The organism is Odoribacter laneus YIT 12061 (assembly GCF_000243215.1).
GTDB classification, from domain to species: Bacteria; Bacteroidota; Bacteroidia; order Bacteroidales; family Marinifilaceae; genus Culturomica; species Culturomica lanea.
Genome location: NZ_JH594596.1, coordinates 2,168,536 through 2,220,826 on the forward strand (window position 1 = coordinate 2,168,536; position 52,291 = coordinate 2,220,826).

The following is a 52,291-nucleotide window of genomic DNA, read 5'->3' on the forward strand; positions in this document are numbered from 1 at the left end:
CCTTTTACAGAAATTAGTATAAAAGACCCAATTTGTTCTCGACGTAAATCAATTGGCAGGGAAGAAATCAATAAAATCATTAATTATAATGGTTTTGTAAATTCCCGTGATAAGCTTGCACAAGATTTTGTCTTATTGTCGATTTGTTTAGCAGGAATAAATGCAGTTGATTTATATACTATGGATTCTTCGTGTTATGAGAGAGGACGGCTGAATTATAACCGAAGTAAAACAAAGGGTTCAAGAGATGATGAGGCATATATGTCCATTGCAGTAGTAGATGAGGTGAAGCCATTGTTTGCAAAATATGCAGACGAAAGCGGAAAACGGTTATTTAATTTCTATCAAAGGTACCGTAATAATAAAAATTTTATTAAAGCTGTGAATAAGGGTCTGAAACATATATGTAAACAATTGGATTTACCATCTTGTACAACATACACCTTCAGGCGTAGCATTGCAGAAATAGCTTCTGATGATTTGTATATATCAACAAGTGATATAGCCCTTATATTAAATCATGTAAGTGCATTTAAAACTACAATGATCTATACAGGCCGTAGTTTCAAAAAAGTAGACGGAATAGTTAGAATGATTCTTAATTGGATACTATATGAGAAGTATACCCCTTTGATACCGCAAAAAAAACAAATAAAGAAAGGAAAAAAATCTACATTACTGGTTTATCATGCGTAAAATCTTGTCTAAACATTGTCTAAACATTTCAAGCAATTTGTACACAAAATCCGTGTTCAGGTGTACAAATGAAAAAGAGGTACAGCTTCTTACCATACCTCTAAATTCCTGTTTATTAATTAATTAAGTGGAGCGGAAAACGGGACTCAAACCCGCGACCCCCAGCTTGGAAGGCTAGTGCTCTATCGACTGAGCTATTTCCGCAAAATAGTAGGTTACCGTTCTACAGAATGGAATCGCCTTGCTTGCCGATCCCCGAGAAGGAACCAAATAAATCTTAAAGAACGAAAAAGAAATACTTTCTCTTACTGACTTCAAAATTCGTGGGGAGAGCAGGATTCGAACCTACGAAGACATAAGTCAGCAGAGTTACAGTCTGCCCCAGTTGGCCGCTTTGGTATCTCCCCCTCCGCTCAAAGAACTTTTGCTTTTTGCGCTTGCAAAGATATACAGTTTTACAAAAAAAACAAAGATTTCTCTAATAAAAATGCAAAGGGATACGCTCTCCAGAAAAATAGCTACTTAAAAATCTTTTCTCCCGCTTTTCCTAACCGCCGATCCGTTCGAAAAATTCCTCAAACATTGTTTTCCTCTTTTGTATCCCCTCTCCTTCCAACTAGTAAAATTCACTAAAACGCCTTCCATTAAATAGATGCCAATCTATCGTCTTTAAGTTTAGCCCGATCGTCATTCGCCCCACACAAAATTATTCAATAAAGCTTTTTTCCAAACAACAAACCAATCCCTCCGATTCTCCTCCCATTTTTCCAAAGAATACGCATGCTGAAGAGAAAACTGGTAAAATAAAATCATAGCCTTCCCTCACCTTCCCTGTCGTCCCCCAATGGTAAATTTAGTCGGATACTGTCCCAGTATGCCAGCGTAAACCCTATCATATCGCGGACAGAGTCCGCTTTCCATGTTTCCCGCTTAATCAGCCACTTCTCCGTAAAAAATATCGGCAGTTTCCAAAAACAATTTTTCTTTACTTCCGAAATAAGGATACAACACTCTCGTGCAATACCGATAGTTTGACAAACAGCTGTCATAAACAATCCCTCCTACCCTCTCTCTCCTAACAAAGTAAATATATGCTGTAAACTAAAAAACGTCGTAGGCATAATTGAACATTTGTCTTTCAGAGATAGACAGGAAAATTTAATCTGCCAAGAAGGAGACATTTAAGCAAATCTCTCGTATATTTGTAAAAATGAAGTGAAAAAAGACAAATTATGCAAGAATCGCTCAATAATTGGGTTATTTTAATCAACGACTGGATATGGACTTTTTTGATCATCCTCCCCTTAATTTGTACGGGTTTGTATTTTACTTTCCGTTCACACTTCATTCAATTCCGGAAAATAAAAGAAATGTCACGGCTGCTTGTAGAAGGAGTCGCTGGAAATAACAATAAAAATGCAGTTTCTTCTTTCCAGGCTTTTTGTATTGCCACAGCTTCCCGGGTAGGAACAGGTAATTTAGCAGGAGTCGCCACGGCATTGGCTTTGGGAGGAGCGGGCGCAGTATTCTGGATGTGGCTGATCGCTTTAATCGGCTCTGCCTCCGCTTTTGTCGAATCAACTTTAGCGCAAATCTATAAAGAAAAAGGAAAGAAATCTTATATCGGAGGACCGGCTTTTTATATGAAAAAGGGGTTAAAGCAGAAATGGATGGGTACTCTTTTTGCCGCCATCATTATGGTCACTTTCGGCATGGTGTTCAATTCGGTACAAGCCAATACCATATCTTTGGCATTTCAGGAAGCCTTGGGCGTAAGCCGGCTGTGGCTGGCTATTTTACTTACTTTTTTCACAGTTCTGACCATATTCGGAGGGATTCACCGGATAGCCAAAGTTTCAGGAATTATCGTACCTATCATGGCGATTGCCTATATTCTGGTAGCCTTTTTTATTCTGATCACTCATCTGCCAGCCATCCCCTCCCTCATTCGTCATATTTTCGCCAACGCTTTCGGCTTTGAACAGATTTTAGGTGGCGGAATCGGAGCAACCATTATGCAAGGAGTAAGACGGGGACTTTTCTCCAATGAGGCCGGGATGGGATCTGCCCCGAATGCTGCGGCAACAGCCTCTGTTTCCCACCCGGTAAAACAAGGTTTGATTCAGGCTCTCAGTGTCTTTACTGACACGCTAGTGATCTGTAGTTGTACGGCTTTTATCATCTTACTTTCAGATATACCCTTGGACGGAAGTTTAAAAGGCATTCAATTGACACAAGCCGCTTTAACCGGAGAAATCGGAATATTCGGAAAATATTTCATCGCCTTCTGTATTCTGCTATTCGCTTTCAGTTCTATCGTTGGAAATTACTCCTATTGCGAAACAAATCTTTTCTTTATCAGCTCTAAACCGGTTTATCTCCAACTTTACCGGATCGGAGTCGGAGCCATGGTATTGTTCGGATCCCTCGCCGGGTTGGATCTGGTATGGAACCTGGCCGATCTGTTTATGGCAATAATGACTCTGACCAACCTGATTGCCATTCTACTTCTGGGGAAAATTGCCTTTAAAGCCTTAGCCGATTACAATCGCCAAAAAAAGGCAGGTATAAAAAGCCCGGTCTTTAAATCCGCCTCCATTCCGGAACTCGATGAAGAAGTTACGGAATGGAAATAAAAATTTCCCCGTATATTTTTATAAATTTGCCTGACGAATCATTAATAAAGATTTTCATTTTTAAATGTCATGAAAAAAATCATCAATTCTCCCAAAGCACCGAAAGCAATCGGTCCTTACAGCCAAGCTGTAGAAGTAAACGGAACCCTCTATATCAGCGGTCAATTGCCCGTCGATGTAAATACCGGTAAATTCGTAGAAGGCGGCATCAAAGAACAAACAGAACAAGCCCTGAAAAATATCGGTTATATCCTGGAAGAAGCCGGTTACTCCTTTGAAAACGTAGTAAAATCGACTTGCTTATTAAGCGATATCAGTGATTTTGCAGCGATGAATGAAGTTTATGCCCGGTATTATAAAACCGATTGTCCTGCCCGCGCAGCCTTTGCTGTAAAATCTCTCCCGATGGGGGCCTTAGTGGAAATCGAAACAATAGCAGCCAAATAAGCACCCCGGCTAAAAGGGAAGGTCTGTAAAGCTCCTTTTCAGACCTTCCCTTTTTGCCGGAAATACTCGTTCTACTATTTCTTCTCTGAAAATTTCAGAGAAACGTTTATCCCTTACAGACTTACAAGGAAAAATACCCAAACAGGTATGCCGAAAAGGGAGATTTTATTGAAAAAAACTATAATCTTATAAAAAATAAAGATTTGTTTTATCAATAGAATCCTCGTATACTTGTAGTGTCAATAAAGAGGTGTGTCTGAAATCATTTATATCAATAATCGAACTATGAGTATCAAAGGAACTAAAACAGAACAAAACCTGTTAAAATCATTTGCAGGTGAATCACAAGCCCGGAGTCGTTATACCTTTTTCGCCAGTGTAGCTAAAAAAGAAGGATTTGAACAAATTGCGGGCGTCTTTATGGAAACGGCCGAACAGGAAAAAGAACATGCTAAAAAGTTCTTCAAATACCTTGAAGGAGGTATGGTGGAAATTACCGCCTGCTACCCTGCCGGAGTCATCGGTACGACAGCAGAAAATCTGAAAGCCGCTGCTGAAGGAGAAAATGAAGAATGGGCCGATTTATACCCGGAATTTGCCCGCATAGCTCAAGAAGAAGGTTTTCCTCAGATAGCCAATACTTTCAAGCAAATCGCTAAAGTAGAAGCAGAACATGAGGCCCGTTACCGGACACTATTAGGTCGCGTAACGGAAGGCAAAGTATTCGAGCGCGAAGAAGAAATAGAATGGCAATGCCGGAATTGTGGTTACGTTATCAAAGGCAAAAAAGCTCCGCTGAAGTGCCCGGCATGCGAGCATCCTCAAGCGTATTTTGAACCGAAGAAGAATAATTATTAATCCTTGGTTTATAAAATATTTCCCCGGTAATCGTTTCAAATTTTTACCGGGGGAAATTTTAGACAATAGCTTCCTCCGTTTCCGTAATTTTTCTAAGTGTAAATTCTTTTATATCCACAAAAGAATGCAAACGGTAACCGCAATCTGTCAACATACAATGAGGACAATGATTCTCTTTACAAGGATCGGTATGAATATTCAGCCGGATATGTTCCGGAAACTTTTCAGCGATTACCTTTCCCACTTCTGCGCATACGGCATGTCCTTTCCGGATATTATAATACCAAGGTAAGGTCAGATTACAGTCTATAAAATAAGCATTTCCGTATTTCAAAACCTTCACCTCCTGGATATCTATCCAATCTTCTCTTCGGTTGATTACGAGTAAACTCAACATGTATTTCAGTAATTTCATATCGGCCTTATCCATCAAATTAGCTATCGTTTTACGTAAAATAAGAATACCCGTACGTACAATTATAAAACCGAAAATAAGGGCTAAAATGCTATCAATCCGGGTAACGCCGGTCCAGTATAACAACAACAAACCGCTGACCAAACCGATTGTCGAATACGTATCGGATTGTAAATGTTTTCCTCCGGCTATCAAAGCTATGGAATCATATTTCCTTCCGACACGGATGCTGTACCAACCCAATACATAATTTACTGCTCCAGCCAAAGCTACCAACATAATCCCCACGTCCAACTTTTCCAGCAGGGAAGGATAAAACAAACGCCTGATTCCTTCGTAAATGATAGCTAAGCCAGCTAAAAAAATCAAAATACCTTCTGTGGAAGCAGAAATCAACTCGACTTTCCCATGTCCAAAAGGATGATCCGCATCCCGAGGTTTCGCAGCTACATTTAAACTATACAAACTGATTAACCCGGCTACGACATTTACAATACTCTCCAAGGCGTCAGTCAAAATACCGACTGAATTCGTCACCCAGAAAGCGAAAAATTTCCCGCATAATAAAAGGACGGAAATCAATACAATCCGTTTCTGTACCTTTATTTTAATCCGATCTTCCCTCATATCCCCACATACGAAGATGCTCTTGTAAAAGGTATAAAAAATCGTTTTTAATATTTTTAAAATTCTTAAACTTTATTGCAATATCGCATATTTCTTTTAACTTTGGCTGTCTTGCTAAGCAATTTAATTCATAAACATATTCAATCATGATCGAAAAAATACATCAAACACTAAGAGACTCTGCAGTAGCCCGTTGGTCGGCTTTGGGGGTAGTCGCATTTACGATGCTTTGCGGCTATTTTTTAACAGACGTAATGGCTCCATTAAAACCGATGCTGGAAGCCCAGTTGTTATGGGACAGTACAGATTACGGAATTTTCACAAGTGCCTACGGCTGGTTTAATGTATTTCTGTTGATGTTGATTTTTGGGGGTATCATCTTGGACAAAATGGGAGTCCGGTTTACAGGCTTGGGAGCTTGTTTTTTGATGGTAATCGGTGCCGGCATCAAATATTACGCTATTTCGGATTTTTTCCCATTGGGAGGACAAATTTTTGGTATTAACTCACAAGTGATGATTGCCGGTTTAGGTTATGCCATCTTCGGTGTCGGAGTAGAAACAGCCGGAATTACCGTTTCCAAAATCATTGTAAAATGGTTCAAGGGCAAAGAAATGGCTCTGGCAATGGGCTTGGAAATGGCTACAGCTCGTTTAGGGACTTCCCTGGCGTTGATTATTACCGTACCCCTGGCAGATACTTTTCAAAGTGTATCCGCTCCGATTCTGCTTTGCCTGATCATGCTCTGTATCGGAACGATTGCCTTTCTAGTATATACGGTGATGGACCGGAAGCTGGACAAATCCATTGACGAATCGGATGCAGAACCGGAGGAACCTTTCAAAGTAAAGGATATATGGGAAGTCATGGCAAACAAAGGATTCTGGTTAGTAGCTTTATTATGTGTCTTATTTTATTCTGCCGTTTTCCCTTTCCTGAAATATGCTACGGATTTGATGGTCAATAAATATGCGGTAGATCCGAAACTTGCCGGAATCATCCCCGGCCTTCTTCCTTTCGGAACCATTATATTAACCCCCTTATTCGGTAATTTATACGACCGCAAAGGAAAAGGAGCAACAATCATGATGATCGGAGCAATTATGCTAATCTGTGTACACGGTTTATTTGCATTACCTTTATTAAACGAATGGTGGTTTGCTACCCTTGTCATGATCACTTTAGGGGTTGCCTTTTCTTTAGTTCCTTCTGCCATGTGGCCTTCTGTACCTAAAATTATTCCGGAAAAACAGTTAGGGACGGCTTATGCTCTCATTTTCTGGGTACAGAATTGGGGATTAATGGGTGTACCTGCTTTGATTGGTTGGGTATTAGATCGCTATTGCAAGTTAGGGGGAGAAGGGCAGCCGGCTTACGATTATACGCTTCCTATGATTATTTTCACCAGTTTCGGAATATTAGCTCTTATCGTAGCTATTATGTTGAAACGGGAAGACAAGAAAAAAGGCTACGGCTTGGAACTTCCGAATATTAAAAAGAATTAAAGATCAGCCTTTAGTAATAAAGATAGCGGAAGCCTTTAAAAGTTTCCGCTGTTTTTTTTGTAGATTTGTTGAAATAATCTGAACTGTTATGAATAGAATTAAACAACTTTTTCATATTAAATATCCCATCATCCAAGGCGGAATGGTTTGGTGCAGCGGTTGGAAGCTCGCCTCTGCCGTCAGTAATAATGGAGGTCTGGGCCTATTAGGAGCAGGTTCTATGCATCCGGAAATCTTGGTAGAGCACATCCGTCAAATGCAAAAGGCTACCTCCAATCCCTGGGGAGTAAATGTACCCCTACTTTATCCGGAAATAGATCGCCTGATTCAAATACTGATTGAAGAAAAGGTGAAAATTGTCTTTACTTCTGCCGGAAGTCCCAAAAAATGGACTTCTCTGTTGAAAACCCACGGTATGACAGTTGTACACGTAGTCAGTAGCGCCCTCTTTGCACAAAAGAGCGAGGAAGCTGGAGTAGATGCTATCGTAGCCGAAGGTTTTGAAGCAGGGGGGCATAATGGCAGGGAAGAAACAACAACCCTGACGCTAATTCCCAATGTAGTGGCCCATTGCAGCTTACCCGTCATTGCCGCCGGCGGTATAGCTTCCGGAAAAGCAATGGCCGCCATGAGAATGCTGGGAGCCGAAGGTGTACAGATCGGCAGTCGTTTTGCCATAGCTACAGAATCTTCTGCCCACCCGCTTTTTAAAGAAAAAGTGATTCAAAGCGCTGAAGGAGACACCCTACTACTTCTAAAAAAACTAGCACCAACCCGGTTGCTGAAAAACGAATTCTTTACCCAAGTCAAACAACTGGAAGATCAGGGAGCCGATGTGTCTGCCCTCAGTCAGTTGTTGGGAAAAGGCCGTGCCAAAAAAGGCATATTTGAAGGCGACCTCGCAGAAGGAGAACTGGAGATCGGACAAATTGCCTCCATGCTATATCAGCAGGAATCCGTAGCCGACATCATCCGGGATATCGTAACGGAATACAATCAATGTATGCAAAACGGTAAAGATTTTGAATTGGAAAACTAAAACCCTATTATTCCGTTAATGTTATAGTCACTTTAATTACTGAACATTTTATGATAAAATTTTCCCGCCATATTTTAGAGAACGGTCTTACGGTGTTGTGTAATACAGATCCTGGAACCCCCTTCGTATCTGTAAATATATTGTACAAAGTAGGGGCAAAAAACGAATCGCCGCAAAAAACCGGTTTTGCCCACCTGTTTGAACACCTAATGTTCAGTGGCTCGGTACATGTAAAAGATTTCGACCGGGAAGTGCAATTGGCAGGAGGAGACAGTAACGCCTATACCACCAACGACTATACGAATTATTACATCACCATTCCGGCCGAAAATCTGGAAACGGCGCTCTGGCTGGAATCCGACCGGATGTTGGGCTTAAATCTTTCTTCTCAAGCTTTAGATGTCCAAAAGCATGTAGTTATTGAAGAATTTAAACAACGTTATCTGAATGCTCCTTATGGGGATATCTGGCTTAAACTCCGTCCCCTGGCTTATCAGGTACATCCTTATCGTTGGCCAACGATCGGAATTTCTCCCGAACATATCGAAAAAGCGACAGAAGAAGACGTAAAAACATTTTTCCGGGAACATTATACACCCGACAATGCTATTGTCGGTATCAGCGGAAATATAGCTGAAGACAAAGCCTTGAAACTGGTACAAAAATGGTTCGGGGATATTCCTTCCTCTGGCTACCGGCAACCTCTCCTCCCACAGGAACCTACTCAAACAGAAGCCCGGAGATTGGTTTTATCCGATAATCCTGTTCCGGCTGATGTGATCTATAAAGTATACCATATGGGAAGCCGGATCTCTGAAAATTTCTATGTCTGCGATGTGATTTCCGATATCCTGTCCAACGGACAATCTTCCCGGCTCTACCGCCACCTCATTAAGGAAAACCGTCTTTTTTCAAGCATAGACGCTTATGTGACCGGAGATACCGATCCTGGTTTATTCGTATTCAGCGGTAAATTATCCGAGGGAAGTACTGTGGAAGCTGCAGAAGCCGCCATGGAAAAAGAATTGAAAAACTTTATCGAAACCCCTGTTTCCGACCGGGAACTTCAAAAAGTCATTCACAAAACAGAAGCCCGCATCAGCTTCAGCGAAATTAATTACCAATCGAAAGCAAGTAATCTGGCTTTTTTTGAATACTTAGGTGATGCGGAACTCATTAATAACGAAAATAAAAAATACGAACAAATCACTTTAGAAAAACTGAAAGAAACAGCCCGGGAACTATTCCGTCCTGAAAATTGTTCTACTTTAATCTACCTTAAAAAATAATCTGAATTCAAATATTCAACCGATTTATATGCCTTTATCACTATGACAGTCAATCGAAAAATCAGTCCTCCCCTTTCAGAACTAAGCGTTCCGAAAGTTTTGCCCTATACGACTCAAGTGCTTCCCAACGGTATAGAGATGCTCCTCTTACACGACCCGGATCAGGAAGTATTTAAAATGGATGTGGTCTTCGATGCAGGTGCCTATTACCAAAAACAACCCTTGGTCGCTACCACTGCAATCAATATGCTGAACGAAGGAACAATTTACCACAACTCCGCGGAGATAGCGGAAATATTTGATTATTACGGAGCTTATGTAGATTTTAACTGCGGCATGCACAAGGCAGAATTAAATCTTTTATCTTTAAACAAATTTGCCGAAGAAACCATTCCAATTTTGGCGGAAATTCTGTCGAGTAGTACCATTCCTGCTCACGAGCTCGATATTTATCTCTGTAATAAAAAACAGCAATTTCTGGTGGAAAAACAAAAAACAGCCTGGTTAGCCCGAAAAGAATTTACCCGGCTGCTGTTCGGCACAAATCACCCTTACGCCAATACGGTAAAGGAGGAAGATTACGACCGGATCACTCCGGAAATCATCCGGGAATTTTACAAGGAACGACTGAATGCAGGAAACTGCTTTGTTCTGCTATCCGGGAACATAACTCCCGAAATCCGACATATTACTACAGAGACATTCGGCAAACTCTCCCGGCCCAGCAACACCCTGCAGACACCAGTATACGCCTTGCAACCGGCCTTGCCCGGACGCTCCAAAATCGAAAAAGAAGATGCCGTGCAGACCAGTATCCGGATCGGAAAGAAAGGGGTCCGTCTGACGGACGAAGACTATGCCGGATTTCTACTGTTAAACACCGTCCTAGGAGGTTATTTCGGTTCTCGGCTCATGTCCAATATCCGTGAAGAAAAAGGTTATACCTACGGAATTCATTCTTTCAACGTCTCCCTTCCCGAAACAGCCTACTGGTGTGTAGCAACAGACGTAGACAATAAATATACGGAAGCCACTATTGAAGAAGTCCTGAAAGAAATCCGAACCCTCCGGAGCGAACTGATTCCGGAAGCAGAATTAAATCTGGTAAAAAATTTTTTCCACGGCGATCTGCTTCGTGAAATCGACGGCGTATTCGCTCAATCGGATGCCTTGAAACACAAACTACCCTATGGGATAGACAATTGCTTTTACAGTGAAATCATTCATAAAATCAAGCAATGCAACGCGCCCTACCTACGGGAACTGGCAGAAAAATACCTGAATCCGGAACAATTGTATATCGTTACGGCAGGAAAACATCCATATAATTAACGAACGAACACTTATTTCCGATGAAAAACATCTTCCTTCTTTTTCTGTGCCTGGCTAGTTTAATGTTTACAGCAAGAGCACAAGAGAACCGAAAAGCAAAAGATTCCGGTTTTGAAAAATCAATCGCTTTAGCAGAAAGTAACCGCTTTTTAATAGAAGTAAACCGGGCTTTCCCGCTAGGAGGCAAATCCGTCGATTTATTCTCCAACCGCGGAAGAATCACAGTTACCGATTCCATAGCCAAAGGCTTTCTGCCTTTCTTCGGCAGAGCTTATTCTTCCCTTCCGGGAGAAGACGGAGGGATCTCTTTCGACGGTAAAATGGAAAAAAGGGAACTAAAAGTGAAAGAGAAAAAGAAAGGAAAACACCTCCTCTATCGCTTCTCCGTCAAAGGGGAAAACGACACCTATGAACTCTTTCTGGATATTACTGCAAATGGTTCTTGCTCCCTATCGGTCAGAAGCAACCGTAAAAGCCAAATTTCGTACGAAGGAACAATCAGCCCTCTGCCTTCCGGAACTCCTGAACATTAATCTTTTTTCCTCGTATACGGAGATAAAAACTCCGTAACGATGAAACTTTTTCTGCTTACCCTCTCTCTTTTTATTTATCTGATCGTTTCCGGTCAGACAGACAAAACTCGTATCCTAACCGAATTCCGGCATACCCAAGAAATCGTAGAAAGCGGGAAATTCAGAATTGATATCCACATCGCCACTCCCCTTAACGGAATGAATATAGCCGTCGATAGCGCCTGGATCGCAATAGACGGAGAAAAAGCCTGCGGCTATCTGCCTTATTACAGCAGTGGTTATTCTTTTCCCAGACTCGGGGCAAAAGGCATTAATTTTGATAACATGCCTTTCAATAAATCCTTAAAAATAAAAGGCCGGAATGATAAAAAATCATTGAAATACAGTTTTGGTATAGTGGGTAAAAACGACATCTACCGTATACAAATGGATATACAATACGATGGAAGATGTTACATATATATTACGAGCAATAACCACAGCCCGATCTCTTACGTCGGCGATATTATCAAATCCGACCGTTCCGATTAACCTTACTTCCGTTTAAAAAACGAGCTGATTATTTTTATATAAAAAATACAAAAATAATAGTACTATGTATTGCATAGTATTATTTTTTATTTATATATTTGCAATACAAAATAGCAAACCTATAGCAGACATTTGACATTATTTACCAAAACAGCAGACTATGAACCTAGAGAACACACAAGCCCAAATGCGCAAAGGGATTCTCGAATACTGTATCTTATTAATTATATCCCGACAGGACGCTTATGTTTCGGATATCATTCATAAACTAAAAGATTCGAGAATCATTGTCGTAGAAGGTACAATTTATCCGATGCTTACCCGTTTGAAGAATGCGGGTTTATTAGCATACCGTTGGGAAGAATCCCCCCAAGGGCCTCCCCGCAAGTATTATTCGATCACGGACAAGGGCCGGTCCTGCCTTTCGGAACTGGAAAATTCCTGGAACGAAATGACGCAAGCCATTCAACAACTGAGAAATCAGTCTTTTTAAAATCACAACAATCTTAACCGTTAAAAATTACTGTTATGAAAAAGACATATACGATTAGCATAGGGGGACAAATCTTCCATACCGAAGAAGATGCCGGTGATAAGCTTCAGGCTTATATTCAGACTCTAGAGAAACATTATTTCCAAGAAGAAGGGGGACAGGAAATTATGAACGATATTGAGAACCGCATTGCCGAACTGCTTCAGGAAGCTACGCAAAAACAAAATACGGAAGTCGTTACACTGGAAGATATCCAGCAAGTGATCCAGATATTGGGAAATCCGGACGACATTATTTCCGAAGATTATACGGAAACAGTAAAAGAAAAAACGCCCCGGAAACTCTATCGCGATTTAGATCGCAATATGCTGGGAGGAGTAGCCGCCGGTATTGCTAATTATTTCCATATCTCCCTGGCCTTTGTCCGGTTTCTATTTCTATTGCTTACGTTCTTCTATGGCGTTACATTCATTGTCTATATTATCTTATGGATTGTATTGCCTCCCGCCCTTACAGCCAAGCAAAAACTGGAAATGAAAGGAGAAAAAATCAATATTCTCAATATTGAAAAAAATATCAGAAACGGAATTAGCGATCTGAAGGAAAACGGGAAAGTACAGGAAGGCTTCAAAAAGACAGGAGGTTTTATTTCGGAGATACTTATCGCTATCGGCAGAACACTCCTCAAAATCCTCAAAATTATCCTCAAAATCTTGGCCGGAATCCTCTGGATATTTTCCATTATAATTGCACTTCTGCTCGTTGCTGCTCTTATTCCTATCCACCTTACCGGACTGCCTTTTTCTATCCCTACTGCTTTGGGAATATTTGGATTGGCTCCCGCCTACTCGATTATCGCTGTATTTTTGATCTGTATTATTCCTTTCATTTTATTGATCTGGTTAACATCGAAATACCTTTTCCGTTTTAAAAACAGAAACTATTATTTCCCGCTTACGCTGACTATTCTATGGATCACCAGCGCCCTTATCCTCTGCCTCCTGATATTTACGCAGATGAAGGATTTTTCCGGAAATTTGCGAAGTATAACCATTCAGTCTTTACCCATTTCGGCAAAAAAGGAAATTGTCGTGATCGCAAAAGAAACTTATTCTCCCGAATACCGGAACCGTTTCAATACAAAGTATATAGAGGATAAAAATACCCGCCGCATGTTGGGGGCTCCCCGGCTCCAAGTAACTTCTACTCTCCAGGAAGAACCGACATTGACGGTTACCAAAAGAGTATACAATAACTTTCAGAACACCGAAAAGATAGATTATCAGTGGGCCTTAAAAAATGATACTTTATGGTTGGATCATTATTTTTCCGCCCCGAAACAATCGGTCCTTTACAAACAACCGAAGGTAACTCTCCGCCTACAATTACCCGAAACGTATTCTATCGTATTGGATCCCAGCGTAAACCAATCTATGGATGTGGAAAACCTGCCGGAAGAAAATAGAATCGATTCCGACATAACGGAAGAAGACTGAGAAACGAACTTCCAGAATCGTATTCAAATTTCTTTGGAATAAACAACCGATGCCTTGCCGAGGAAGAGGAAAGTTCCGGATTAAAATTTCTTTACCGGAATTTAAAATCCATTCCTCAGCAAGACATTGCAGGAAAATAAATCAGAAATATCCGGAGCATTTTTAACTCTATTTTCAGCACATAACTAATGAGCCGGTAAAAATTTCTCATATAAATACGACAGCATTTTAACATGAGCGGAGCGTTCTTCTTTGGAGGAAGCATCGATATGTCCGAAAAAATGATGGGCTTCTATCTGCATACCGCAAAATTCGAAAATTCCCACGTCGCTGGTTTTCTTCATCGCTTCCAGCATTCCGTTCTTTTCATATTCCTCAAAAGGCATACCAAAATTATTGAGAATAATGATCTTCTTCCCTTCCAATAATTTTTTAAGTTCTCCTAATCCTGTAATTTCATAGGCAAAACCTCTTGAAAATACGCGGTCAATATAACCTTTCATGATAGCCGGCATACCTGTCCACCAGATCGGATAGATAAACGTAATTAAATCGGCACAACGGATATAATCCTGTTCCAGTTTAATATCATCCGGAATTTCTCCCTTCCGAAGAGCCCCAAAATCTTGCATACTCAATACCGGATGAAAACCCAGATTATATAAATCCCGGACCACTACTTCATTATTCGTATCTTCCGTCAACTGAACAATTTCGTCTTTATAAGCAACACTTAAAGATTTCGGATCCGGATGTGCCAATACAATCAGATGCTTTATCCGTTCCCCATTTTTATCTTTAAAACCCGTATACGCTTTTGTCGTTTCCATAAATCAATCTTCTTTACAAGTTTATCACTTTTCCTACTTTCCTCTTTAACGTACAAACACGTCCGAAGTTACCGTCTGGTATGAACTTTCTGATATTTATTCCGATCACCTCATTTTTACACATTAGGGACGTGCCCTAATGTGTAATTTTTTGTTTTTCCTCTTTCCCTCTCCAAAAACTCAGGTATCCAGTTTGGATATAATTCTAATTGCTCCTTTATAGGAGGCGACACCTGTATATTACATTTCGAAAGATAAGGAGCTAAATTCTTTTGAACAGCTTTTGAAAAATGAAATACCCAATAATCTATTTTTTCTTGATCTATGAATATTTTTCAGCACAGCTTATTTCATTGAAATGACGAAATATCACTTTAAAAGGTTCCTATCCAAAAGCAGATTGTAACTGATAAAATTTCCTATATTCCAAAGAAGATTCTGGTTTTCAATAGGTAAAATCCTCTAATAAAAGATATTTAGAAAAGCTGGAAATGCTCCAATCCTTTACCCCCTTTTTCAGTAAACCAAAATATAATCCTAATATAGAATAGGAAATATAAATTACACAAAAGGGCACGTCCCTAATGTGTAATTTTTGATTTTATGAAGAAGAAGAAAATAATTATCCTTCACGAATAAACTTATTATCTTCTGAAATTTCTTTTTATCAATCCTTTTAAAACCTACAACTAAGCCTTCATTTAGAATCACATCGCAAGGGGGCGGGGGAAAATTATTTTTTTAATCATTTTTTTTTACTATCATTGTCGTTGAAAAATGTGTCCAGTTCGTTAAAGGCTGAGGTGCAATTAATTAACAAAATTAATAAATATGTCACTTAAAAGGAATATTCTTGATTTAAGGAAGAGAAAAGAAATCGTCCTCCAAGGTGGTGGTGAAGAAGCGATTAAGAAGCAGAATGCGATGGGGAAATTGACTGCCCGTGAGAGAATTCAAGGGATTGTCGATGCCGGTTCTTTTCATGAGTACGACATGTTCGTAGAGCATCAATCCAAAGATTTTGATATGGATAAAAAGGTCCTTCACGGCGACGGTGTTGTCATTGGTACCGGGACGGTATACGGAGAACCGGTTGCCGTTTATGCGCAGGATTTTACCGTTGCGGGAGGCTCGCTGGGGCTTATGCATGCCCGGAAGATTACCAAAATCATGGACCACGCTATTAAAATGCGCATGCCAATAATTGGCATCAACGACTCGGGAGGTGCCCGTATCCAGGAAGGTGTGGATTCTCTGGCCGGATATGGAGAAATATTTTTCCGGAATACGATGGCTTCGGGAGTTATCCCACAGTTATCTGTTATTTTAGGACCCTGTGCCGGTGGTGCAGTATATTCTCCTGCCTTAACGGATTTTGTTTTTGTAGTAGATAATATTTCCAAAATGTTCATCACGGGTCCGGAAGTTGTAAAAACCGTTCTGGGTGAAGTGGTCTCCATGGAAGACCTGGGAGGGGCAAGGGTGCATGCTGCTATCAGTGGGAATGCTCATTTCTTTGCCTTGACCGAACAGGAATGTTTCGAGCAGATCAAAAAACTACTCACCTTTATTCCCTGGAACAACCAGCGCAAAGCGAAAGCCTTTCCGGCAAAACCGCCGAAGCCAGAATATAAAATCAACAATATCTTACCGGCTGATCCGACCCAGCCGTATGATGTCCGGGAAATTATCATGGCTGTAGCAGATGATTCCGACTTTATGGAAATACAACAGGATTTTGCCCAAAACATTGTCATCGGTTTCGGACGTATTGACGGGGAGACTGTCGGATTCGTAGCGAACCAACCTTTGGTACTGGCCGGAGTACTGGACTGCGATTCTGCAGATAAAGCAGGTCGTTTTATTCGTTTCTGCGATGCTTTTAACATTCCGATCGTCACATTCGAGGACATGCCGGGTTATCTGCCGGGTGTGGAACAGGAACATATGGGAGTGATCCGGCATGGGGCCAAAGTGCTCTACGCCTACAGCGAAGCGACCGTACCCAAAATTACTGTTATTTTGAGAAAGGCATACGGAGGAGGTTATATTGCCATGAACTCCCGTCACCTGAAAGCCGACTTTATGTTTGCCTGGCCAACGGCTGAAATTGCCGTTATGGGACCGGAAGGGGCTGCCAATATTATTTTCAAAAAAGAAATCAAAGAATCCGCTAATCCGGAAGAAACCCGGAAACAAAAAGTAATCGAATACCGGGAGAAATTTGCCAATCCTTATGTAGCCGCTTCCAAAGGATACATTGATTCGGTTATCGAACCGGAGGAAACCCGTATGTTATTAAAGCATTCTATTGAAGTTTCCAGTAACAAAACCGTTATTGTACCTCAGAAAAAACATGGGATTCCACCATTTTAGCAGAAAGAAGTAAAACTTATGAGTAATACAAAATACGAAAAATTACAGATTGATGGGGTAGAGTACAAAACGACTTTTACTTCCAAATGGATCAACCGGAAAAAATGGGAAGAGCCGAATCTAAACCTGATTGAATCTCATATTCCGGGTACCATTTTAAACATCAACGTAAAAGAGGGACAAGAAGTAGAGGCAGACGATGTGCTGTTGACGCTTCAAGCTATGAAAATGAACAATAAAATTACAGCACCATTTTCAGCTAAAATAAAAAAAATCTACGTTAAAGCCGGTGATCAGATTGCCAAAGACACTTTAATGATAGAGTTAGAAGAATAAATTACTACGGAAAGACCGTCTTCAGACGGTCTTTCCGGCTTTTATAAACCTAAACGACGCCAATATGAGTTTTTTTGCCGCTCAAAATATTATCAAAAATTACGCCAACCATCGGGCTTTGGATGATGTTTCCATCGATATTCCGGAAGGAGCCATTTATGGTTTACTCGGTCCGAACGGAGCCGGGAAAACATCTTTAATCCGGATTATTACTCAAATCACAGGGCCTGATTCCGGGAAACTTTTTTTTAAAGGAGTACCTTTAATTCCTTCCGACATGAATCGGATCGGTTATCTGCCAGAGGAAAGAGGATTGTATAAAAAAATGAAAGTAGGAGAACAGGCCGTTTACCTGGCCCGTTTGAAAGGGATTAATAAAAACGATGCAATAAAGCGACTGAAAACCTGGTTTGAAAAATTCGAGATCGAAGCCTGGTGGGACAAAAAGGTAGAAGAATTGTCAAAAGGTATGGCCCAAAAAGTTCAGTTTATCACGACCGTTCTGCACGAACCGGAAATGTTGATTTTCGACGAGCCGTTCAGTGGATTTGATCCGATCAACGTAGAATTATTAAAAAAAGAAATTCTGGATCTCAGACAAAAAGGCACCACCATCATTTTCTCCACCCACAATATGGCTTCTGTAGAAGAAATATGCAGTCATATCGCTTTGATCAACAAATCCAGAAAGATCATTGAGGGACCGATCAATGAGATCCGGGAAAAATATGCCAACGACACCTATCAGCTAAGCTTCCGGTATGCGCCGGATTTCAAGCCGGAACAATTCACCGGAGAAGAATTTGAAATTCTCTCCCAGAAAACGGAAGGAAATCGTCAGGATATTATTTTACAACGGATAAAACCTTGTAATACCAATACTCTTTTAAGCCGGTTTTTACCCCATATCGATATCTTATCCTATCAGAAGGTTATTCCCGGAATGAACGATATATTTATCAAACTGGTTAAAAATCAATAGTTCCGTTTCCCAAGCAGTCAAGAAGCATTTCTCTAATAAAACATTACACCATGAACAAAACCTTTATCATTATCAGCCGGGAATTTTCGACCCGAGTGCGAAAAAAATCCTTTCTGGTGGTCACGATATTCGTCCCCATTCTCTTTATACTTTTTTATGCCTTTCTGATGTGGCTTATGCTAAAAGACGATACGCAGGAACGGAAAATTGCTGTGGTAAACGCCTCTACGCTGGAAAGACCCCTGGAAACCATCAACAACACCAAATTTGAATATACCACCCAACCTATTACAGAAGAAAATGCTGCTGATTTTCTAAAGAATAAAGATTATTATGCCGTGATGTGGATTCCGGCCAATGTAATGGACAGTGCGGAAATTCCCATCTATTCTTTTTCCCAGGTCACGATGGAACTAAAAAATACGATTTCTTCCCAACTTCGGAAAAAAATTGAAAACATCAAAAAGAGCGCTGTCATTGCAGCCTCGCAAATCCCTGATCTGGAAGAAAAATTAGATGCAACCCGAACGCCCGTAATCGTCCGTACTTTAATGATTACGGAAACCGGACAAGCCAAAGAAAGCTCTTCCGAAATCGCCTCTATCATCGGTGTGGCTGCAGGATTCATCATCTATTTTTTCATTTTTATCTATGCGGCTCAAGTAATGAAAGGGGTCATCGAAGAAAAGACCAACCGGATTATAGAAGTATTGGTTTCTTCCGTCAAACCTTTCCAGTTTCTACTCGGCAAGATTATTGGGGTTGCTTCAGTCGGACTGGTTCAATTTCTAATCTGGATTGTTCTGATCGGAGGTTCCGTTATGGCTCTTCAGGCTGCATTCCTGCCCGATATCGATCTGGAAGCCCTGCGTAACAGCACAAATTTAGCCGCCATGGCACAAACCCAAGAATTGGGGGCGGAAGAATTAGCGGTTATACAAAGTATTGTAAAAACCATAGAACCTAAATTTATCCTGACTTTCCTGGGAGCTTTCCTTTTCTATTTTATCGGAGGGTATTTATTATATGCCTCTCTTTTTGCCGCTATCGGGGCTGCTGTAGACAATGAAACCGATTCTCAACAATTTATGACGCCCCTGTCTATCATTTTAGCCATCGGAGTGTATATTGGTTTTACCGCTATGAAAAGTCCGGAATCGCCCTTAGTATTCTGGAGTTCTCTGATCCCCTTTACCTCTCCAACGGTGATGTTAGTCAGAATTCCTTTCGGGGTACCCGCCTGGCAGATTATAACTTCAATGGCTTTATTGATCGGGGCTTTTATCTTTTTCACCTGGCTTTCGGGTAAAATTTACCGCACGGGTATTCTGATGTACGGCAAGAAAGTTACTTGGAAAGAACTATATAAATGGCTGAAATACTAAAACGGATAAAGAAAAAATAGATTAATGCTCCTGAGCTTTTGCTGATTAACGGGCCCGCGGTACTGATGAAAAAATTAATCGGAAACGATATTCTCTTCCATCAGCGAAGCCTCAATCCGTTTCTGGCAAAAGGCATTAATCTATTTTTATACCTTTCTTTTACTCCCATTCCGGCGGCTCTTGATTTAAGAGCTGTTTTACAAAAAAGTCGTGCAGCCGATGCATGACAAACTTCCCTCCCAAACTATGGGTATGATTGGGCAAGTAAAGTTGTTCGAAATCTTTCCCGGCATTCACCAAAGCATTCACGACCTGTAGAGTAGAGGCCGGATCGACATTGTCATCCAATTCTCCGTTGATCAGGAACAATTTTCCTTTTAAACGCCAGGCATTATCCACATTCGAAGAAGTACTGTACGACTCGTCTATCGGATAGCCCATCCATTGTTCGTTCCACCAGATTTTGTCCATTCGGTTATCGTGGCAGCCGCAAAGAGCTACAGCGGCTTTATAAAAATCGTTATGGAACAACAAGGCGGCCATAGCATTCTGACCTCCGGCCGACCAACCGTAAATACCTACCCGGGTGGTATCCATATAAGGATATTGTTCAGCTGCGGCTTTTATCCAGGCAATCCGATCCGGGAAACCGGCATCTTTCAAATTCTTCCAGCACACATCGTGGAAAGCCTTCGAACGGTTTGCCGTCCCCATCCCATCGATCATCACCACCACAAATCCCAATTCGCACAAACGGGAACTCAAATGATAATAAGCTCTGAAATCCTTTTCTACATGTGAATCATGAGGACCGGCATAAATCATTTCCACCACCGGATAAGAACGGGAAGCGTCGAAATGAGAAGGACGTAAAATAGTCCCCCAAATAGCTGTTTCCCCATCCCTGCCTTTGGCATGAAACACTTCCGGCATTTGCCAACCGGTCTGCAACAGTTCCTTTATATCCACTTCCGGCAATTCAGCTACCACACTGCCGTCACTTCCTTTACGGATCACCGTTCCTCCCGGAAAGTCCGGACGGGAATAACGGTCTACCATATACTGGCGGTCCTCTGAAAATACAACACGATGATTGGCAGATTCCGGTGTCAAATCGACAAAACCCGTACCGTCCATACCAATCCGGCAATAATGTACCTGATAGGGATCTTCTCCTTCTTTCAATCCGGAAGCCGTAAACCATATTTCCCTGTTTTCTTCGTCTACTTTCTCTACTTCCCGTACGACCCATTCTCCCTTTGTAATCTGTTGCTTTACCTGACCGTTCTTTCCATCTATCAAATACAAATGCCTCCAGCCATCTCTTTCGGATATCCAAAGTATTTCTTTACCGTCCTCCAAATCATACCGGAAATTCCGGTTATAATAGACAAAAGTCGGGGATTGTTCATCTATTAAAGAACGTATCCCTCCGGTTTCTGCCTCTACTTCTGCCACGATATACCGTTGATGTCCCCTTTGATTAAACTCAAACGTAAAAGCCCGGCTATCTTCTCTCCATCCGGTCAATTGCAAATAAAACTGATTTTCAAAAAAGCGAGTATCCAAAGGTATTTGCTGCTTTTGCTCTATATTGAACAAAGCCGGTAAATAAACGGGCAACACATCTCCCGGTTTCGCATAATCTCTCCACTGCAAAATAGGTTGTTTTTGGCTTACTGGACTGGATTCAATCAGAGGAATACGTCTTTCCGGTATATCCCGTACTTTTATAACAGCCAACTTTTTAGAATCCGGTGACCAAGCCATCTCTCCGCTATAATAAAAATCTTTTATTCCGTCCCGGCTCAACACATACTCTTTGTCTTCTGCAACGTCTCTAACGTAAATATTATTATCCTTATTATAAGCTTCCCAACGACCATCGGGAGACGACACCCTTCTTTCAGCTTTCGGCTCCGGCCGTTCCCAAACCTTTCGTTCCGGAAGCACCGTATCCCTTTGCACCAATTTATTATGCTTTACGGAATAATACCACTTCCGTCCTTCCCATACAAACTCAAATCCTTTCCGGTCGGTATCGTAATTTATACTCCGGAAAGGTAGTTTTCGGGCTTCTACTTTCCGGCCTGTCATACGGCTCATAGCTGAAGCCAGTTTTTCTGCCTGAAACGCCTTTGTTCTTTCTCCATTCTCTGCATTGACCAACCAAAATATATCCCCTTCCGGACTGTGATCCTGATACCAGAAATAATGTGTTTCCCCAATCCATACCGGTTTTGTTACGGCATGATATACCTGCAAATTCCAATTTCCCAAGGTATCAATTCGACGATAATCCGCCTGAGTCACTTGAGCTTTTACCTCTATTCCACTCAAACTGTAAGCGCCCAGCAAACACAAAATACCGAACAATCGGGAAAAGCGAGTAAAGAGGAAAGAACTGATAAATCCGATTTTTTTCATTTAGCCTTCAATTAAAATTTCTAACGAAGATAAAAAAAGCCGCTTAAAGCGGCTTTTCCATTAGTCAATCTTGTGAATAACAAGTCCTGAGCGCAATTTCGGTTCGAACCATGTCGTTTTAGGCGGCATAATATTTCCCGAATCTGCAATATTCAATAACTGCTGCATAGATACCGGATAAAGGGCAAATGCCACTTTCATTTCTCCGTTATCTACTCTTCTCTTCAATTCTTCCAATCCGCGGATACCTCCGACAAAATCAATCCGTTTTGAAGTCCTCAAATCCTGAATATCCAGAATATCAGCCAAAACGTGTTTTGAAAGTACTGTCACATCCAATACGCCAATGGGATCCTTATCGTCATAGCTTCCCGGTTTTGCCGTCAGCTTATACCATTTACCTCCCAGATACATACTGAATTCATGCAACTTAGCCGGATGATAAATCTCAGCACCTTTGCATTCCACTTCAAAATTCTTTCCCAACTTTTCCAACAGCTGTTCTTCTGTCAAGCCGTTCAGATCCTTTACTACCCGGTTATAATCGATAATTTTCAATTGATTATCGGGGAAATGCACAGCCATAAAGAAATTGTACTCTTCCTTACCGGTATGATTCGGATTTTTAGCTTTATATTCAGCTCCGATACGGGCAGCAGCAGCCGTACGGTGGTGTCCGTCCGCTACATAGGTATAAGGCACCTTCGTAGCAAACAGCTCTTCCAGACGTTTATTCGTTTCCGGACAATTAATGGCCCAGAAATGATGTCCGAAACCATCTTCTGCCACGAAATCGTAATCGGGTTTCTGATTCTTTACGATATCTTCCACAATAGCGTCTATTTCCGGAACTGCCCGGTAAGAAAAGAACACCGGTTCAAGATTTGCATTTACATAACGGGTCAGCACCATACGGTCCTCTTCCTTATCCGGCCGTGTCAATTCATGCTTCTTAATAATTCCGTTCATATAATCTTCGCAAGCTGCACAACCGACAATCCCATATTGTGTTTTGCCGTCCATCGTCTGGGCATAAATATAGAACTTCGGTTCTTCATCCTGTACCAGCCAACCTTTTTCCTGGAACATCTTAAAATTGTCCACACTTTTATGATATACCGTTTCAGAATGTATATCTGTGCCTGCCGGACAATCGATCTCCGCACGGGTTACATGCAACAATGATTTCGGTTTTCCTTCAGCCATCTGAGCTGCTTCTTCCGAATTCATCACATCGTAAGGAAGACATGCCAATTCTTCGCAAACTTCCTGGTTAGGTGTACGTAAGCCTTTAAATGGTTTTACTATAGCCATAATATTCAGGTGTTTAATATGATTAATTAAAATAGTCCATAAGAAAAACTTCCTACGGACTATTAAATGTCGTGCTACAACCGAAAGGGATTCTCTCTTTTCACCAGACAAAAGCCAATTATGACTACTCCCGTCAGCATAAGCACCATAGATATTCCTTCACAAAATCCCAACTGAAAGTCCGATAATTCATGGCGCAACAAACTGCTCATGGAGAAGATCAAAAGTCCTGCAGCGTAGAGCCCCATCCAACATTTTTTTCTAAACTTCCAATTGTATTTCATAACCGGTTCGTATTATTTATTTACTTTGAATTTTGCATCTCCATGTTCCAGGAAAGCCACAATCTGACGGGCTGCAGCAAGACCGGCATTTACGTTTGCTTCTTCTGTTTGAGCTCCCATTTTTTTAGGAGTAAAGAAGTAGCGTCCTTCAAACTGTGCAAATTCGGCAGCATTATCCGGGGCGATATCGGAAATATACTTGAAATCCGGACGATCAGCCATCAATTTCAAGATACCTTCTTCGTCTATCACTTCCTTGCGGGCTGTATTAACCAGTACGGCTCCCTTCGGCATACGATTCAATAATTCGTAATTGATAGACTTCTTGGTTTTTTCAGTAGCCGGAATATGCAAAGAAACATAATCACACATTTCATACATTTCTTCTGCTGAATGCAACGGAGTAGCACCGGCAGCTTTGATTTGTTCGTCAGTCATAAAAGGATCGAAAGCATATACTTCCATACCGAAACCGCGAGCAACACGACCTACATTCTGCCCTACATTTCCGTAAGCATGTACACCGATTTTCTTTCCTTTCAGTTCATGTCCTGATTTTCCGTTATAGAAATTACGGGCCATATAAACCATCATACCGAAGGCCAATTCAGCGACAGCATTAGAATTTTGGCCCGGGGTGTTCATAGCTACTACTCCCTTATCTGTACAAGCCTGCAAATCAATATTGTCGTAACCGGCACCGGCCCGAACAATTACTTTCAATTTTTTAGCGGCATCAATTACTTCTTTTGTAGCCTTATCTGAACGAATGATCATCGCATCTACATCAGCCACAGCAGCGATCAATTCTGCCGGAGAAGTATATTTTTCCAATAACACGAGTTCATATCCTTGTGCTTCAACAATTTCCCGGATACCGTTCACAGCTACCGGAGCAAAAGGTTTATCTGTTGCAATTAATACTTTTGTTGCCATACCTTTATTATTTTAAAAGTTTACGTCCCCGCCTTTATGCTGGCATTCCGGACGTTTTTATTTCTAATTATACATTTTGAATGAAAAACAGCAAAAAAATACGATTAATGATTTACGATCCGCGAAGAACCGTAAATCAAAAATCGTAAATTACCTTTCTTATTTATGAGCAGCTTCGAATTCTCTCATTGCAGAAATCAAAGCGTTCACATCATCCATTGTACAAGCATTGTAAGTAGAAGCACGGAAGCCACCTACTGAACGGTGTCCTTTCACGCCCACGATATTTTTTTGTTTGCAGAAATCCAGAAATTCTTTTTCCAAAGATTCGTATCCTTCTCTCAACAGGAATGGAATATTCATACGGGAACGAGAACCTTCTTTCACTACCGGACGGAACATTTTGCTATTTTCCAATTCATTGTAGATTGCATTAGCTCTTTCGATAGCAAGTTCTTCCATCACTTTCACGCCACCCATTTCTTTTACCCATTTCAAAGTCTCTTTTACTCCGAAAATATTTATACAAGGAGGAGTATTATACATAGAATCCTTATCCACATGAGTCTGATATTTCAGCATCGTCGGAATAGGTCTGTCAGCTACGACATGTTTCAAGAATTCGTCTTTAATGATGACAAAAGTAACACCGGCAGGTCCGAGGTTCTTTTGGCAACCACCATAAATCATAGCATATTTAGAAACATCTACCGGACGGCTGCAGATGTCAGACGACATATCTGCCAATAAGGGCACCGGAGAATCGGGGTCTTTGAAAATTTCAGTACCGCGGATAGTATTATTAGAAGTGATATGCATATAATCTACATCCGAAGGAATAGTGAATTCCGGATAATAAGTAAATCCGTCGGCTTCAGAAGAGGCAACGACCTGCACTTCTCCCCACAGTTTAGCTTCTTTAATAGCAGCTGTAGACCAAGTACCGGTATTTACATAAGCAGCTTTTGTCTTCAGGAAGTTAAACGGAATCATGCAGAACTGCATACTGGCACCACCTCCTAAGAAAAGTACGTGATATCCTTCCGGGATATTCAATACTTCTTTGAATAAAGCAACCGCCTCATCATACACTGCCTGAAAATCAGCAGAACGGTGAGATACTTCCATAATTGACTGACCGGTATTACCGAATTCTAATACAGCTGCAGCCGTATTTTTCAACGTAGAATCGGGCAACTTACACGGCCCGGCATTAAAAATATGTTTTCTCATATCAATTAATATTTAAGTAAAACCATGAATAAACTTTTCAGCGAAAACGTTACAAATATGCAATCTTTATCTTTAAAAACATTATTTTTATAGATAATTATTCGCTTTTTCTTTAAAATTTTAATTACACTCGTTTAATATCCGATAGGCTTAAAAAAACGGCATTTTCACAATTTTTGCTTTCAATGCTTTATTTCTCACCCGGATATAAATTTCAGTATCCAATTTATGGAAACCGCTCTTTACGTATCCCGTACCGATTGATTTACCGGTCAAAGGAGAAACGGTACCGGAACAAACAAGTCCGATCTGATTTCCTTCAGCATCTTCAATCGGATATCCCTGACGGGCAATACCTTTATCCAAAATCTGGAAACCCTTGAGATACCTACTGGGTTTTTCTTCTTTTAATCTTTCATGGAAAGCCCGGTTGACGAAATCATTTCCCGGCACGAATTTAGTAATCCAACCTAATCCGGCTTCAATCGGAGAGTGGGTATCGTCTATTTCATGTCCGTACAGACAAAATCCAGCTTCCAAACGCAGGGTATCCCGGGCACCTAAACCAATCGGTTTAATCCCGAATTCCTCACCTGCTTCAAACACAGCCTTCCAGAGTTTATCTGCATCTTTATTGTAAGCGTATATCTCACAACCACCTGCTCCGGTATAGCCCGTAGTAGAAAAGATAACTTTATCTATTCCTGCAAAAGGAATTTCCTTAAAAGTATAATATTCCATATCGACAACATTTTCAGTTGTCAATTTCTGCATAGCTTTCAGCGCCAAAGGTCCCTGAACAGCCAACTGGCAAATATCATCGGAAGTATTCTCTAAATCCACCCCCGGTTTCATTCCCATTTCCTCTGCATATTTCAAAATATGATTCCAGTCCTTTTCAATATTAGCGGCATTTACGACCAGCAAATATTTTTCAGCACTAAAACGATATACCAACAAATCGTCTACGATTCCCCCTGTCTCATTCGGTAAACAACTGTATTGAATCTTTCCGTCAGTCAAAGCTGCTACATCATTAGAAGTTACCTTCTGTACCAAATCGAAGGCTTTCGGTCCCTTCACCCAGAATTCTCCCATATGGGAGACATCAAAAACCCCTACTTTCTCCCGAACGGTCAAATGTTCGTCTTTAATACCCGTGTATTCAATAGGCATGTTATATCCGGCAAAGGGCGCCATTCTCGCTCCAAGAGCTTCATGAAAATGTGTAAATGGAGTTGTCTTCATTTTTTATATTTTTTAAAATTTAATAAACCATTGGTTTCTTATTTTTTGCACTCATTAGCATATTTTTTATGCTTAAAATATATTCTGTCCGGTATCCTTTATAATTATTCTTTCTGATCAAAAAATTAAACCTTCTGCTGCCTCTTTCTTCTAAACTGAGAGACTGCGTATCAGTAAGTTATCAAAAGACGTATTGTTAGTCACTTTCATACCCGAACGTTTAAAAACGTATACGCCTACACATAAACAAATAACCCTTGGCTCTCTCGAAAGGACCGCAGGTTTTCCCGGCAACAAAATATCAACCTCATTTCTCTTTCCCGGCAACTTTACAAAGATACAAGATTTATTCATTTTTACATTTGCTTTCAAAGATTTTTTAATTTTTCAATCTGAAATAATTTCCATACTTCCTTTGAATTTTTCACTTTTTTATTTTACCTTTAAATTTTAAATGAATTATGTACCAAACAATACAATTATAAATAAAACACACTTATATTCGACATAATAAAAGACTAAACGATAACCCATTAAAGAGAAAGAAATGATCATTAAACTGGATGAGAGAAACGGAATTAAAATTGCGACTTTCGCAAGTCTATCCCGATTTACATTAGCTGTGACAGAAGAAGTGAAAAATGAATTAAAGCCAGTATTAAGTAATCCGGGAACAAAATTAATTTTCAATTTGGAAAACATCGATTTTATTGATAGTAGCGGTATTGGATGTATTATTTCATTAGTGAAAACAGCCAAAAGCAATGACTCTGGAATTAAGATCTGTAATCTTTCCCGGGAGGTGGCGAGCGTTTTTGAACTATTACATCTGCAAATGATACTGGAGATTGGAAAAGATGTAGAAAGTTGCATGGCAAGTTTCAAAGAGGGAAATTGACAGGTTTCACAAAAATGAGAAAGGCTGACTTGAGGAAACTCAATCAGCCTTTCTTTTTATAAATTCGATCTGCCCTTCACAGGCTTTACGGACAAATTAACATCCCAGCGTAGCCACCATAATGGCTTTTATGGTATGCATCCGGTTTTCAGCTTCATCGAATACAATGGAATGAGGAGATTCAAACACTTCTTCTGTCACTTCCAGCGCTTCCAAACCGAATTGTTTATATACATCCCGGCCGATAGAGGTCTCCAAATTATGGAAAGCAGGCAAACAATGCATAAACTTACAATTCGGATTCCCTGTTTCTTCCATTACTTTTTTATTCACCTGATAAGGCAACAACAGGTCGATTCTTTCTTTCCATACCTCCTGAGGTTCTCCCATAGACACCCATACATCGGTATATAAGAAATCACATCCCTTAACACCTTCTGCCACGTTATCTGTAACCGTCACCCGAGCGCCTGTTTCCGCAGCAATTTCTTTACAGCTAGCAATCAATTCCGGGTTAGGCTGTAATTGTGACGGGGCAATAATACGAACATCCATCCCCATTTTAGCGCCTCCGACCATTAAAGAATTGCCCATATTATAGCGGGCGTCTCCCAGATAAGCATAAGTCACCTGGTTCAATGGCTTATCCACATGTTCCATCATGGTCAAAAAATCAGCCAAAATCTGAGTGGGATGAAATTCGTTGGTCAAACCGTTCCATACGGGTACACCAGCATATTCGGCCAATTCTTCCACAGTAGCCTGGGTAAAACCTCTGTATTCTATGCCGTCAAACATCCTTCCCAGCACCCGGGCAGTATCTTTCATAGATTCTTTCTTACCGATCTGAGATCCGGAAGGCCCCAGATAGGTCACATGAGCTCCCTGATCATGCGCTGCCACTTCAAACGAACAACGGGTACGAGTAGAATCTTTTTCAAAAATCAAAGCTATATTTTTTCCCTTCAACCGAGGTTGCTCTGTTCCGGTATATTTGGCTTTTTTCAAATCAGCGGCCAATGTAAGCAGGTATTTGATTTCCTCCGGAGTGAAGTCAAGCAACTTCAAAAAATTTCTGTTTCTTAAATTAAAAGCCATATATTATTATTTTAAAAGTTAGTATCCCCTTTTCCTTTCTGTAACATCTACTTCTACAAGTCTGCTTCTCCACTCCAAGTTTATAAATCCCGACTCTCCCTCTTGATTTCTCTTTCTCTATTTATTTCGAGGAACGGACAAATGTATAATTAAAATTCGGAGATTTGAAATGAAACTTCGAATTTTCAGATTTTACTTTTCTCTAATCGTACTCCATTGTAATCTTAGAACCATACCGCCTGTCTTCCAGTTTTGTCGCTTCCGTAATAACAGATTTTTGTCCGCCATTTTTTATAAAATGAAGACAAGCCCGAATTTTTGGAGCCATACTTCCTTCCCCGAACATCCCTGCTTCCAAATACTTTACGGTATCAGCATAATCCAAAAATTCCAGTATTTCCTGAGTCGGCTTCCGGTAATCCTTATATATATAAGGAACATCCGTCAAAATATACAATTCATCGGCTTTCACACGCACCCCTATCATAGCTGAAGCCAAATCCTTATCGATCACCCCTTCTATCGGCTGCAACAATCCTTCCTGATCAATGTAAACGGGAATTCCACCCCCGCCGCCGGTAATGACGATACTCCCCGCACGGGCCATACGTTCTACCAGAGAAGCATTTTTAAAATCAATAGGAGCCGGTGAAGGGACTACACGACGCCATCCTCCATCCACTTTAATCTCTTCTTTAAACACCCAGCCGTGTTCCGCCTGTAATCTGTCGGCTTCTTCTTTCGTATAAATTTTCCCCACCCGTTTCGTCGGATTTTGTAAAGCAGGATCGTGCTGATCCACTACCACCTGCGATATCATCGATACAACATGACGGCTTAAATCGTGCTCCTTTAAAATATTCCGCAGATTCCGTTCAATCATATATCCGATCTGCCCCTGAGAATAAGCAACACACATGTCCAAAGACATCGGAGGCAATCCATACATTTTTACCCCGGCATCATCACTTAACAAAATATTCCCGACTTGCGGGCCATTTCCATGAGTTATAATCAAATTATAGCTGTCCCGGATTAAATAAATCAAATTCTCCAACGTCTCCCGTATATTCTGATTTTGCTCGGCCATTGTCCCCTTTTGATCTCCCCGGAGAATCGCATTTCCTCCCAAGGCAACCACTGCTAATTTTTTATCCATTTCTACTGTCTATTAGGTTCTGTTTTTCCATTTCGATGTTTACAAATTTAAAGAATCCAAAGGTGTGAAAAAAGACAAAAATTAAGTTTTTTACAAAATTAAACAACTGAAAATCAACACTAAGTATAATTATTCCGTCATTATTTATAAATATGCAGCGTAAAAATCCCTTTTTATGAAAACGTTTGAGAAATCCGGAAGATAAAAAAATTCAAATCAGAAAGTAAAAAACAGACTTATTGTATCTCTGATTACTTTTTTATAAATTTGCAGCATGCTGAAGGATCAAAAATATCAATTGAGACAGGTATTCCGGAAATTTACAAATAAATACTTATTTGTAGGTATACTTTTTTTAGTATGGATTGCCTTTTTCGACAAAAACAGTTTTGTCGAAAAAATGCAGTTGCGGCATAAAATCAACACGCTTACCGAGCAAAAAGAATACTACCAGAAAACGATAGAAGACGACAACCGAAAGATACAGGAACTACTCAGTAACCGGGATAATCTGGAAAAGTTCGCTCGTGAACAATACCTGATGAAAAACAGCAACGAGGACATATACATTATTGTAGACGAATAAAAGTGGGAAGAATTTTAGCCATTGATTACGGAAAAAAACGGGTAGGTATCGCTGTTACAGATCCTGCACGCATTATTGCCACAGGTTTGCAGACTGTGCTCTCTCACGAGGTTTTAAAGTTTCTTCAGGATTATACGGCAAAAGAAAAAATTGATCTTTTTGTCGTAGGGCATCCCAAACAAATGGACAATACCGATTCGGAAAGTATGATGTATATCACTCCTTTTCTCAAAGCGCTCAGGCGAAAATTTCCGGATATACCCATAGAAATGTACGATGAACGTTTCACTTCTGTATTGGCGCATAAAGCTTTAATCGAAGGAGGAGCAAAGAAAAAAGTGCGCCAGGATAAAGCTTTAATTGATAAAATGAGCGCCACAATTATACTGACTTCTTATATGGAAGCCAGGAAGAGAGGAAACAAAGAGGATTAGAAGTTAACGATTAAAAAGGTCTCCAAAGCCAAAACAGAACACAAACTAAAAAATAAATAAGTTATGTATTTACCGATTTATATATATGGACATCCGGTTTTAAGAAAAGTATCCGAAGATATTCCAACGGATTATCCGGGGCTGACTAAATTTTTAGAAGATATGTTTCAGACGATGGATGAGGCCGACGGAGTAGGACTTGCCGCTCCCCAAGTTGGCAAAAATATCCGGATATTTGTAGTAGATGGGAATGCTTTTGAAGAGATGGACCCCAGTTGTAAAGGATTTCGTAAAGCTTTTATCAATGCCCATATCCTCGAACGCAGCGGTGACGAGATCAGCAGAAATGAAGGATGCCTGAGCATTCCGGGTATACACGAAGACGTAAAACGTAAAAATAAAATACGGATAGCCTATCGGGATGAAAACGGCGAACAGCAGGAAGAAGAATACGAAGGCATAAAAGCTTGGATCATCCAGCACGAATACGACCATTTGGACGGAATACTTTTTACCGACCATCTCTCAGCCCTGAAAAAAAGAATTTTAAAGAACAAACTGAATAATCTGAGCCTGGGAAAATTCAAAGCAGCTTACCGGGTAGTACTGCCGAAATAAAAAGCCAGCCCCAAGGGCCGTAATCATTTCCCCCTTCAAATTTACTCCATCTACATCCGGTTCTCAGTTATTTTTTGTAACTTGTATAACGGATTATTATAAAAAGATGGTGTAGTTAATTATTTTCATACTTATCCCTTTCTTCTTCCCCTATTTCTTTTGATGGCAGGAATAGGATGCGGGACTTATTTCTATTTACCGTTTTCTATTTTCTCTACCGGATTAGTTTCGACATTTCTGATTTCCTTTTTTAAATCATCAAAAAATTTCCTGAGCCTCCTTCTTTACATTTGTATTTTTTTAGGTGGCTGGACAAGCGCAAATCAGGATTTCCTACATCCGGATATCCGAGGCGAACACTATATGCAATGTGAATGCGGAGAAGTTCTAGGCAAAGGAAATTATCTTCTGAAAGCTTCCGGGCAACTTTTCTATCTCCATTATTCCGACAGCACTACCTTTATTCCAGGTGATTCCCTCGCTTTTAGCTGCAAAATATATCCACTCCGGACTTTTAACACGGCAGGTGCTTTCCATTACCACCATTATCTGAAACAAAAAAATGTCCATTTCAGACTTATACCGTATAGTCCGATCAAGAAAAGCGGTCATTCCCACACCCTACTCACCTTCTTCCAACGCCTTCGCCATAAAATGCTTCAAAAAATGAACAGATTAATCCCCGACCCTAACAACCGGGCTCTCCTGGAAGCTCTTTGCCTGGGTTATAAAAATGAGCTGGATGCTACCACGAAATCCCTTTTTTCTTCTACCGGAACAATACATTTATTAGCAGTTTCCGGCCTGCATACAGGTGCTATTTACGTTCTACTTACTTTTATATTCAGGATACTGGGAATCCATAAACCGATCAGCCGTTTGCTTCTTATACCGTTGTTGGGAGCTTATGCCTGCCTTACAGGACTTTCGCCTTCAGTATTGCGTTCCGCCATTCTCCTCTCATTCATGCTTATCGGAAAAGCTTTTCATAAAAACTATACTCCTCTCAATTCAGTAGCCGCTTCTGCCTTCCTTATTTTAATTATACAACCCGGTAATCTTTACTCCGTCAGTTTTCAAATGTCTTATGCTGCCTATACCGGTATTTTAATTTTTTTCCCTCTTTTAAATCGTTTTACCCGGAAACTTCCTAAACTGTTTTCCCGTCTTTGTGCTTTGATCTGGTTATCTATTGCAGCCCAGCTAACCACCCTTCCCCTCTGTCTCTATTATTTCCATACCATCAGCCTCACCAGTTTTCTGATCAATATTATAGCTATTCCGCTAACCACACTTCTATTATATACCGCGCTCATTCTATTACTTTTACCTTTAACCCTGGGTTTAAAACTTATCTTTTTAACAGACGGTCTCTGTACCTTCCTTTTCCTCAGTCTGCAACATTTTACAACAATAAATTGGCAATGGGAAAACTGCTATCCCACTCTCCTCCACCTCCTTTTGGCCTATTCTACCCTCTTCTCCTTTTTAGGATTCATTAAAAAAAGAGAAAAAAAAACATTTTATCTTGCCGGCCTGCCCCTCAGCCTTTGGTTAATTTATGCCTGCTCCTATAACTTACAGCTCCACAATAAGCGGGAAATAATGCTTTTCCATTGTTACGGTAAAAGTTGTATCCTTCTCAACTACGATGGAAACTACAGTTTTCTCAAAAACGACCTCGACTCATCCGAATGGAAAGTTATACTTCCCTATATTGAGAAAAACCGTCTTTCCTCCTTTCCTGTTAACGAAGGACTATTGACAGACAACCTCACTTATTTCCAAAACAGCTTATCTTCTCCGCATATGCAAATCCGGCTTATTGATGCCCGGTCCTCCCCGGATACACTTTCCGGAATTCTTCTTATTACAGGGAATGTCCCACCTCAGCAACTCTTACGGAATAAGAATTTTCCGATACAGGCTATTTATCTAGACGCCTCTAACTCTCTTTTTTGCATACGGGAATGGGAAAAATATTGTGAAAGACGACAGATACCCCTTCACAAAACGACAGATACGGGTTGTATCTGCATCCCTTTATAATAAAAAACTTTCCTCCAGAAGGAGAAAAGCAAACATTAAATAGAAAATGTTTTCCAGGACGAATTGCAAAACATTAAAATAAATACCCGTTTATTGTAAGATTCAATTGCTTTTAATTTAAATTTGCAGTCTTAATCACACGGAAAAAACAGATCTATGAATATTGTGATAGCAGGAGCCGGAGCTGTAGGAACACATCTTGCCAAGATGCTCAGCAGACAGGAGCATAACATTCTGCTTATCGACTCGGATCCGGCAAAAATCGAAAATTTGGAAAGTCAACTGGACATCATGTCCGTTGTCGGATCCTGTACGTCCATAGGAGCTCTTAAAGACGCACAGGTCGGGAAATGCGACCTTTATATAGCTGTCAATACGTCAGAAGACCAAAACATTAATTCCGCTATCCTCGCTAAAAAACTAGGTGCAAAACGTACAATCGCCCGTGTAAACAATAGCGAGTATCTGGAAAGCGAAAATGCCGAATACCTGAGATCTATCGGTATAGACACCCTTATCTATCCAGAAAGACTAGCAGCAGAAGAAATCGTCGCTTCTTTAAAACAAATTGGTTCCCGGCAATTACATGAATTTTCCGACGGCCGTTTGATACTTATCGGGATCAAATTATGGGATAACGCACTGATCCTGAACCATACTTTAGCAAAGATGGGAGAGGTATACGGAGCCGACGAATTTCGTCTGGTAGCCGTTAAACGCGACAACAGAACCATTATTCCCCGCGGAAATGATACATTAAAATACGGAGATCTTATTTTTGTCGTCACCAAACCCACTTTTGTCCACAATGTATTTGCCTTATGTGGGAAAGAACAATTTGAAATCAAAAATATTGTCATTGTCGGAGCTTCCCGTATCGGAATTAAGGCCGCTTCCTTACTGGAAAAACACTACAATGTAAAGATTATCGAAAAAGACCGGGAAAAATGTATTCAGTTAGCAGACAGGCTCAAGTCTACGCTGATCATCAACGGAGACGGACGGGATATGACTCTTTTACGGGAAGAAGGTATTAAAAACATCGATGCTTTTATCAGCGTAACCCATTCCTCAGAAACCAATATTCTTTCTTGTCTGTTGGCCAAAAAAATGGGCGTGAAAAAAAGTGTAGCAGAAGTAGAAAATATCGATTATATTGATCTGGCTGAAAATATCGGTATCGGTACCCTGATTAATACGAAGCTAATCGTAGCTTCGCATATTTATCGCTACACGATGAATGTAGACGTGAAACATTTGAAATTCCTTACTTTTTCAGAAGCAGAGGTATTCGAAATGGAAGCCGAAACCGGTTCTAAAATCACCAAACATCAATTAAAAGACATGAATTTTCCGGAAGGTGCTATTATAGGAGGAGTCATACGGGGAAGTGAAACAATTATTGCGAAAGGAGACGTACAAATCCAAGCCGGAGATAATGTTGTTATTTTTGCCCTTCAATCAGCCATCAAAAAAGTCATAAAATATTTTCAAAGATGATAAATATCCGGTTTATCATAAACCTCCTCGGCAAATTAATGCTGATCGAAAGTGCCTGTTTTTTACTCTGTGTACTGATTTCCCTCCTTTACAGAGAAAACGATACTCTCGCTTTTCTGTATTCCACATTAATTACCGGAGGAACAGGAGCAATTATGGCCTTCGGCATAAAAGCGAACGACAAGGTACTTGCTAAAAAAGACGGTTATTTTACGGTTACTTTTATCTGGCTCTTTTTTTCTTTATTCGGTTGCCTTCCTTTTATTCTAGGGAATACAATACCTTCTTTTCCGGACGCCTTTTTTGAAACGATGTCCGGATTTACGACAACCGGTTCCTCCATATTAAACGATATAGAAGCTCTCCCTCATGCTTCCCTGTTCTGGCGGTCCATGACACAATGGTTGGGAGGTTTGGGTATTGCCGTACTTTTCTTGGCGATATTACCCAGCTTAGGGATAGAAGGACGGGACCTTTATGTAGCAGAAGTCCCGGGACCTACTCACAATAAAATGGCAGCTACTTTTTATTCTTCAGCCCGAAAACTCTGGCTGTTCTATCTTTTTTTCACGCTTTTGGAAGCCGTACTGCTCTCTATCGGAGGAATGGGTATCTTTGACGCGATCTGCCATTCCTTTACGACAATGGCAACCGGAGGATTTTCCACAAAACAGGATAGTATTGCTTATTGGAATTCCCCTTATATACAATATGTTATCATTGTCTTCATGTGTATTGCGGCTACGAATTTCGGCCTTTTTTACGCTGCCTTAAAAGGAGACGTAAAAAAACTCTTACTCGATGAAGAATTCCGCTGGTATATGATCCTCATCCTTGGAGCAACAACGATTATAGCTACAGGTCTTTACTGGGCAAACTGGGGAGAAGAAGAAAAATGCATCCGGGATGCCTTATTTCAAGTTGTCAGTATCATGACGACAACAGGATTTGCTACGGCCGATTACCTCTACTGGCCGACCTTATTAGGACTGATTCTCTTTATACTGATGTTTATCGGTTCTTGTGCCAGTTCTACAGCCGGCGGAATTAAAGTAATCCGGGTCGTACTGCTTTTCAAAAATTCTTTTACAGAAATGAAACGGATTATTCATCCGAATGCCGTTATTAATGTAAAATACAATGACAAAAGTGTACACCCCACGATTATGACGAGTGTGATGGGATTTTTTATATTGTTTATAATTGTATTTAGCATCGGAAGTGTTATTATGGCCTTTTTTACGGAAGACATTGCTACAGCCTGTAGTGCCGTCATCACCAGTTTAAGTAATATCGGCCCCGGATTCGGAAGTCTCGGACCTATGGATAATTTTGCCCACCTCAGCGACGTTGCAAAGTTATTTTTAGCCGCTCTTATGCTAATCGGACGTTTGGAAGTATTTACAGTACTCGTCCTGTTTACAAAAGCTTTCTGGAAAAAATAAAGCGTTTTTTTTATAATTCACCGATCCCCTGCCGCAGTACCGAGATCTCATCTCCTGTGCAATCGACGACAGTAGAAGCGACATTTTGACCGAATCCACCGTCTATCACTAAATCCACCGACTTACAATACCGCTCATGAATTAATTCCGGATCTGTCATATATTCCACTATTTCATCATCATCGTGTATGGAAGTAGTGAGTAAAGGATGTCCCAACTCCTCCACAATCGCCCTGACAATATAATTATCCGGAATTCTGACACCTATTGTTTTCCGCCTGTTCATCAAAACATTCGGTAACTTGGTCGTCGCATTCAAAATAAAAGTAAAAGGCCCAGGCAAATGCCTTTTCATGATTTTAAAAACCTCATTACTGACTTTGGCATAGAGTGCAATTTCACTCAGATCCCGGCAAATCATCGAAAAATCTGCCTTTTCAGGTTTTACACCTTTTAAAGCGCATACCCGCTGAACTGCTTTTACCTGGTTTATAGCACATCCCATGGCATAAACCGTATCGGTCGGATAAATGATCACTCCACCTCGCTTCAGTACAGCTGTAATTTTGAGGATATCCCTTTGATTGGGATTATCCTCAAATAATTTTATAAGCATATATTTTTATGAATTTACCTTGCGATAATCCTCTAAAAATTTAGCCAAACCACTGTCTGTCAAGGGATGCTTTAAAAGTCCTTTAATGGCACTTAACGGACAAGTTGCGACATCCGCTCCGGCTTGTATACACTGGATAATGTGCTGAGTAGAACGAATAGAAGCAGCCAAAACCTGGGTCTGGAAACCATAATAACGATACATATCGACTATTTTTTCGACTAGCTCGATTCCATCACTGGCAATATCATCCAACCGACCGACAAAAGGAGATACGTAGGTAGCTCCGGCCTTAGCAGCCAATAAAGCTTGGCCCGGAGAAAACACCAATGTACAATTTGTACGAATTCCGTTGTCCGTAAAATACTTAATAGCCCGGATACCATCCGCAATACAAGGCACTTTTACGACAATATTCGGATGCAAAGCAGCCAACTCAGTCCCCTCTTTGATCATCCCTTCGTAATCCGTAGAAATTACTTCAGCACTTACATCACCTTTTACAATCTCACAAATGGCGATATAATGTTTCCTGCAATTTTCTTCCCCTCTTATCCCTTCTTTAGCCATCAACGAAGGGTTCGTCGTTACTCCATCCAATACTCCAAGTTCGTTAGCCTCACGAATTTGATCCAAATTTGCCGTGTCGATAAAAAATTTCATAATCTGGTTGAATTAATTAGTATCAAAATACATAAATCTATTGTCAGTAGCGAAGCAAAATTAGAATTTTATCGGCAATAAAACTACTGGAAGAAAATAATTTATTTTGTTCGTTATTGCCGGTCCGGCAATATCTCAATCCAATATCCGTCCGGATCAGCAATAAAATACAACCCCATCTCTTTGTTTTCATAACATATCCATCCCTTTTGGCGATGATACGCTCTCACTTCTTCATAATCTCCATCCACCCGCATACAAAGATGAAACTCACCTTCACCTAAATCATAAGGCTCTTTCCGATCTTTTAACCATGTCAGTTCTAAAGTAAAATCTGTTTTTCCATCTCCCAGATATACCAATACAAAAGATTTATCCTCTGCGACTTTACGCCTTACTTCCTTCAAACCTAAAGCCTCTGCATAAAACCGTATGCTTCTTTCTAAATCCATTACATTAAAATTATAATGGTCAAATCTGCTCCTTATTTCCATTTTTTTATATTTAAGTCCGTTTTAACTTTCTAGTAGCTTACAGGCTCAGAATTCCACATATTGTCCGGGATGGGTCCAGGCAACAAACCGGCAACCTCTCTCTTCCGCATATTTCCGGAGAGCATTCGCCTTCCCGTACTTTTCCCAAAAATGCATGGGAGCAAACCAACGGGGATGAATCCGATCAATAAACTGACAGGCACCACGCATATAATCTTTACCCAAGCGGGGATCCACAGGAAAAAGGGCCATATCTACCTGTTCCACTTCTCCCGCCAAGCAATCCAATTCCCGCAAAAAATGATCTTCACTTTCACGGGATTCTTCCGCTGTCGATTCTTCCGCCCAATGCCAATTGTTCAAATCGCCCGCATGAAATATCCGCTTTTCTTCTCCCTCTATCAAAAAAGAAATCCCGATATCTGTTGATCCAAAAGCCTTTACCCTCAGAATTTCATCCTGCCAGGTTTCTAATTTCTTCATAAAAACACGATGTTCCGGCAAGCTATCGGCAGGGAGCTGTATGTCTTCCGAAAAAATATAACGCAAATCCGGCCGCTGCCTTCTCCACTGAAGAATTACAGGATTAAAATGATCCGGATGAGCATGCGATACGAATACATATAAACGCCCCGGATAATGCATCAGCAATTCCGAGATAAATTTTTCATTTTCAGGATTCCCTGCTTTATAATAATCTATCACCGCAACAAAATCCGTCCCTTGAAGAATAAATCCGCTGTGATAAATGTAAATAAGTTTCATACCTTACTCCATTTCATATGTTTTTCGATATAAGAACGAATAAAAGGACAGCTGGCTACCACTTTCATCCGTTTGCCTTCAGCATAACGCAAAGCCGCTTTTGCCAAAGCGGAACCGACTCCTTTTCCCCGAAGCTCTTCCGGAACAAAAGTAGCAATAAAATCCATTCCATCCGGAATTTTTTTATATTCTACATAAGCCAACTGCCCTTCTTTTACGCATTCAAAACGATGCTCTTTTTCATTGTGTTTTACTTCAATTTCCATTTCTTTCCTATTTAATTTTCCTTATGTACGTAAATTTTCAGAAATAGATAACGAAGCTAGAATCATAACTTCGTCAATCAAAAAGCAACCCTATAAACATCCCTCCCGGAAGAATGACCTCAAAAGATTTGAATTTTTTATTTATATATTCAGGTACAGGTTAAGGCAAACTCCCCCGGGATAGACCGTCATTCGAGAAAAATAAATAAGCAAAGGCCGGTATAAAATATAACGATAATGCCTTGCATTCAGCAAATTCTCTGGAAAATTTTAAAAATCCGTACCATCATTAAAAAAGGATATAAGCTAACCTCAAAAACACTATAAAACTGAATTACCTAAAACAATTTTTCCTTTTCCTGATTTTTCACTTTCTCTAACTCAGATAAAGTTCGTTTATAGACTGTCTTCCTGGGGGAAACATATAAAAATTTACATTTATTAGAATCCCATAGCATATATTATTGATTCACAACAAAATAATTAATAAACATAATCTATTATTGGGAAACATTTAACCCAGCGATCCGTTTAAAATAGTAGCAAAACAAATAAATTTTTAAATCAGAAAGCCATGAATAATTTGAGAAATGATGAAAACAGATTTCGGAGTGAAGAAGAAAATAGAATTCATTCCGACCGGGTGGAGAGAATGGAAGACAATCTCAAAGACAATGTTACCGATTATGCAGACCGGCAGACCGACAAAGCCGAAAGAAAAATAGACAAGGCTGATAAAAAATTAGATAAGGCAGATAAAGCTTATAGCGAAGCCGCTGAAGAACGCATCAAAGGAAATTACAACACAGCAGAACGGAAAGAAGACAAAGCAGAGAAAAAAATAGATAAAGCAGAAAAGAAAATAGATAAAGCTCACGAAGCTAACCGGGAAGCCGATCGTTCCAATTGGAATACCGATGAGCACGACCGTACCCGCACTACCGGTATTTCCGATGATTATGATAGTCTCCACGGAAAAACCCAACATTAATTCTTTTTATTTCTTATAAAAAGCTTTAGTCATAAAAACAACCGTCTCTCTTATAACAGGGGGACGGTTTGTTGTCATTCTTTTTTTCCCGACCTCTTCCGCTCTTATTACAAAAATGTATCTCTAGGAATTTGTATAAGAGAAAAAAAGATACCCTTCGTTCAAATTATTTTTCTTTCGGTTTTCAGTCATGTTTTGCTTTCGCTCGTTTTAAATCCAGTGGAATCGTCTACCATATAATAACACATTCGATTAATTTTCCGTAAAAATCACAGATTGCCAATAAAAAATAATCTTACTTCGGACTTTTATAGCTCAAATAAGGAAATTCGATTACTTTCTTTGGCTTGGCAGAGGGAAAGTTTTTGACAGAAAACAAGTATTTGTAATCGAAGTTTTCTGTTGGAATACTGGAATCAAAAAGCGAGACATTGCTTCGGATTGAGCTGTAGGGAAAACATTATTTGAGCCGTAGAGAAAAACAAAACGATGCATCCGTTTTTATTTTTGTATAAATAATTTAGTCTGGAAAACTAAACATAATACGAACCTTTTAATAAAGTAACATTATGTCACCACAAAAAGTACAATTCGAGAACAAGAACGGCCAAGGTATTACCCTAACGGCTGTCATTAATTTCCCGGAGGAATTTGATAAAAATAATAAATATCCGGCCATTGTAGTTACACATCCCGGAGGGGGGGTAAAGGAGCAAACAGCAGGACTGTATGCTCAAAAACTGGCTGAAGCAGGTTTTATCACTATTGCTTATGACGCCTCTTATCAGGGCGAAAGCACAGGCGAACCCCGACAGTTGGAAAATCCTTATATACGGACGGAAGATATCAGTGCCGTTATTGACTATCTGACAACGCTACCTTACGTAGACGAAGAAAGAATCGGCGCAATGGGCATCTGTGCCGGAGGCGGATATACAGCCAATGCCGCTATCAATGATCATCGTATAAAAGCCGTGGGAACAGTGAGTGCTGTCAACATCGGTGCAATGTTCCGTAACGGATGGGACGGCAGTCAAAAAACAGAAGACGCATTCCCCATGCTGATGGGCGGAGCTGCAGCCCGTACCGCAGAAGCAAAGGGTGCGAAACCGGCAAGTTTTCCGCTGGCACCGGTTACAAAAGAAGCAGCTCCCGACAAGGAGATGGAAGAAGCATGGGAATATTACCGTACTCCACGTGCCCAATGTTCTACGGCACCGAGTGTTGCTCTCGTCAGATCTTTCACCCAATTGGTAACTTACGATGCCTATAATATGGCAGAGGTATTCCTGACACAGCCTTTACAGATTGTGACCGGAAGTCTGGCAGGCAGTAAATGGTACAGTGAAGATTTGTACAATCGGGCCGCAAGCAAGGAGAAAAACCTTTATATCGTAGAAGGAGCAAACCATATGCAAATGTATGATGTTCCGCAATATGTGGAGGAAGCCGTGTCTGTGCTGATTCCTTTTTTCAGAAAAAATGTATAAACGCAGAACGTTGCTGTCATTCTGAGCAAAACAAACCTTATTTGAGAAAGCCCATTATCTGCTTGAAAAGGCTCTCATAGAATTCTCTCTCCCAAAGGAGGAGAAACCGACAGGAGAAAATATATGGCCCAGATACTGTGCAAAGAAAACAACTAAATATAAGTAAATAGCAATAATGAAGGGAGACGAAAACAGAGGTTATATCTCTTCATTTATTGCTATTCAGATTTTTTTATAAAATAGTTACCTCTCAACCGCATTCCTATAGATTTGATACAGTATTCGATTTGCACTATTTTTGTAAGAAAAAGAAACGATATGGAATTTACGATCAACGAACCGAAGGTATTCAATTATTCCGATATATTTTTCAGTTGTTATACAGACAATGAACGGGGCTGCTGGAGCATGGTAAAAGACCATGCTTTGGTTTATATCTGTTCGGGCGAGATGTTGCTGCAGGAAGGGATGACTACTACTAAAATCCGGAAAGGGGAATGTGTGTTCCTGCGGAAAGACAACCGTATTAGCCTGACGAAACAACCCAAAGGGAAAGAGAAGTTCATCGGCATATCCATGATTTTCAAAAGAGATTTTTTACGGCAGTTCTATCAGGCTATGGACAAAAAGAAATTGCCTTTACAAATACAAAAGCCTACCCAAAGTGTGATAAGGCTTCCGCAGACACCTGCCATAGCCAGTCTGTTTCAATCGATGCGTCCTTATTTCGACAGTTCTACCCCACCTACGGAGCGCGTTATCAATACGAAATTACAGGAAGGCGTATATGCTTTGTTAGAGATAAATGAACAGTTTTACCCAAATTTATTCGACTTTAACGCCCCTTGGAAGATCGACTTACTAGAGTTTATGGAAAAGAACTACGCCTACGATCTGACAATTGAAGACATTGCCCATTATACAGGCCGGAGTCTTGCCGCTTTCAAACGCGATTTCAGAAAGATAAGTGATCTTCCCCCGCAAAAGTGGCTGATAGAAAAAAGACTAAAGGTCGCACAGGAGAAATTGCTGCATGAGAAAAAGAAAGTATCAGAAGTCTACCTGGAAGTCGGTCTCAAGAACCTTTCTCACTTCTCTACCGCTTATAAAAAGAAGTTCGGATATTCCCCCTCCAATGTGAAGGCTTGATTCTTTCAAAATAATAGTATTTAACTTATAGGATAGGAGCGGAAAAAAGATACCTCTATTCTATTTTGTATCTTTTTCAAATAAAAAAGACTTTAATTATACTCTTCTCAACCTCTTATTCATAAGTTACACCCAACTAAATACGAGATATTTATGTAATTTACAAAATTGAAACGTTCTGCAGTCATTTGCAGACAATTCGCTACCGTTTTTGTCCGCCCAGAAAAGGGTAACGGATTCGGGAATACTGTCTATTAAATTTTCTACTCCTTGTTTCACAAGACCTTGTAAACCTTCTTCCCCATTTGTGATTTCAGAAATTATTTCCGAAATTTGTTCCTGTGTAAATTCCATAATAATTCATTTTTGAAAGTTGCATTACAAAAATAATTAAACTTGGGATTTACACACTTTTTGAAACACTATCCTTTTTGAAACACTATCCACTATCTATCAAACACTATCTCAAAAATTACACATTAGGGCACGTCCCTACTGTGTAAAAAAAAAGTTACAAAGTAAACTGGACTTTGTAACTCATTGATAATCTGGCGGAGAGAGGGGGATTCGAACCCCCGGTACCCTAATCGGATACGACAGTTTAGCAAACTGTTGGTTTCAGCCACTCACCCATCTCTCCGGGATGCTGAATAATATTGCATTCTTGCGGTCACAAAAGTAGTGCTTTAAATTAAACTAACAAACTTTTATGTCATTTTTTATACCGGTTTTCTTGTAAAAAAGTTATTCAGAGATGATCTTAAATAACTTAGATATTTCAGCTGACACGGATGTAAAATTTAACTTTTCTTCTCTCATCGATTCAAAACCAGTAAAGGGAATAAGTTTCAATACTTTAGCATATCCCCAGCAAATAGAAATCCCTCCAACTAATAAAAAACCGGCGCGAAAGTTTTCTGCGCCGATTCCGGTATCATAAGGATCGTATATTATTTCTCACAGTCCACCGTATGCAAGATATTGCAATTTTTGTCCAGCATGTAAAGTTTCAGTTCTTTGTCCGAAACGGAAACAATCGAAAAGCCGGTTTCTGAACTACAGAAGACCGTCCCCTCTACAGGCAATACCTTGCGGCTAAGTGATCCCGACGTATTGACCACGTAATCTATCCGACTATCGGCTGGTTTGAGGTGCTGGAAATTGTGAATATGGCCGCAGACATAGAGGTCGACGCCGTATTTACGCAACAGAGGATCGACCCGTTGCTGCATGTTCTCGCGTTCGATTTCGTCTTTCGGCGTCTGGGCATAAATGGGATGGTGACCGATAACGACCTTCCAGGTTTCGTCGGATGCGTTGAGTATAGAATCGAGCCATTGGAGCTGACGATCGATATCTTGAGTAGCCACATCGGGGTACGATTCTTCAGCTTCTTTGTGGTATTTGTCGATCAGAGGCGTCGTATCGATAAAAATCAGCTTAAGAGTAGCGTTTCCATCCAATTTGAAAGATTTGGCATAATAGCGTCCCGGCATACTCCAGCGGCGGCTGACCTTGCTATAGTCAAGCACCGCCTGTGTATTGCCGCGGTACTCGTGATTACCCAAAATCGGAAACCAGTCGATCATCAGTTCAGGATGGGCATAAATCAACTCGTAATTGGTCATCCAAAGCGGATCGTTTACACTGGCCACCCCCTCGAAATGGTGAATATCTCCGGCCGCAGCTATAAATTCGATACCCGTATTTTCTGCCAATTCGCCCATCCGTTCGGCTATAATTTTTTGGTCGTAATAACCGTTACGCCCCAGATCATTGGCGACGATGAAGTTGAAATGATCGTCCAACAGCGAGTCCAGTCGTTCGTACGAAACGGTGTTCTTTATTTGTGCCTGCAGACATAAGTTCGACGCAAACACACAGAGTAACAGCAAGAATGCAGTAATCTTTATATTTTTCATGATATTACTATGTATTATTGTTGGTAATGTTTACAATCAGAAATCCCATTTGACTCCTAAGTTAAAGGTTCCCTGGTAATACTCCAACTGGGCCATGCGGCTGCGGATACCTTGATAATAGCGCAACGGTTGATTGGTAAGGTTGTTCGCTTCAGCGAAGATGCGAATTCCTTTGCCGATAAGGTAGGACGCATTGGCATCAAGGAAAAGCTGATGGTCGTAATAATGGTCTTCGAAAGGGTCTCCGCCTACTTCATCGATATACCCTCCGGTATAGTTGAGTGATACACGGGCTGAAAAACGCCTGTTCTCCCATGCCAGCGAGGCATTGAACATATGGGGAGCTGTGCCGGGCAGTTTCACATCGGTACGTTCTTCACCATCCTCATTATATACGCCTTTAGTCTTGGAGTAAGTATAGGTATAATTGAGCATAGCGTTAAAATTGCTCAGGAATTTCGAGTTAAAGAAATCGAATTTACGCTGAAGGGCCACTTCGAAACCGAACAGGTCCACGTTGTCGCCATTCAGAGGGCGTACCATCCGCCACTGCTCGTCCATGGGAATGGGATTGGGCAGATCGGGAAAGTCAGCCGCAAACTTATCGGTCGTATAACTAGCATCCAGGTAGTTGTAAATAAAATTGTTCAGATTCTTATAGAAAAGCCCGGCCGAGAGGATACCAACTGATTTGAAATAATACTCTCCGATCAGGTCTACATTATAAGAGTAAGTCGCTTTCAAACCGGGATTCCCGGCTTGTATCTCGCGGTCTTCCGCTTTCACATCGGCGAAAGGCACCAAGGTGTAGTAGTTCGGACGGGCAAGAGCTGTGGAGAAGGCACCACGCACCACCATACGCTCGCCGGCGTTCCACATCAACGTGACACTAGGCAATACGTTGGTATAGTCATTTTCCATCTTGTTCATGCCCGTATTGTCGTATTCCTCGTTAAGCGAATAGGCTCCTTTGTAGTCCACACGGGTATGTTCCACCCGGGCCCCGGCAATAAACATCAGGTTCTGAGTAATATTCTGATCCCAACGCAGATAACCGGCGTAAATCTGTTCATTGGCTTTGTAGTTGCTCACCAGATATTCCGACGGGTCAGCCTCTGCTTCATACTCTGATCCGTTATAGAGGTCTACGTTTCCGAGCCATTTATTCGATACGAAAGTTCCCGGAACGTAGTGTTTGCCCTGTACCAAATGTTTATCATAAATAACGGTATTCATGCCGCTGAGAGGGGGAAGCCCGGCCAAAGGAGTATATTCATAAAAGTTGTTATTGCGATCTTTACTCTTGATGCGAGCGCGGAGACCAAAATGCAGACGTCCTTTCTGATCGGCGATGGCGGTAAGCGGAATGCGGGCGTTGACCTTAACCGCATATTCATCCTCATCGGTATAGTCGTGTTGTTCGGTCAATTTGTCGAATACGAACTGGGCGGGATCCTGGCCCGATGCCAAGATGTAGGGTTTGTAAGGATCCGAAAGATTCTGCGTCATGGAAAGTCCTTCCTGAACGTACTCGATATAGCGTTCGTGAGGACGATCTTCGCTAGCTTTGGCATAACTGAAGTTCCAGTCCAAGTCGAATTTAGGGGAAATGAGATGCGTACCCGTCAGGGCATAACTCTGGACGCGCTGATCTTCGAGACGGCGTTTTTTGTTGCGGCGGTCGTCGATTCCTCCTTTCGTTTCGCGTGAAATACCTCCGGTATACCCCGTAATGCTCCCGTTCGATCCGTATACAGGCTCGATATCCTGATAAGTGGTGCGATAACGGTTTTCACGGTCGTCGCGCCAGTTGTACATAGCGTCAAAGGCGATCGTATTGTTGTCGTTGATTTTCCAGTCGGTATTGAGGGCAATACTGCGGCGGATACGCTGTACGTCGTATTTACGGATATCCATCTCTTCGAGGTAAACGTTGCCGTTATCGTCTTCGGTCCATACCCCTTCGATATTATCCGAACCGTAGTCCTTATTCATATAGGAAGCAGAAAGAACGACCCCCACTTTACCATTGGCGAAACGGTTGGAGTAGACGAGCGATCCGGCTCCGGTAGCTCCGTCGCGAATAGGGTTGTAACCGCCGTAGGCAGTGATCGAAATACGCTGGGCTCCTGAAGCCGCACGGGTTACCAGATCGACCGAACCTCCGATGGCATCACCGTCCATGTCGGGAGTAAGGGTTTTGTTTACCTGAATCGTCTGTATCATATCCGAGGGGATCAGGTCCATCTGCACCTTGCGGTTGTCTCCTTCGGCCGAGGGGATACGACTTCCGTTGAGCGTTACCGAATTGAGCTCGGAAGCCAGACCGCGGATAATAATATTACGGGCTTCGCCCTGGTCGTTCTGCATCGTGATGCCCGGTACGCGTTTCAGAGCATCACCTATATTAGCATCGGGGAAACGGCCTACTTGGTCCGAAGAGATCACATTGGTAATGTTCTTGTTGGTTTTCTGCTGGTTGAATGCTTTAGCCTGACCACGGATCATATCGCCCATCACAACGACTTCATCGAGAACCTGAACGTCTTCTACCATTTCGAAAACGAGCTTCGTATTTTCTCCGACCTTTACCGTTACATCCTGCAATGCGGGGCAATATCCCAAATATGATACCGTAATTTTATAATTTCCAGCGGGCACATTGAGAAATTCGAAATAACCATTTTTGTCCGACACTGTATAACGATTCAGTTTGTCAAGTGCCAAGAATGCTCCCGGCAATGTACGTCTCGAACTTTCTTCAGCAACCGTACCCGAAATTACCCCCCCATCCTGAGCCATCATGCTCTGGACAAGAGCCGTGAAAAACAATAAGAATAAAAACTTTCTCATAAATGTTAATGTTAGTTAAATCATTAAATTTGTTGACAAAAATATTTTTCTATTGTTTCGCTCTGGTAACGGCATTATTAAAAAGCTGTTAAGATTTTACATATACCTCACATGACTTATTCAAAGAAGAAATAATACAAACTTTTAGTTTAAAGGAAGAAGGGATCACAAGACAAGTAACAGATGGAAAATGGCAGAAAATTTTGGATGATTTTTATGTATATTATACAGGTAGGCTATAAATAGACAAAACCGGCCGAAAGTTTTACTTTTCGGCCGGTTTTTTACAGCAAGGAAGAAGGATTAATTCCACCCGCTTTCAACGATGGCATCATAATCGGAAAGTCCCGTACAACCGGAAAAACAATTTTGATAAGTACTGACTTCCGAGAAATGACTCAAATAGGAATTCCGTTCGTAAAGATGTACTTTCTTACCGTCGATCAGGGTATAAGGAGATTCTCCTTTCAAAGATGAACCATAACGGAATGCGAACCGGAAATCCGTTACCTTACGGCAATCGTCAAAGATGTCGACCGGCACGGATTCTAGTTTTCCGCAACCAATAAATATTTGATTGAAAGAGGTGTTTTCAGTACAACCTTTAAAAACATCCTTTCCGACAGATTCCAAATTGGAACAATAACCAAACAAACGGGTAAATGCAGTCACCTTAGAATGCCCGGCAAATAATTCATCAGGTACAGATAGAAGTTCCGCGCAACTGTAGAATGTGCCGTAGAACTTTTCTGCAGATTCACAGTTTGCAAACAAACCGGCGGGTATTGCCTTAACGGCTTCACAATCTTGAAAGCAACTAGTAAAATCCGTAGCAATCTTTGCATGTGTAAATAAACCAGCAGGTATAGATTCTAGTGCCGCACATCCACTGAATGCATTATAAAAAGTCGTGACACCAGAGAAAGCACCTTCTGTATCTTCCGGAATACTCTTCAGGTTTTGCAGATTATAAAATGCTTTTTCCATTGAATTAAGAGCGGTATTTCCCCAATTCAATACAGCCGTTATATAATTCTTAGCTTCTCTGTACGGATAAGTAAACTTGGAATCCTGGCTGAATATTCTCTCGACTCCTCCTTTCACGGCTACCTGATATACGCCGGCCGCAGCATAGACGTGGGATGGAATTTTTTCGGTCGGATGATCGATTTCGCTGCCGTCTCCCCAGTCGATCGAACAGTTCGTCAAACCAACCAAGGGCAACAGGGCTGTAACCCCTCCGTCCTGCGGTTCGGGAATAGTAAGCTCGAATACCAAAGCTCCGGCATTTTCCCAACCTTCCTGTTGAACGGTAATAGTGCGTTCGTCATAATTATAATTTTTATCTCCTGCATACACCAATATTTTGGCAGAAGGAGTATTCGCAGAATGATTTACCGGAGCAGTAACAATAAGATTATTCCCCTGGCGTTCCACTTTTAACCATTTGTCATTGCATGAGAAATTCCAATCTCCAACATTTTCTGCAGTCACCGCTATTGTCTCTTCCCCTCCTTCAGAGGTGAAGTTTAGGGTTGATTTGTTTACATTTACCTTTATCCGGGGTGCAGCTTCCTGAGTAACAGGAATCTCTGCTTCGATGGTATTTTCACCCTCTCCGGAAGTGACAACGAGCGTACCGTTTAATGCCAAGGGAGTACGGTTTTCCCGGGCCATTACCATCACTTTATCGTCTATTTTGGATATAAACATAAAATTATCGGTATTATTGTCCGCCAATTTACGTACAGTCCAATGTTCCCGATTGGTCGTAACAGTCAACTCCGCTTCACCACCTTTAGCAGGAAACATCACACTGCCCGGTTCTATCGTTATTTCAGGATCCGGCGTCGGGTCCTGAGAAAGAGATAATACACAACTGGCAAAATTGCTCTCAGTGCCTGTATTTAAAGTAATAGTAGCTTTATAAGGAAGGGACGTTTTATTTTCCGGAACCGCTATCGTCAGTTTATCTCCTTCCCGGGTAACGGAAAAATGCTCCGCAGGTTGTTCTACAGTATACTGCCAATCTTCCTGATTTGTCTTTACCTGAATGGTAACAGAATCCTTTTCATAAGAAAATCTCACGCTACCGGTAGTACCGTCTGGAGCAATAGTAACTGCTGCTCCCTCTCCCGGAGTCAGTTCAAACGAAGCCGGCACAAAAGCAGGTTCCTTGTCATCGGAACATGCTGCCAAAGCCAATACCGCAAACAGGGCGGTTATATATCTTATATATTTTTTCATTTGTCTTAATTTTATGTGTTACGGTTTTACCTCAGATAGGGCTTTGACCAATCAGGATAATTTTGCTGCATATATTCATAATCCATCAGTTCAGTACAATTACTGAAACAATACTCATATATACTCGGAGCAATGAACTGTCCCGGATACTTGCTGCGCTCGTAAAGGTGTACCTTTTTACCTTCTATTGTAGTATAAGGCGTTTCACTGCTTAGCCGTATACAATTGCGGAAAGTGGCCTGGAAACTTTTCACAGCCCGGTTCGAATCGAACAATCCGGCCGGTATCTCGGTCAGAGAAGTACATTCCGTAAAGCTGTAATTAAAATTCTCAGCTTTCGGATTATTCGCAAACAATCCTTCCGGAATACTTGCCAGAGAATAACACATGGTAAAGAGGCCTGCAAAATCTTTAGCAAGCGGGCATGGACTAAATAATCCTTCCGGTATTTCCGTCAGCGAAGGGCATTGCCGGAAAGCATATGTAAATGCTTCAGCCTTTTCACAACCCTTAAACAAATTTTCCGGAATACTTTGCAAGAACTGACAACCGAAAAATACACTACTGAATGTTTTTGCCGACACGCACTTGACAAACAGTTCATCCGGTATGGAAATAAGGGGACAACCGGAAAATACAGAAGCAAAAGTTTCCGTGGCTATACAATTATCGAACAAGCCAGCAGGAATGGATTCCAATCCTGCATCGTCGAAGCAAAATGAGAATGTTTCCACCTTATCGCAATTGACAAACAGATCGGCCGGAATTTCCCGAAGCGATGTACAACCATAAAAAGCATTGGAGAAAGTGGTTACGTTTGTAAAGGACCCATCTGTATCAGAGGGGATACTCGTCAGGTTAACACAACCCTTGAGAGCATTTTGCATGGAAGTAAGGCCCGTATTTCCCCACTGTATCACAGAAGTTATATAAGCTAATTCTACATCGGTAAAAGGAGATCCAATGCCTATCCTTGGCATAAATCCGTAAATGCGGATTTGATAGGTTCCGCTTTTTTCATAAAAATGAGTAGGTTGAAAAGAAAACACTCCATCGATATTTCCCGTAAGAGGTTCTGTTTTACCATCTCCCCAGTCTATCGTACACTCCAACATCCCCAATACCGGAGCAACCATCGTTAACCCGTCCCGGTCCAGCTTTATTTCGATAATAAGGGAAGCATCATTCTGTACTACGTTGATCGTAGCAGAAGCGGTATTCTCCTCCCCTTCTCCCAGAACAGTAACAGCAACTGTTGCCGTATTACGCTCAGAAGTTGTATTTTCGTTAGCCGAAAAAATAAGTTTGTTTCCCGATTTCTGTACTGAAAGCCAACTTTCAGTGTTTTTAAAATCCCAGTCGTCATAATTTGCCGTAACAGTTACTTCTGCAGAACCGCCTGAACGGGGAAGTTGTACATTCGTCACGTCTAATTCAATAGTAGCCTTATCCGGTTCGACAGGCGCAGGAACAGGAGGTTCCGTATTATCGTCACTACAAGCGAATAATGCGGCTATCCCCAATAGGAGGTAAAGTTTTTTCATAGCATAATTGGTTTTGTATATTTATTTATTAAAATGATCGGTCAAACTAAACGCAATCGTTTTCGTTAGACACAAAAAAAATAAAAAGTTATTTATTAACTTTTTAATATTGAAAGATTGGAAACTAAAAAGTCTCTACCTTTTAAGGCGACGGAAATACACAAAAGGCAATTATCAACAAAGTCAATAAGTTTTTCATAGGCTATTCAGTTTAGTGAGTATTAAGTTTATTTTTTATCTAAAAAAATTGTTCGTT

Annotated in this window: 46 protein-coding genes and 3 tRNA genes (1 of these 49 cut by a window edge); 26 read left to right on the forward strand and 23 right to left on the reverse strand. The window is 40.9% G+C overall.

Going from position 1 to position 52,291, the window contains the following annotated elements; translation table 11 throughout:
* Window positions 1-696, forward strand: partial view of a site-specific integrase gene (locus HMPREF9449_RS09045; RefSeq protein ID WP_009136955.1) — the 3' portion only. 603 nt of this gene lie to the left of the window's left edge; the window shows 696 of its 1,299 coding nt (coding positions 604-1,299); the start codon falls outside the window, past its left edge; it ends in the stop codon at window positions 694-696.
* Window positions 697-824: 128 nt separating this feature from the next.
* Here HMPREF9449_RS09045 and HMPREF9449_RS09050 read toward each other — a convergent pair.
* Window positions 825-900: transfer RNA gene (locus HMPREF9449_RS09050), tRNA-Gly, on the reverse strand.
* A gap of 120 nt (window positions 901-1,020) precedes the next feature.
* Window positions 1,021-1,103, reverse strand: a tRNA-Tyr gene (locus tag HMPREF9449_RS09055).
* An 825-nt stretch (window positions 1,104-1,928) separates the two neighbouring features.
* Here HMPREF9449_RS09055 and HMPREF9449_RS09065 point away from each other — a divergent pair.
* From HMPREF9449_RS09065 to rbr, 3 genes are all read left to right on the forward strand, one after another.
* Window positions 1,929-3,332, forward strand: a complete 1,404-nt coding sequence (locus HMPREF9449_RS09065) for an alanine/glycine:cation symporter family protein (RefSeq protein ID WP_009136956.1) — start codon at window positions 1,929-1,931, stop codon at window positions 3,330-3,332.
* 69 nt (window positions 3,333-3,401) lie between these two features.
* Complete coding sequence (locus HMPREF9449_RS09070; protein WP_009136957.1) at window positions 3,402-3,779, forward strand: RidA family protein; 378 nt, start codon at window positions 3,402-3,404, stop codon at window positions 3,777-3,779.
* Between the two features lie 285 nt (window positions 3,780-4,064).
* On the forward strand, window positions 4,065-4,637 hold the full coding sequence (gene rbr, locus HMPREF9449_RS09075) for a rubrerythrin (protein WP_009136958.1): 573 nt from the start codon (window positions 4,065-4,067) through the stop codon (window positions 4,635-4,637).
* 58 nt (window positions 4,638-4,695) lie between these two features.
* Here the strand turns inward: rbr and HMPREF9449_RS09080 are convergent, their stop codons facing one another.
* Entirely contained in the window at window positions 4,696-5,679 is a 984-nt protein-coding gene (locus HMPREF9449_RS09080; protein WP_009136959.1) for a cation diffusion facilitator family transporter, read from the reverse strand.
* 146 nt (window positions 5,680-5,825) lie between these two features.
* Here HMPREF9449_RS09080 and HMPREF9449_RS09085 point away from each other — a divergent pair, with 146 nt between their 5' ends.
* The 8 genes from HMPREF9449_RS09085 (at window position 5,826) to HMPREF9449_RS09120 (ending at window position 13,897) form a co-directional block, all read left to right on the forward strand.
* The gene (locus HMPREF9449_RS09085; RefSeq protein ID WP_009136960.1) at window positions 5,826-7,184 is read left to right on the forward strand and encodes an MFS transporter; all 1,359 of its coding nucleotides are present in this window, start codon (window positions 5,826-5,828) and stop codon (window positions 7,182-7,184) included.
* 88 nt (window positions 7,185-7,272) lie between these two features.
* Window positions 7,273-8,223: an NAD(P)H-dependent flavin oxidoreductase gene (locus HMPREF9449_RS09090; protein ID WP_009136961.1), complete on the forward strand. Its 951-nt coding sequence runs from the start codon at window positions 7,273-7,275 to the stop codon at window positions 8,221-8,223.
* A 50-nt stretch (window positions 8,224-8,273) separates the two neighbouring features.
* Window positions 8,274-9,512, forward strand: coding sequence for a M16 family metallopeptidase (locus HMPREF9449_RS09095; RefSeq protein ID WP_009136962.1), 1,239 nt, complete (start codon window positions 8,274-8,276; stop codon window positions 9,510-9,512).
* A 42-nt stretch (window positions 9,513-9,554) separates the two neighbouring features.
* Entirely contained in the window at window positions 9,555-10,844 is a 1,290-nt protein-coding gene (locus tag HMPREF9449_RS09100; protein ID WP_009136963.1) for a M16 family metallopeptidase, read from the forward strand.
* 20 nt (window positions 10,845-10,864) lie between these two features.
* Window positions 10,865-11,377, forward strand: coding sequence for a DUF4251 domain-containing protein (locus tag HMPREF9449_RS09105; protein ID WP_009136964.1), 513 nt, complete (start codon window positions 10,865-10,867; stop codon window positions 11,375-11,377).
* 39 nt (window positions 11,378-11,416) lie between these two features.
* Complete coding sequence (locus HMPREF9449_RS09110; RefSeq protein WP_009136965.1) at window positions 11,417-11,908, forward strand: DUF4251 domain-containing protein; 492 nt, start codon at window positions 11,417-11,419, stop codon at window positions 11,906-11,908.
* Window positions 11,909-12,068: 160 nt separating this feature from the next.
* Window positions 12,069-12,401: a PadR family transcriptional regulator gene (locus tag HMPREF9449_RS09115; RefSeq protein WP_009136966.1), complete on the forward strand. Its 333-nt coding sequence runs from the start codon at window positions 12,069-12,071 to the stop codon at window positions 12,399-12,401.
* Window positions 12,402-12,436: 35 nt separating this feature from the next.
* Window positions 12,437-13,897 carry a PspC domain-containing protein gene (locus HMPREF9449_RS09120; RefSeq protein WP_009136967.1) on the forward strand — a complete coding sequence of 487 codons (1,461 nt, stop codon included), beginning with the start codon at window positions 12,437-12,439 and terminating at the stop codon, window positions 13,895-13,897.
* Between the two features lie 185 nt (window positions 13,898-14,082).
* Here the strand turns inward: HMPREF9449_RS09120 and HMPREF9449_RS09125 are convergent, their stop codons facing one another.
* A complete protein-coding gene (locus tag HMPREF9449_RS09125; RefSeq protein ID WP_009136968.1) occupies window positions 14,083-14,727 on the reverse strand; it encodes an NAD(P)H-dependent oxidoreductase in 645 nt (214 codons plus the stop codon).
* Window positions 14,728-15,558: 831 nt separating this feature from the next.
* Between HMPREF9449_RS09125 and HMPREF9449_RS09130 the strand changes: the two genes are divergently transcribed.
* The 4 genes from HMPREF9449_RS09130 to HMPREF9449_RS09145 all read left to right on the forward strand — a co-directional run bounded on the left by HMPREF9449_RS09130 (window position 15,559) and on the right by HMPREF9449_RS09145 (window position 19,806).
* The gene (locus HMPREF9449_RS09130; RefSeq protein ID WP_009136969.1) at window positions 15,559-17,103 is read left to right on the forward strand and encodes an acyl-CoA carboxylase subunit beta; all 1,545 of its coding nucleotides are present in this window, start codon (window positions 15,559-15,561) and stop codon (window positions 17,101-17,103) included.
* A gap of 18 nt (window positions 17,104-17,121) precedes the next feature.
* Window positions 17,122-17,439, forward strand: coding sequence for an acetyl-CoA carboxylase biotin carboxyl carrier protein subunit (locus HMPREF9449_RS09135; RefSeq protein WP_009136970.1), 318 nt, complete (start codon window positions 17,122-17,124; stop codon window positions 17,437-17,439).
* Between the two features lie 64 nt (window positions 17,440-17,503).
* Entirely contained in the window at window positions 17,504-18,421 is a 918-nt protein-coding gene (locus HMPREF9449_RS09140) for an ABC transporter ATP-binding protein (RefSeq protein WP_009136971.1), read from the forward strand.
* Window positions 18,422-18,471: 50 nt separating this feature from the next.
* Entirely contained in the window at window positions 18,472-19,806 is a 1,335-nt protein-coding gene (locus tag HMPREF9449_RS09145; protein ID WP_009136972.1) for an ABC transporter permease, read from the forward strand.
* Between the two features lie 159 nt (window positions 19,807-19,965).
* Here HMPREF9449_RS09145 and HMPREF9449_RS09150 read toward each other — a convergent pair whose 3' ends face one another.
* The 6 genes from HMPREF9449_RS09150 to gcvT all read right to left on the reverse strand — a co-directional run bounded on the left by HMPREF9449_RS09150 (window position 19,966) and on the right by gcvT (window position 27,248).
* The gene (locus tag HMPREF9449_RS09150) at window positions 19,966-22,233 is read right to left on the reverse strand and encodes a S9 family peptidase (protein WP_009136973.1); all 2,268 of its coding nucleotides are present in this window, start codon (window positions 22,231-22,233) and stop codon (window positions 19,966-19,968) included.
* Window positions 22,234-22,293: 60 nt separating this feature from the next.
* The gene (locus HMPREF9449_RS09155) at window positions 22,294-23,547 is read right to left on the reverse strand and encodes a DUF1015 domain-containing protein (protein ID WP_009136974.1); all 1,254 of its coding nucleotides are present in this window, start codon (window positions 23,545-23,547) and stop codon (window positions 22,294-22,296) included.
* Window positions 23,548-23,621: 74 nt separating this feature from the next.
* Complete coding sequence (locus tag HMPREF9449_RS09160; RefSeq protein ID WP_009136975.1) at window positions 23,622-23,831, reverse strand: hypothetical protein; 210 nt, start codon at window positions 23,829-23,831, stop codon at window positions 23,622-23,624.
* A gap of 12 nt (window positions 23,832-23,843) precedes the next feature.
* Window positions 23,844-24,767 carry a 3-phosphoglycerate dehydrogenase gene (locus tag HMPREF9449_RS09165; RefSeq protein WP_009136976.1) on the reverse strand — a complete coding sequence of 308 codons (924 nt, stop codon included), beginning with the start codon at window positions 24,765-24,767 and terminating at the stop codon, window positions 23,844-23,846.
* A gap of 159 nt (window positions 24,768-24,926) precedes the next feature.
* A complete protein-coding gene (gene serC, locus HMPREF9449_RS09170; protein ID WP_009136977.1) occupies window positions 24,927-26,000 on the reverse strand; it encodes a 3-phosphoserine/phosphohydroxythreonine transaminase in 1,074 nt (357 codons plus the stop codon).
* Between the two features lie 150 nt (window positions 26,001-26,150).
* Window positions 26,151-27,248: a glycine cleavage system aminomethyltransferase GcvT gene (gene gcvT, locus HMPREF9449_RS09175; protein ID WP_009136978.1), complete on the reverse strand. Its 1,098-nt coding sequence runs from the start codon at window positions 27,246-27,248 to the stop codon at window positions 26,151-26,153.
* Between the two features lie 547 nt (window positions 27,249-27,795).
* On the opposite strand from gcvT, the gene HMPREF9449_RS09180 reads away from it, so the two are divergent.
* Window positions 27,796-28,146 (forward strand): STAS domain-containing protein, encoded by a 351-nt coding sequence (locus HMPREF9449_RS09180; protein WP_009136979.1) that lies wholly within the window; start codon window positions 27,796-27,798, stop codon window positions 28,144-28,146.
* Window positions 28,147-28,242: 96 nt separating this feature from the next.
* On the opposite strand, the gene HMPREF9449_RS09185 is transcribed toward HMPREF9449_RS09180, so the two are convergent.
* Window positions 28,243-29,244, reverse strand: a complete 1,002-nt coding sequence (locus HMPREF9449_RS09185; RefSeq protein WP_009136980.1) for an ornithine carbamoyltransferase — start codon at window positions 29,242-29,244, stop codon at window positions 28,243-28,245.
* 202 nt (window positions 29,245-29,446) lie between these two features.
* Window positions 29,447-30,403 (reverse strand): carbamate kinase, encoded by a 957-nt coding sequence (locus tag HMPREF9449_RS09190; RefSeq protein ID WP_009136981.1) that lies wholly within the window; start codon window positions 30,401-30,403, stop codon window positions 29,447-29,449.
* A gap of 274 nt (window positions 30,404-30,677) precedes the next feature.
* Here HMPREF9449_RS09190 and HMPREF9449_RS09195 point away from each other — a divergent pair, with 274 nt between their 5' ends.
* The 6 genes from HMPREF9449_RS09195 (at window position 30,678) to HMPREF9449_RS09225 (ending at window position 37,035) form a co-directional block, all read left to right on the forward strand.
* Complete coding sequence (locus HMPREF9449_RS09195) at window positions 30,678-30,989, forward strand: FtsB family cell division protein (RefSeq protein WP_009136982.1); 312 nt, start codon at window positions 30,678-30,680, stop codon at window positions 30,987-30,989.
* 2 nt (window positions 30,990-30,991) lie between these two features.
* Complete coding sequence (ruvX, locus tag HMPREF9449_RS09200) at window positions 30,992-31,423, forward strand: Holliday junction resolvase RuvX (RefSeq protein ID WP_009136983.1); 432 nt, start codon at window positions 30,992-30,994, stop codon at window positions 31,421-31,423.
* 63 nt (window positions 31,424-31,486) lie between these two features.
* A complete protein-coding gene (gene def / locus HMPREF9449_RS09205; RefSeq protein WP_009136984.1) occupies window positions 31,487-32,041 on the forward strand; it encodes a peptide deformylase in 555 nt (184 codons plus the stop codon).
* 666 nt (window positions 32,042-32,707) lie between these two features.
* Window positions 32,708-34,090, forward strand: coding sequence for a ComEC/Rec2 family competence protein (locus HMPREF9449_RS09215; protein ID WP_040611316.1), 1,383 nt, complete (start codon window positions 32,708-32,710; stop codon window positions 34,088-34,090).
* A 156-nt stretch (window positions 34,091-34,246) separates the two neighbouring features.
* Window positions 34,247-35,590, forward strand: coding sequence for a Trk system potassium transporter TrkA (gene trkA, locus HMPREF9449_RS09220; RefSeq protein WP_009136986.1), 1,344 nt, complete (start codon window positions 34,247-34,249; stop codon window positions 35,588-35,590).
* Window positions 35,587-37,035: a TrkH family potassium uptake protein gene (locus HMPREF9449_RS09225; protein WP_009136987.1), complete on the forward strand. Its 1,449-nt coding sequence runs from the start codon at window positions 35,587-35,589 to the stop codon at window positions 37,033-37,035. Before trkA ends, HMPREF9449_RS09225 begins: the two co-directional genes overlap by 4 nt.
* Window positions 37,036-37,045: 10 nt before the next feature.
* On the opposite strand, the gene HMPREF9449_RS09230 is transcribed toward HMPREF9449_RS09225, so the two are convergent.
* From HMPREF9449_RS09230 to HMPREF9449_RS09250, 5 genes are all read right to left on the reverse strand, one after another.
* Window positions 37,046-37,651, reverse strand: a complete 606-nt coding sequence (locus HMPREF9449_RS09230; RefSeq protein ID WP_009136988.1) for an L-threonylcarbamoyladenylate synthase — start codon at window positions 37,649-37,651, stop codon at window positions 37,046-37,048.
* 6 nt (window positions 37,652-37,657) lie between these two features.
* Window positions 37,658-38,314 carry a fructose-6-phosphate aldolase gene (gene fsa, locus HMPREF9449_RS09235; RefSeq protein WP_009136989.1) on the reverse strand — a complete coding sequence of 219 codons (657 nt, stop codon included), beginning with the start codon at window positions 38,312-38,314 and terminating at the stop codon, window positions 37,658-37,660.
* Between the two features lie 113 nt (window positions 38,315-38,427).
* Window positions 38,428-38,808 (reverse strand): VOC family protein, encoded by a 381-nt coding sequence (locus HMPREF9449_RS09240; protein WP_009136990.1) that lies wholly within the window; start codon window positions 38,806-38,808, stop codon window positions 38,428-38,430.
* 45 nt (window positions 38,809-38,853) lie between these two features.
* Window positions 38,854-39,573 carry an MBL fold metallo-hydrolase gene (locus HMPREF9449_RS09245; protein ID WP_009136991.1) on the reverse strand — a complete coding sequence of 240 codons (720 nt, stop codon included), beginning with the start codon at window positions 39,571-39,573 and terminating at the stop codon, window positions 38,854-38,856.
* On the reverse strand, window positions 39,570-39,839 hold the full coding sequence (locus HMPREF9449_RS09250) for a GNAT family N-acetyltransferase (RefSeq protein ID WP_009136992.1): 270 nt from the start codon (window positions 39,837-39,839) through the stop codon (window positions 39,570-39,572). The genes HMPREF9449_RS09245 and HMPREF9449_RS09250 overlap by 4 nt, the downstream gene beginning before the upstream one ends.
* A gap of 574 nt (window positions 39,840-40,413) precedes the next feature.
* Here HMPREF9449_RS09250 and HMPREF9449_RS09255 point away from each other — a divergent pair.
* The 3 genes from HMPREF9449_RS09255 to HMPREF9449_RS09265 all read left to right on the forward strand — a co-directional run bounded on the left by HMPREF9449_RS09255 (window position 40,414) and on the right by HMPREF9449_RS09265 (window position 43,469).
* Complete coding sequence (locus tag HMPREF9449_RS09255) at window positions 40,414-40,830, forward strand: hypothetical protein (protein ID WP_009136994.1); 417 nt, start codon at window positions 40,414-40,416, stop codon at window positions 40,828-40,830.
* Between the two features lie 569 nt (window positions 40,831-41,399).
* Window positions 41,400-42,320, forward strand: coding sequence for an alpha/beta hydrolase (locus HMPREF9449_RS09260; RefSeq protein ID WP_009136995.1), 921 nt, complete (start codon window positions 41,400-41,402; stop codon window positions 42,318-42,320).
* A gap of 318 nt (window positions 42,321-42,638) precedes the next feature.
* Window positions 42,639-43,469 (forward strand): helix-turn-helix domain-containing protein, encoded by an 831-nt coding sequence (locus HMPREF9449_RS09265; protein ID WP_009136996.1) that lies wholly within the window; start codon window positions 42,639-42,641, stop codon window positions 43,467-43,469.
* 126 nt (window positions 43,470-43,595) lie between these two features.
* Here the strand turns inward: HMPREF9449_RS09265 and HMPREF9449_RS09270 are convergent, their stop codons facing one another.
* The 6 genes from HMPREF9449_RS09270 to HMPREF9449_RS15905 all read right to left on the reverse strand — a co-directional run bounded on the left by HMPREF9449_RS09270 (window position 43,596) and on the right by HMPREF9449_RS15905 (window position 52,035).
* A complete protein-coding gene (locus HMPREF9449_RS09270; protein ID WP_009136997.1) occupies window positions 43,596-43,823 on the reverse strand; it encodes a hypothetical protein in 228 nt (75 codons plus the stop codon).
* Between the two features lie 195 nt (window positions 43,824-44,018).
* A tRNA-Ser gene (locus tag HMPREF9449_RS09275) sits at window positions 44,019-44,109 on the reverse strand.
* A gap of 310 nt (window positions 44,110-44,419) precedes the next feature.
* A complete protein-coding gene (locus HMPREF9449_RS09280; RefSeq protein ID WP_009136999.1) occupies window positions 44,420-45,391 on the reverse strand; it encodes a metallophosphoesterase in 972 nt (323 codons plus the stop codon).
* Window positions 45,392-45,427: 36 nt separating this feature from the next.
* Complete coding sequence (locus HMPREF9449_RS09285) at window positions 45,428-48,244, reverse strand: TonB-dependent receptor (RefSeq protein ID WP_009137000.1); 2,817 nt, start codon at window positions 48,242-48,244, stop codon at window positions 45,428-45,430.
* A 303-nt stretch (window positions 48,245-48,547) separates the two neighbouring features.
* Window positions 48,548-50,491 (reverse strand): BACON domain-containing protein, encoded by a 1,944-nt coding sequence (locus HMPREF9449_RS09290; protein WP_009137001.1) that lies wholly within the window; start codon window positions 50,489-50,491, stop codon window positions 48,548-48,550.
* A gap of 26 nt (window positions 50,492-50,517) precedes the next feature.
* Entirely contained in the window at window positions 50,518-52,035 is a 1,518-nt protein-coding gene (locus tag HMPREF9449_RS15905; RefSeq protein ID WP_009137002.1) for a leucine-rich repeat protein, read from the reverse strand.
* Between the last annotated feature and the right edge of the window lie 256 nt (window positions 52,036-52,291).

What these genes read in the sequence shown, in the direction of transcription:
- HMPREF9449_RS09065 (WP_009136956.1), top strand. Translation starts at nt 1,929, where the DNA reads ATGCAAGAATCGCTCAATAATTGGGTTATTTTAATCAACGACTGGATA.
- HMPREF9449_RS09070 (WP_009136957.1), top strand. Translation starts at nt 3,402, where the DNA reads ATGAAAAAAATCATCAATTCTCCCAAAGCACCGAAAGCAATCGGTCCT.
- rbr (WP_009136958.1), top strand. Translation starts at nt 4,065, where the DNA reads ATGAGTATCAAAGGAACTAAAACAGAACAAAACCTGTTAAAATCATTT.
- HMPREF9449_RS09080 (WP_009136959.1), bottom strand. Translation starts at nt 5,679, where the DNA reads ATGAGGGAAGATCGGATTAAAATAAAGGTACAGAAACGGATTGTATTG.
- HMPREF9449_RS09085 (WP_009136960.1), top strand. Translation starts at nt 5,826, where the DNA reads ATGATCGAAAAAATACATCAAACACTAAGAGACTCTGCAGTAGCCCGT.
- HMPREF9449_RS09090 (WP_009136961.1), top strand. Translation starts at nt 7,273, where the DNA reads ATGAATAGAATTAAACAACTTTTTCATATTAAATATCCCATCATCCAA.
- HMPREF9449_RS09095 (WP_009136962.1), top strand. Translation starts at nt 8,274, where the DNA reads ATGATAAAATTTTCCCGCCATATTTTAGAGAACGGTCTTACGGTGTTG.
- HMPREF9449_RS09100 (WP_009136963.1), top strand. Translation starts at nt 9,555, where the DNA reads ATGACAGTCAATCGAAAAATCAGTCCTCCCCTTTCAGAACTAAGCGTT.
- HMPREF9449_RS09105 (WP_009136964.1), top strand. Translation starts at nt 10,865, where the DNA reads ATGAAAAACATCTTCCTTCTTTTTCTGTGCCTGGCTAGTTTAATGTTT.
- HMPREF9449_RS09110 (WP_009136965.1), top strand. Translation starts at nt 11,417, where the DNA reads ATGAAACTTTTTCTGCTTACCCTCTCTCTTTTTATTTATCTGATCGTT.
- HMPREF9449_RS09115 (WP_009136966.1), top strand. Translation starts at nt 12,069, where the DNA reads ATGAACCTAGAGAACACACAAGCCCAAATGCGCAAAGGGATTCTCGAA.
- HMPREF9449_RS09120 (WP_009136967.1), top strand. Translation starts at nt 12,437, where the DNA reads ATGAAAAAGACATATACGATTAGCATAGGGGGACAAATCTTCCATACC.
- HMPREF9449_RS09125 (WP_009136968.1), bottom strand. Translation starts at nt 14,727, where the DNA reads ATGGAAACGACAAAAGCGTATACGGGTTTTAAAGATAAAAATGGGGAA.
- HMPREF9449_RS09130 (WP_009136969.1), top strand. Translation starts at nt 15,559, where the DNA reads ATGTCACTTAAAAGGAATATTCTTGATTTAAGGAAGAGAAAAGAAATC.
- HMPREF9449_RS09135 (WP_009136970.1), top strand. Translation starts at nt 17,122, where the DNA reads ATGAGTAATACAAAATACGAAAAATTACAGATTGATGGGGTAGAGTAC.
- HMPREF9449_RS09140 (WP_009136971.1), top strand. Translation starts at nt 17,504, where the DNA reads ATGAGTTTTTTTGCCGCTCAAAATATTATCAAAAATTACGCCAACCAT.
- HMPREF9449_RS09145 (WP_009136972.1), top strand. Translation starts at nt 18,472, where the DNA reads ATGAACAAAACCTTTATCATTATCAGCCGGGAATTTTCGACCCGAGTG.
- HMPREF9449_RS09150 (WP_009136973.1), bottom strand. Translation starts at nt 22,233, where the DNA reads ATGAAAAAAATCGGATTTATCAGTTCTTTCCTCTTTACTCGCTTTTCC.
- HMPREF9449_RS09155 (WP_009136974.1), bottom strand. Translation starts at nt 23,547, where the DNA reads ATGGCTATAGTAAAACCATTTAAAGGCTTACGTACACCTAACCAGGAA.
- HMPREF9449_RS09160 (WP_009136975.1), bottom strand. Translation starts at nt 23,831, where the DNA reads ATGAAATACAATTGGAAGTTTAGAAAAAAATGTTGGATGGGGCTCTAC.
- HMPREF9449_RS09165 (WP_009136976.1), bottom strand. Translation starts at nt 24,767, where the DNA reads ATGGCAACAAAAGTATTAATTGCAACAGATAAACCTTTTGCTCCGGTA.
- serC (WP_009136977.1), bottom strand. Translation starts at nt 26,000, where the DNA reads ATGAGAAAACATATTTTTAATGCCGGGCCGTGTAAGTTGCCCGATTCT.
- gcvT (WP_009136978.1), bottom strand. Translation starts at nt 27,248, where the DNA reads ATGAAGACAACTCCATTTACACATTTTCATGAAGCTCTTGGAGCGAGA.
- HMPREF9449_RS09180 (WP_009136979.1), top strand. Translation starts at nt 27,796, where the DNA reads ATGATCATTAAACTGGATGAGAGAAACGGAATTAAAATTGCGACTTTC.
- HMPREF9449_RS09185 (WP_009136980.1), bottom strand. Translation starts at nt 29,244, where the DNA reads ATGGCTTTTAATTTAAGAAACAGAAATTTTTTGAAGTTGCTTGACTTC.
- HMPREF9449_RS09190 (WP_009136981.1), bottom strand. Translation starts at nt 30,403, where the DNA reads ATGGATAAAAAATTAGCAGTGGTTGCCTTGGGAGGAAATGCGATTCTC.
- HMPREF9449_RS09195 (WP_009136982.1), top strand. Translation starts at nt 30,678, where the DNA reads ATGCTGAAGGATCAAAAATATCAATTGAGACAGGTATTCCGGAAATTT.
- def (WP_009136984.1), top strand. Translation starts at nt 31,487, where the DNA reads ATGTATTTACCGATTTATATATATGGACATCCGGTTTTAAGAAAAGTA.
- HMPREF9449_RS09215 (WP_040611316.1), top strand. Translation starts at nt 32,708, where the DNA reads ATGAACAGATTAATCCCCGACCCTAACAACCGGGCTCTCCTGGAAGCT.
- trkA (WP_009136986.1), top strand. Translation starts at nt 34,247, where the DNA reads ATGAATATTGTGATAGCAGGAGCCGGAGCTGTAGGAACACATCTTGCC.
- HMPREF9449_RS09225 (WP_009136987.1), top strand. Translation starts at nt 35,587, where the DNA reads ATGATAAATATCCGGTTTATCATAAACCTCCTCGGCAAATTAATGCTG.
- HMPREF9449_RS09230 (WP_009136988.1), bottom strand. Translation starts at nt 37,651, where the DNA reads ATGCTTATAAAATTATTTGAGGATAATCCCAATCAAAGGGATATCCTC.
- fsa (WP_009136989.1), bottom strand. Translation starts at nt 38,314, where the DNA reads ATGAAATTTTTTATCGACACGGCAAATTTGGATCAAATTCGTGAGGCT.
- HMPREF9449_RS09240 (WP_009136990.1), bottom strand. Translation starts at nt 38,808, where the DNA reads ATGGAAATAAGGAGCAGATTTGACCATTATAATTTTAATGTAATGGAT.
- HMPREF9449_RS09245 (WP_009136991.1), bottom strand. Translation starts at nt 39,573, where the DNA reads ATGAAACTTATTTACATTTATCACAGCGGATTTATTCTTCAAGGGACG.
- HMPREF9449_RS09250 (WP_009136992.1), bottom strand. Translation starts at nt 39,839, where the DNA reads ATGGAAATTGAAGTAAAACACAATGAAAAAGAGCATCGTTTTGAATGC.
- HMPREF9449_RS09255 (WP_009136994.1), top strand. Translation starts at nt 40,414, where the DNA reads ATGAATAATTTGAGAAATGATGAAAACAGATTTCGGAGTGAAGAAGAA.
- HMPREF9449_RS09260 (WP_009136995.1), top strand. Translation starts at nt 41,400, where the DNA reads ATGTCACCACAAAAAGTACAATTCGAGAACAAGAACGGCCAAGGTATT.
- HMPREF9449_RS09265 (WP_009136996.1), top strand. Translation starts at nt 42,639, where the DNA reads ATGGAATTTACGATCAACGAACCGAAGGTATTCAATTATTCCGATATA.
- HMPREF9449_RS09270 (WP_009136997.1), bottom strand. Translation starts at nt 43,823, where the DNA reads ATGGAATTTACACAGGAACAAATTTCGGAAATAATTTCTGAAATCACA.
- HMPREF9449_RS09280 (WP_009136999.1), bottom strand. Translation starts at nt 45,391, where the DNA reads ATGAAAAATATAAAGATTACTGCATTCTTGCTGTTACTCTGTGTGTTT.
- HMPREF9449_RS09285 (WP_009137000.1), bottom strand. Translation starts at nt 48,244, where the DNA reads ATGAGAAAGTTTTTATTCTTATTGTTTTTCACGGCTCTTGTCCAGAGC.
- HMPREF9449_RS09290 (WP_009137001.1), bottom strand. Translation starts at nt 50,491, where the DNA reads ATGAAAAAATATATAAGATATATAACCGCCCTGTTTGCGGTATTGGCT.
- HMPREF9449_RS15905 (WP_009137002.1), bottom strand. Translation starts at nt 52,035, where the DNA reads ATGAAAAAACTTTACCTCCTATTGGGGATAGCCGCATTATTCGCTTGT.